The 56871-nt window shown below is 70.6% G+C and carries 52 protein-coding genes and 1 pseudogene (2 of these 53 only partly in view); 16 read left to right on the forward strand and 37 right to left on the reverse strand.

The window, feature by feature from the left end:
• The 3 genes from H1D24_RS17180 to H1D24_RS17190 form a co-directional block, all read left to right on the forward strand.
• Nucleotides 1-51: the final stretch of a DUF5709 domain-containing protein gene (locus tag H1D24_RS17180; RefSeq protein WP_181658451.1), read on the forward strand. It extends 420 nt beyond the left edge of the window; only the last 51 of its 471 coding nucleotides appear in the window; the start codon falls outside the window, past its left edge; the stop codon is at nt 49-51.
• A 379-nt stretch (nt 52-430) separates the two neighbouring features.
• On the forward strand, nt 431-1705 hold the full coding sequence (locus tag H1D24_RS17185) for a DUF4032 domain-containing protein (RefSeq protein ID WP_181658452.1): 1275 nt from the start codon (nt 431-433) through the stop codon (nt 1703-1705).
• 114 nt (nt 1706-1819) lie between these two features.
• Nucleotides 1820-2323, forward strand: a complete 504-nt coding sequence (locus H1D24_RS17190) for a GNAT family N-acetyltransferase (protein ID WP_181658453.1) — start codon at nt 1820-1822, stop codon at nt 2321-2323.
• Between the two features lie 59 nt (nt 2324-2382).
• Here the strand turns inward: H1D24_RS17190 and rocD are convergent, their stop codons facing one another.
• The 4 genes and pseudogenes from rocD to H1D24_RS17210 all read right to left on the reverse strand — a co-directional run bounded on the left by rocD (nt 2383) and on the right by H1D24_RS17210 (nt 6212).
• Entirely contained in the window at nt 2383-3630 is a 1248-nt protein-coding gene (gene rocD, locus H1D24_RS17195; RefSeq protein WP_181658454.1) for an ornithine--oxo-acid transaminase, read from the reverse strand.
• On the reverse strand, nt 3627-4472 hold the full coding sequence (gene ddaH, locus H1D24_RS17200; protein WP_309484354.1) for a dimethylargininase: 846 nt from the start codon (nt 4470-4472) through the stop codon (nt 3627-3629). The genes rocD and ddaH overlap by 4 nt, the downstream gene beginning before the upstream one ends.
• Before the next feature lie 324 nt (nt 4473-4796).
• Nucleotides 4797-5279, reverse strand: a pseudogene (locus H1D24_RS17205) (Lrp/AsnC family transcriptional regulator); the annotation flags it as partial.
• A gap of 27 nt (nt 5280-5306) precedes the next feature.
• Nucleotides 5307-6212: a LysR family transcriptional regulator gene (locus H1D24_RS17210; RefSeq protein WP_181658456.1), complete on the reverse strand. Its 906-nt coding sequence runs from the start codon at nt 6210-6212 to the stop codon at nt 5307-5309.
• 197 nt (nt 6213-6409) lie between these two features.
• Between H1D24_RS17210 and H1D24_RS17215 the strand changes: the two genes are divergently transcribed.
• Complete coding sequence (locus H1D24_RS17215; RefSeq protein WP_181658457.1) at nt 6410-6664, forward strand: hypothetical protein; 255 nt, start codon at nt 6410-6412, stop codon at nt 6662-6664.
• Nucleotides 6665-6885: 221 nt separating this feature from the next.
• On the opposite strand, the gene H1D24_RS17220 is transcribed toward H1D24_RS17215, so the two are convergent.
• Nucleotides 6886-7305, reverse strand: coding sequence for a TOBE domain-containing protein (locus H1D24_RS17220; protein WP_181658458.1), 420 nt, complete (start codon nt 7303-7305; stop codon nt 6886-6888).
• 175 nt (nt 7306-7480) lie between these two features.
• Here H1D24_RS17220 and H1D24_RS17225 point away from each other — a divergent pair, with 175 nt between their 5' ends.
• Both H1D24_RS17225 and H1D24_RS17230 read left to right on the forward strand, forming a co-directional pair.
• Nucleotides 7481-7948: a nuclear transport factor 2 family protein gene (locus H1D24_RS17225; RefSeq protein ID WP_181658459.1), complete on the forward strand. Its 468-nt coding sequence runs from the start codon at nt 7481-7483 to the stop codon at nt 7946-7948.
• 255 nt (nt 7949-8203) lie between these two features.
• Nucleotides 8204-9628, forward strand: coding sequence for a PP2C family protein-serine/threonine phosphatase (locus H1D24_RS17230; RefSeq protein ID WP_181658460.1), 1425 nt, complete (start codon nt 8204-8206; stop codon nt 9626-9628).
• Nucleotides 9629-9926: 298 nt separating this feature from the next.
• Here H1D24_RS17230 and H1D24_RS17235 read toward each other — a convergent pair whose 3' ends face one another.
• Nucleotides 9927-11426 (reverse strand): DNA-binding protein NsdB, encoded by a 1500-nt coding sequence (locus H1D24_RS17235; RefSeq protein WP_181658461.1) that lies wholly within the window; start codon nt 11424-11426, stop codon nt 9927-9929.
• A gap of 234 nt (nt 11427-11660) precedes the next feature.
• On the opposite strand from H1D24_RS17235, the gene H1D24_RS17240 reads away from it, so the two are divergent.
• Both H1D24_RS17240 and H1D24_RS17245 read left to right on the forward strand, forming a co-directional pair.
• Entirely contained in the window at nt 11661-12833 is a 1173-nt protein-coding gene (locus tag H1D24_RS17240; protein WP_181658462.1) for an aminoglycoside phosphotransferase family protein, read from the forward strand.
• A 600-nt stretch (nt 12834-13433) separates the two neighbouring features.
• Nucleotides 13434-15431 (forward strand): N-acetylmuramoyl-L-alanine amidase, encoded by a 1998-nt coding sequence (locus tag H1D24_RS17245; RefSeq protein WP_181658463.1) that lies wholly within the window; start codon nt 13434-13436, stop codon nt 15429-15431.
• 223 nt (nt 15432-15654) lie between these two features.
• Here the strand turns inward: H1D24_RS17245 and H1D24_RS17250 are convergent, their stop codons facing one another.
• Nucleotides 15655-16155 carry a hypothetical protein gene (locus H1D24_RS17250; RefSeq protein WP_181658464.1) on the reverse strand — a complete coding sequence of 167 codons (501 nt, stop codon included), beginning with the start codon at nt 16153-16155 and terminating at the stop codon, nt 15655-15657.
• A gap of 265 nt (nt 16156-16420) precedes the next feature.
• Between H1D24_RS17250 and H1D24_RS17255 the strand changes: the two genes are divergently transcribed.
• A complete protein-coding gene (locus H1D24_RS17255) occupies nt 16421-17164 on the forward strand; it encodes a leucine-rich repeat domain-containing protein (protein WP_181658549.1) in 744 nt (247 codons plus the stop codon).
• 106 nt (nt 17165-17270) lie between these two features.
• Here the strand turns inward: H1D24_RS17255 and H1D24_RS17260 are convergent, their stop codons facing one another.
• From H1D24_RS17260 to H1D24_RS17285, 6 genes are all read right to left on the reverse strand, one after another.
• Nucleotides 17271-18191 (reverse strand): universal stress protein, encoded by a 921-nt coding sequence (locus H1D24_RS17260; RefSeq protein ID WP_181658465.1) that lies wholly within the window; start codon nt 18189-18191, stop codon nt 17271-17273.
• Between the two features lie 161 nt (nt 18192-18352).
• Nucleotides 18353-18598, reverse strand: coding sequence for a DUF397 domain-containing protein (locus H1D24_RS17265; protein ID WP_181658466.1), 246 nt, complete (start codon nt 18596-18598; stop codon nt 18353-18355).
• A gap of 105 nt (nt 18599-18703) precedes the next feature.
• Nucleotides 18704-19888 (reverse strand): thiolase family protein, encoded by a 1185-nt coding sequence (locus H1D24_RS17270; protein ID WP_181658467.1) that lies wholly within the window; start codon nt 19886-19888, stop codon nt 18704-18706.
• Nucleotides 19885-20949, reverse strand: coding sequence for a thiolase family protein (locus H1D24_RS17275; protein WP_258564122.1), 1065 nt, complete (start codon nt 20947-20949; stop codon nt 19885-19887). Before H1D24_RS17275 ends, H1D24_RS17270 begins: the two co-directional genes overlap by 4 nt.
• Complete coding sequence (locus H1D24_RS17280) at nt 20950-21894, reverse strand: Zn-ribbon domain-containing OB-fold protein (RefSeq protein WP_181658468.1); 945 nt, start codon at nt 21892-21894, stop codon at nt 20950-20952.
• Between the two features lie 42 nt (nt 21895-21936).
• The gene (locus H1D24_RS17285) at nt 21937-22737 is read right to left on the reverse strand and encodes a crotonase/enoyl-CoA hydratase family protein (protein ID WP_181658469.1); all 801 of its coding nucleotides are present in this window, start codon (nt 22735-22737) and stop codon (nt 21937-21939) included.
• A gap of 201 nt (nt 22738-22938) precedes the next feature.
• On the opposite strand from H1D24_RS17285, the gene H1D24_RS17290 reads away from it, so the two are divergent.
• Nucleotides 22939-24606, forward strand: a complete 1668-nt coding sequence (locus H1D24_RS17290; RefSeq protein ID WP_181658470.1) for an acyl-CoA synthetase — start codon at nt 22939-22941, stop codon at nt 24604-24606.
• 440 nt (nt 24607-25046) lie between these two features.
• Here H1D24_RS17290 and H1D24_RS17295 read toward each other — a convergent pair whose 3' ends face one another.
• Nucleotides 25047-25310 carry a hypothetical protein gene (locus H1D24_RS17295; protein WP_181658471.1) on the reverse strand — a complete coding sequence of 88 codons (264 nt, stop codon included), beginning with the start codon at nt 25308-25310 and terminating at the stop codon, nt 25047-25049.
• 190 nt (nt 25311-25500) lie between these two features.
• Here H1D24_RS17295 and H1D24_RS17300 point away from each other — a divergent pair, with 190 nt between their 5' ends.
• Nucleotides 25501-26865, forward strand: coding sequence for an MBL fold metallo-hydrolase (locus tag H1D24_RS17300; protein WP_181658472.1), 1365 nt, complete (start codon nt 25501-25503; stop codon nt 26863-26865).
• 33 nt (nt 26866-26898) lie between these two features.
• On the opposite strand, the gene H1D24_RS17305 is transcribed toward H1D24_RS17300, so the two are convergent.
• From H1D24_RS17305 to H1D24_RS44390, 10 genes are all read right to left on the reverse strand, one after another.
• Nucleotides 26899-27597: an alpha/beta fold hydrolase gene (locus tag H1D24_RS17305; protein WP_181658473.1), complete on the reverse strand. Its 699-nt coding sequence runs from the start codon at nt 27595-27597 to the stop codon at nt 26899-26901.
• Nucleotides 27598-27897: 300 nt separating this feature from the next.
• Nucleotides 27898-28158 (reverse strand): zinc ribbon domain-containing protein, encoded by a 261-nt coding sequence (locus H1D24_RS17310; protein WP_374064251.1) that lies wholly within the window; start codon nt 28156-28158, stop codon nt 27898-27900.
• A 60-nt stretch (nt 28159-28218) separates the two neighbouring features.
• Entirely contained in the window at nt 28219-29769 is a 1551-nt protein-coding gene (locus H1D24_RS17315) for an acyl-CoA synthetase (protein ID WP_181658474.1), read from the reverse strand.
• Nucleotides 29766-30875, reverse strand: coding sequence for a nitronate monooxygenase (locus H1D24_RS17320; RefSeq protein ID WP_181658475.1), 1110 nt, complete (start codon nt 30873-30875; stop codon nt 29766-29768). The genes H1D24_RS17315 and H1D24_RS17320 overlap by 4 nt, the downstream gene beginning before the upstream one ends.
• A gap of 104 nt (nt 30876-30979) precedes the next feature.
• Complete coding sequence (locus H1D24_RS17325) at nt 30980-32530, reverse strand: phytoene desaturase family protein (protein ID WP_181658476.1); 1551 nt, start codon at nt 32528-32530, stop codon at nt 30980-30982.
• A gap of 303 nt (nt 32531-32833) precedes the next feature.
• On the reverse strand, nt 32834-35137 hold the full coding sequence (locus H1D24_RS17330) for a serine/threonine-protein kinase (RefSeq protein ID WP_181658477.1): 2304 nt from the start codon (nt 35135-35137) through the stop codon (nt 32834-32836).
• A 38-nt stretch (nt 35138-35175) separates the two neighbouring features.
• Nucleotides 35176-36084, reverse strand: coding sequence for an oxygenase MpaB family protein (locus H1D24_RS17335; RefSeq protein WP_181658478.1), 909 nt, complete (start codon nt 36082-36084; stop codon nt 35176-35178).
• A gap of 21 nt (nt 36085-36105) precedes the next feature.
• The gene (locus H1D24_RS17340; protein WP_181658479.1) at nt 36106-36513 is read right to left on the reverse strand and encodes a hypothetical protein; all 408 of its coding nucleotides are present in this window, start codon (nt 36511-36513) and stop codon (nt 36106-36108) included.
• 46 nt (nt 36514-36559) lie between these two features.
• Nucleotides 36560-37750, reverse strand: a complete 1191-nt coding sequence (locus H1D24_RS17345; RefSeq protein WP_181658480.1) for an acyl-CoA dehydrogenase family protein — start codon at nt 37748-37750, stop codon at nt 36560-36562.
• A 175-nt stretch (nt 37751-37925) separates the two neighbouring features.
• Nucleotides 37926-38933, reverse strand: coding sequence for a four-helix bundle copper-binding protein (locus tag H1D24_RS44390; protein ID WP_445194920.1), 1008 nt, complete (start codon nt 38931-38933; stop codon nt 37926-37928).
• A gap of 173 nt (nt 38934-39106) precedes the next feature.
• Here H1D24_RS44390 and H1D24_RS17355 point away from each other — a divergent pair, with 173 nt between their 5' ends.
• On the forward strand, nt 39107-39784 hold the full coding sequence (locus H1D24_RS17355; protein WP_181658481.1) for a dienelactone hydrolase family protein: 678 nt from the start codon (nt 39107-39109) through the stop codon (nt 39782-39784).
• Nucleotides 39771-40412 (forward strand): phosphoribosyltransferase, encoded by a 642-nt coding sequence (locus tag H1D24_RS17360; protein ID WP_181658482.1) that lies wholly within the window; start codon nt 39771-39773, stop codon nt 40410-40412. Before H1D24_RS17355 ends, H1D24_RS17360 begins: the two co-directional genes overlap by 14 nt.
• A 101-nt stretch (nt 40413-40513) precedes the next feature.
• Here the strand turns inward: H1D24_RS17360 and H1D24_RS17365 are convergent, their stop codons facing one another.
• The 6 genes from H1D24_RS17365 to H1D24_RS17390 all read right to left on the reverse strand — a co-directional run bounded on the left by H1D24_RS17365 (nt 40514) and on the right by H1D24_RS17390 (nt 45141).
• Nucleotides 40514-40966, reverse strand: coding sequence for a YbhB/YbcL family Raf kinase inhibitor-like protein (locus H1D24_RS17365; RefSeq protein WP_181658483.1), 453 nt, complete (start codon nt 40964-40966; stop codon nt 40514-40516).
• A gap of 181 nt (nt 40967-41147) precedes the next feature.
• Nucleotides 41148-41501 (reverse strand): DUF6479 family protein, encoded by a 354-nt coding sequence (locus H1D24_RS17370; RefSeq protein WP_309484355.1) that lies wholly within the window; start codon nt 41499-41501, stop codon nt 41148-41150.
• A gap of 229 nt (nt 41502-41730) precedes the next feature.
• Nucleotides 41731-42102: a DUF6479 family protein gene (locus tag H1D24_RS17375; protein ID WP_258564123.1), complete on the reverse strand. Its 372-nt coding sequence runs from the start codon at nt 42100-42102 to the stop codon at nt 41731-41733.
• Nucleotides 42103-42326: 224 nt separating this feature from the next.
• A complete protein-coding gene (locus tag H1D24_RS17380; RefSeq protein ID WP_181658485.1) occupies nt 42327-43094 on the reverse strand; it encodes a cupin domain-containing protein in 768 nt (255 codons plus the stop codon).
• Complete coding sequence (locus H1D24_RS17385; protein ID WP_181658486.1) at nt 43088-44035, reverse strand: DUF6807 domain-containing protein; 948 nt, start codon at nt 44033-44035, stop codon at nt 43088-43090. The genes H1D24_RS17380 and H1D24_RS17385 overlap by 7 nt, the downstream gene beginning before the upstream one ends.
• Nucleotides 44032-45141, reverse strand: a complete 1110-nt coding sequence (locus H1D24_RS17390; RefSeq protein WP_181658487.1) for a Gfo/Idh/MocA family protein — start codon at nt 45139-45141, stop codon at nt 44032-44034. The genes H1D24_RS17385 and H1D24_RS17390 overlap by 4 nt, the downstream gene beginning before the upstream one ends.
• Before the next feature lie 415 nt (nt 45142-45556).
• On the opposite strand from H1D24_RS17390, the gene H1D24_RS17395 reads away from it, so the two are divergent.
• Nucleotides 45557-46900 carry an amidase gene (locus H1D24_RS17395; protein WP_181658488.1) on the forward strand — a complete coding sequence of 448 codons (1344 nt, stop codon included), beginning with the start codon at nt 45557-45559 and terminating at the stop codon, nt 46898-46900.
• 251 nt (nt 46901-47151) lie between these two features.
• Here H1D24_RS17395 and H1D24_RS17400 read toward each other — a convergent pair whose 3' ends face one another.
• Nucleotides 47152-47694, reverse strand: a complete 543-nt coding sequence (locus tag H1D24_RS17400; RefSeq protein WP_181658489.1) for a GNAT family N-acetyltransferase — start codon at nt 47692-47694, stop codon at nt 47152-47154.
• 89 nt (nt 47695-47783) lie between these two features.
• Complete coding sequence (locus tag H1D24_RS17405) at nt 47784-47957, reverse strand: hypothetical protein (protein WP_181658490.1); 174 nt, start codon at nt 47955-47957, stop codon at nt 47784-47786.
• 985 nt (nt 47958-48942) lie between these two features.
• On the opposite strand from H1D24_RS17405, the gene H1D24_RS17410 reads away from it, so the two are divergent.
• A complete protein-coding gene (locus tag H1D24_RS17410; RefSeq protein WP_181658553.1) occupies nt 48943-49485 on the forward strand; it encodes an HD domain-containing protein in 543 nt (180 codons plus the stop codon).
• 49 nt (nt 49486-49534) lie between these two features.
• Here the strand turns inward: H1D24_RS17410 and H1D24_RS17415 are convergent, their stop codons facing one another.
• The 4 genes from H1D24_RS17415 to glgA form a co-directional block, all read right to left on the reverse strand.
• Nucleotides 49535-51004: an SDR family NAD(P)-dependent oxidoreductase gene (locus tag H1D24_RS17415; protein ID WP_181658491.1), complete on the reverse strand. Its 1470-nt coding sequence runs from the start codon at nt 51002-51004 to the stop codon at nt 49535-49537.
• An 84-nt stretch (nt 51005-51088) separates the two neighbouring features.
• Nucleotides 51089-52471 (reverse strand): wax ester/triacylglycerol synthase family O-acyltransferase, encoded by a 1383-nt coding sequence (locus H1D24_RS17420; RefSeq protein ID WP_181658492.1) that lies wholly within the window; start codon nt 52469-52471, stop codon nt 51089-51091.
• Between the two features lie 239 nt (nt 52472-52710).
• Nucleotides 52711-53967: a glucose-1-phosphate adenylyltransferase gene (gene glgC, locus H1D24_RS17425; RefSeq protein ID WP_246459494.1), complete on the reverse strand. Its 1257-nt coding sequence runs from the start codon at nt 53965-53967 to the stop codon at nt 52711-52713.
• Nucleotides 53964-55118 (reverse strand): glycogen synthase, encoded by a 1155-nt coding sequence (gene glgA / locus H1D24_RS17430; protein ID WP_181658493.1) that lies wholly within the window; start codon nt 55116-55118, stop codon nt 53964-53966. Before glgA ends, glgC begins: the two co-directional genes overlap by 4 nt.
• 335 nt (nt 55119-55453) lie before the next feature.
• On the opposite strand from glgA, the gene H1D24_RS17435 reads away from it, so the two are divergent.
• Nucleotides 55454-56515, forward strand: coding sequence for a DMT family transporter (locus H1D24_RS17435; RefSeq protein ID WP_181658494.1), 1062 nt, complete (start codon nt 55454-55456; stop codon nt 56513-56515).
• On the opposite strand, the gene H1D24_RS17440 is transcribed toward H1D24_RS17435, so the two are convergent.
• Nucleotides 56505-56871, reverse strand: partial view of a transglycosylase family protein gene (locus H1D24_RS17440; protein WP_181658495.1) — the 3' end only. 851 nt of this gene lie beyond the right edge of the window; 367 of the gene's 1218 nt are visible here — the last part of the coding sequence; its start codon lies beyond the right edge, outside the window; it ends in the stop codon at nt 56505-56507. The genes H1D24_RS17435 and H1D24_RS17440 overlap by 11 nt on opposite strands.

A 56871-nucleotide genomic window follows, 5' to 3' on the forward strand; every position in this document is an offset into this window, starting at 1 on the left:
GCTGAGGAGGCCGCCGTGCATGTCGTCGAGGAGACCGTCGAGACCGAGTGACGAGTCCTGTGCGGGGTATGCACGCGTCCGGGGCGGGCGCGCCACCCACGCTGACGAGCCCGCACGGCTGTCGTCGAGCGGGCGGGCGGGGATGACCGAAGCAGGCATTCCACTCCCCCGCTCCTTGGTGACCTGCGAGCTGCGACTCGCTAGGCGCACAGAGCTGCGACTCGCTTAGGCGCACGTCGCTTAGGCGCACGGTCGCAGATGTATACGCGGGACCGCATTCCTGTTCCCGCAGCCTGGTCCGAGCAGTCGTCCCAGCCTTCCGCTTCCCTGCCCCCCGGTGCCCGTACGGCATATCGGGACCCCCTTCGCACCCGGGCAGCCCGCCGGGCCACACTGGTGGCCCCTGCTCCCGAGTGACGCGAGGCGACGGATGGCTTTGCAGATCAGCGCCACGAATCCCGAACACCCGGCGCTCCTCCTCGAGCTGCCGTGGCATCTGCCGCTCGAGGAGTGGCCGGAGCGGTATCTGGTGCCGCTCCCCCGCGGCATCTCCCGGCATGTCGTGCGCTACGCGCGCGCGGGGGCCGAGGTTGTGGCCGTGAAGGAGCTCGCCGAGCGGCCTGCCGTGCGCGAGTACGAGCTGCTGCGCACCCTCGACCGGCTGGGCATCCCCGCCGTGGATCCCCTGGCGGTCGTCACGGGCCGGACCGACCAGGACGGCGAGCCGCTGGAGCCCGTGCTGATCACCCGCCATCTGGGCGGCTCGATGCCCTACCGCTCGATGTTCGAGACGACCATGCGGCCGACCACGGTGCACCGGCTCATGGACGCGCTCGCCGTGCTCCTCGTCCGGTTGCATCTGGCCGGCTTCGCCTGGGGCGACTGTTCGCTGTCCAACACGCTCTTCCGTCGTGACGCCGGCGCCTACGCCGCGTATCTGGTCGACGCGGAGACCGGCGATCTGCACCCGGCCCTCAGCCGGGGGCAGCGCGAGTACGACATCGACCTCGCCCGCGTGAACATCAGCGGCGAGATGCTGGACCTGGAGGCGGCCGGTAACCTCCATCCTTCCGTGGACCCGATCGCCTTCGGCCACGAGATATGCGAGCGCTACAGCGCTCTCTGGGACGAGCTGACCCGCACCTCCGTCTATCCGGCGGGCAAGCACCACTACATGGAGCGCCGTATCCGCCGTCTGAACGATCTCGGCTTCGATGTCGCCGAGATGCAGATCGAGCACTCCTCGAACGGCGACACCATCACCTTCGTCCCCAAGGTCGTCGACGCCGGCCACCACCAGCGCCAACTGCTGCGCCTGACCGGTCTCGACACCGAGGAGAACCAGGCCCGCCGGCTCCTCAACGACCTGGAGAGCTGGATGGCGACCCAGGACGACTACGCCCCGGGCGACCCCCTCGGTGCCCGCCCAGAGGTGCTCGCCCACCGCTGGGTCCGCGATGTCTTCCGGCCTACCGTGCGCGCCGTCCCACAGGACCTCCGCGCGTCCGTGGACCCGGCCGAGCTGTACCACGAACTGCTCGAGCACCGCTGGTACCTGTCGGAGCGCGCCCAGCACGACATCGGTCTCGACGCGGCCGTCGAGGACTACGTCACCAACGTCCTGCCGCGCCGGCCGGGCGCCGTCCCGGGGACCTCGGACGACGCGGAGGACGACGCTTCGGACGGCACGCCGACGCCGGTGTGACGGAGCGGTCGCCGGACTCGACAACGTGACGGTGCAACCGCCCTCACCAAGCCCCGGTCTGAGGCATCCTGGCCCGAGTCAGGCTCAGCAGGCCGAGCTGCATCAGGAGGTGCTGTGGCGATCACAGTCCGGCCGTTCCGCTCCGCCGATGCCCCGCGAGTCGCCGAAATCGTCCACCGCTGCCTGCGCGAGGTGAACAGTCGTGACTACCCGGCCGACATCATCGACAGGATGTGCGGGCACTTCACGGCCGAACGGTTCATCGAACTGTCGAGGTGCCGCCTCGTTTACGTTGCGGTGGATCACGTGGTCGGGGAGGACGAGCGAGTCGTCGGCACCGTCTCACGGGACGGCAACAGGGTCTACAGCATGTTCGTCGATCCCGATCTGGCCGGGCGGGGCATCGGCCGCCGGTTGATGCTGCACATCGAGATCCTGGCCGCGGACGACGGCTACGACCACATGGAGACCGGCGCCGGCCTCACCGCCCACGGGTTCTACCTCAAACTCGGCTATACCGATGTCCGGGAGACAGAGACCGAGTTCGGGTTCAACCACATCCTCCGGAAGCCCCTGTCCCGGCCCGATCCACCCGGTGACCGACGAGACACCGGCTGATCGCAGGGATCGACAGGAGGCGCGCCTCAGACAAGGAGGCGCGCCTCGGATGAGAACGTTCAGGCGCCGAGCACCTTCCCCAACGCCCCGAGGGCCGAGCCCAGTTCCTCCCGGGTGATGGTCAGCGGCGGTGCGATACGGATCGTCGAGCCGTGGGTGTCCTTGACCAGGACGCCCTCGGCGAGCAGGCGTTCGCTGACCTCGCGTCCGGTGCCGATCGCCGGGTCCACGTCCACGCCCGCCCACAGTCCGCGCGAACGGTAGCGCAGCACACCGCGGCCGACGAGATCGTCCAGGCCCTCCGCCAGGACCGCGCCGAGGGTCCGGGCGCGCTGCTGGAACTCGCCGGTGCGCAGCAGGTCGATGACCGCGGAGCCGACGGCCGCGGCCAGCGGGTTCCCGCCGAAGGTCGAGCCGTGCTCCCCTGGGCGCAGCACGCTCATGACGTCGCGGCGGCCCACGACCGCCGACACCGGGACGATGCCGCCGCCCAGGGCCTTACCCAGAAGCAGCAGGTCGGGCAGTACGTCCTCGTGCGCCACGGCCAGGGTGGTGCCGGTGCGTCCGAGACCGGACTGGATCTCGTCGGCGATGAAGAGCACACCCTTGCGGTGGGTCAGTTCGCGTACGCCCGCCAGATATTCGTCGGTCGGGATGAGAACGCCGGCCTCACCCTGGATCGGCTCGATGAGCACGGCTGCCGTGGTGCCGTCGATCGCCGCTTCAAGGGCCGCGAGATCGTCGTACGGCACCGTGCGGAAGCCAGGCGTGAAGGGGCCGAAGCCGGTGCGCGCGACAGGGTCGTCGGAGAAGCTGACGATGGTGGTGGTACGGCCATGGAAGTTGCCCGCCGCGACGACGATCGTGGCCTGGTCCGGGGCCACGCCCTTGACCTCGTACGCCCACTTCCGGGCGATCTTGAGAGCGCTCTCGACAGCCTCGGCGCCGGTGTTCATCGGCAGCGTCATGTCGAGCCCGGTGAGGTCGGAGAGCGCTTCCGCGAAGCCGGCGAGGCGGTCGTTGTGGAATGCGCGGGAGGTCAGGGTGACCTGGTCCAGCTGGTGGTGTGCCGCCGCGATGAGCGCTGGGTGGCGGTGGCCGAAGTTGAGGGCCGAGTAGCCGGCGAGCATGTCGAGATAGCGGCGGCCCTCGACGTCCTCGACCCAGGCGCCTTCGGCGCGCGCGACCACGACGGGCAGCGGATGGTAGTTGTGCGCGACGGTACCGGCCTCCGCGCCGATGAGGTCCGCCGAGGAGCGGGGCTCGGTGGACAGCGGTGCGCCGGTGGTGTGCGTGGTCGCGGTCATGCGGAACGTACCTCCTGGGTGCAGCACTTGGCGCCTCCGCCGGCCTTGTGCAGTTCGGACAGATCGACGGGGACGGGGATGTATCCGCGGTCGGCGAGCTGGGCGATGAGGCCGGTGGCCCGGGGCGCGATGACGACATGCCTGCCGTCGGACACGGAGTTGAGCCCGAAGGCCATGGCGTCGTCGCGGGTGGCGATGACCGCGTCCGGGAACAACCGGTGGAGCACGTCCCGGCTGCCGGGCGAGAACGCCCCGGGGTAGAAGGCGATGTTGTCGTCATCAAGCGCGAACAGTGCGGTGTCGAGGTGGTACAGGTTCGGGTCGGTCAGCCACAGCGTCACCGTCGGCATGCCGAAGTACTCCTGGGCCTGCTGGTGTGCCGCGGGAGTCGTACGGAAGCCGGTGCCCGCCAGCAGATACGTGCCGACCGGGACGAGGTCGCCCTCGCCCTCGCAGACGGCGTCCGGCTCGCGGACGTCGAATCCGGCCGCCTTGAACCACGCCTGGTACGCGGCGGCCTCCGGCTGTCGCTGTACGGCGAGGAACCGTGAGCCGAGGACCCGGCCGCCGACCACGACCGCCCCATTGGCGGCGAAAACCATGTCGGGCAGGCCAGGCACCGGTTCGATCGTCTCGACGATGTGGCCGAGGCCCCGATAGGTGTCGACCAGGCCCTGCCACTGGGCCAGGGCCTTCCCCAGATCGACTTCGGTGGCCTCCTGCATCCAGGGATTGATGGCGTACTCGACGGCGAAATACCGGGGCTGGCACAGCAGATAGCGGCGCGTGCGCGCGAGACGTTCGGGTGTGGGACGCGCGGGCGCGAGACGCGTGAGCGGCACAGGGGTTTCCTTTCCGCGAAAGCGCTTGACATGGCGTGATGCCAGGTGACAGTGGGTGATGCCCTCAACGGTAGAAAGACCGGGAAACTCCGCACAACCAGCGGCGATTGCGTGTCCACGCAGGAGTTTTGCGTTCTCGGCGGCTCAGCGGCGGTTCTTTTCGCCGGGCGGTTCGGCGGGCCCTCTGCCGGACGGCTCGGCCGCCCCCCTGCCGGACGGCTCGTTCGCGGCGGAGGTCGGCTTGGCCGAGGCGGCATCGGACGGTTTCGCCGAGGCGACGTCGGAAGGCCTGGCGGACGCGCCGCCGGACAGCGCGGCGGAGACATCGGCGGACGGTTCGGTCGAGGCGGCCTCCGGGCTGCCCGGCAGCAGATGGCTGAGCACGATGACGCTGTTGGTGCGCTGGACGAAGGACTCTGCCCGAATGCGTTCGAGCACCTCCTCGAAGTGCTCGATGTCGGCCGCGCGGATGTGCAGCAGCGCGTCGGCATCGCCGGTGACCGTCATGGCCGCCACGACTTCCGGATAGGTGCGGGCGACCTCGGCCAGCCGCCGCGGCGGTGCGGCGCTGTCGCAGTACACCTCGACGTATGCCTCCGTGCGCCAGCCCAGCACACTGGGGCGGACGAGGGTGGTGAACCCCGTGATGATCTCGGCCTCCCGCATCCGGTCGACACGCCGCTTCACGGCTGCCGGGGACAGGCCGATGTCGTGGCCGATCTCCACGAAACTTGTTCTGGCATTGGCCACGAGAGCCGAAAGGATCTTGCGGTCCAGGTCGTCCAGAGAGAGCGGCTGGTGCGCCATGAGCGTTGGAGTCCTTTTCTTGCTCAGTCAGGCCACGGCGGTGAGCGCATTCGCACGCAGCTCCTCCAAGGCGGCCGCGACGGCAGGGCGCTGCCGCGCACCGTTGCGCGTGCACGTGAGGAGTTTCCGGTGCGGCGTGCCCGCGCAGGCCACGCGGGTGACGGGCAGATGCGGCGGGATGAGGGCAAGGCGCGGGACCAGGGCCACGCCCAGGCCGTGCGCGACCAGATGGGCGGTGGCGTTCCACTCCTCCGCGCGGTGGACGACGTTCGGCGTGAACCCGGCGGCGCTGCAGGCCGCGACGACGTGCGGCCAGCACGGGCAGGTGGGCAGCGGCACGACCCAGTCCTCGGTCACGCATTCGGCGAGCTGGACGCGGTCGCGTGCGGCGAAGGGGTGCTTGTCCGCTACGACGAGGTCGAACGGGTCGTCCATCAGCGGCTGCTGGTCGAAGCGCCCGTCGCCGCGGGACGGATTCTCGGGTGTCGCCTCGACGATCGCGAGGTCGACCTCCCCCTCGAACAACAGGTTGAAGCTCTCCGGGACTTCGGCCTCCTGGATGCGCACGGTCAGCCGCGGATGACGAGCGCTCAGCGTGGCCGCCAGCGGAGCCAGCAGGTTCGAGATCGCCACGGCGAACCCGCTCAGCCGCAGCAGTCCGGCAGGTTGGTCGTCACCGCCGCGCAGTTCGTGCTCGGCCTGCTCCCAGCGCGCCTCGATCGCGTCGGCGTGCGCGAGCAGGCCTCTGGCGGCGGGCGTGAGCCGCACCCCTCGGCCCTGCGGTTCGAGGAGCACGACGCCCAGTTCACGGGCGAGCTGACGTATCTGCTGGGAGGCGGCGGACGGCGTGAAGTGCAGGGCCTGTGCGGCGGCGGTGACCGTGCCGTAGTGGTCGACCGCGCGCAACACGTGCAGACGGCGCAAGTCAATCATGTAGCCCACGCTTCAAGGTGGGGTCCAGAAAGTCAACCTGGACGGACAGGGAAGGGCATGGCCACGCTTGCTGGTAGCGGCACGGTGAGCGACGTGCCGTCGGCTTGGTGACGCCGCAAGCCGCGCCGATGAGCAGCAGTCGCTGAACCGAATCCCGATGGACCGAAACGGCAGTCGATACGACGAAGGAGCAGGCCATGACGAGCTACTGCCCCCACTGCGGGTGGCCGGACGCCCAGCCGTACGAGGTGGTGTCCCGGCACGCGACCACCCAGGGACAGACGGTGTGGACGCGTTGCGCCTGCGGCTCCCTACAGGTGCGCATCGTCGGGCAGTCGGACGGCGCACAGGACACCGACGTACGGATCGTGTCACGCGGCCGTCCGGCAACGGTCGGCCAGGTACGCCGACCGTCCCAGGAGCCCTGCGGGTCCGTGCGCCGTGAGCCGTAGGCCGACACCCTGACACATGGGACGGCGCGGATCTGGCGCCCTCCGACGCCCTCGGCGGCGTGAAGGCGGTCGGAGACTGGCTGGGCGCCGATCACAAGCCCTGGCAGCCTTCACCGGGACAGGTGAAGCCACTGGGCGACGCACCCGGCAGCCCGGTCGCGGACGGTGAGTGGTGACCCTTCGTTACCGACTCCGTGGCCTGAGGGCTCGTACCCCCTCGGTCAGGCGGCGGCCAGTGCGATCTCCGTCGCCTTGATCAGCGCGACGACGTCGGAGCCGCTGGTCAGGCCGAGCTCCTCGACGGCCTCCCTGGTGATCGCGGCGGTGAGTTCACCGCCCTCGACGCTCACGCGGACCGAGGCCATCGCGCGACCGACACGGACGGCAGCGACCGTGCCCGGGATCTGGTTGCGGATGCTGATGCCCGTGACCGGTGCCGTGGCCAGCGCGACCTCTGTCGACTTGACGAGCGCGCGGACCGTGGAGCCCTCGGCGAGACCGAGTTCCCCGACCGCCTCCAGGGTGATGGCGGCCGTGATGTGCCGGCCGCCGGCGAGGCCGACCTTCACGGTGGCCATGGCCTCCCCGGAGGTGATGGCGACGACGGTGCCCTGGATCTGGTTGCGAATGCTCAAGCTCACGGCTGCTGGCCTCCGTCTGACATTCGGAAGGCGGCTGGGCGAAAGGATCGGCTCTCGTCCGCTCTGGCGCGGGCACTGTAGGCACACTTCGCCCGGGCGCGCGAACGGAGAGCCAGCACTCAGATATCCCCAGTGGGCTTGACCTCAAGTCCGCTTGAGGTCAGAGCCTCTGGTCATGACCACACAGACGGATCACGCAGAGATCAGGGCACTCGTCCACCGGCTCTTCCGCGCCCTGGACGAGCGCAGGTTCACAGCAGGCTGGGCCCGCGACCTTCTCACCGACGACGTGCGCATGGAGACGCCCTTGGGGACGTCCCAGGGAACCGATGCCGTCCGCGCCACCGAGGAGGCGCTCGGGCGCTACGACCGCACCCAGCACATAGCCTCCGGCGTCATCCTCGACACGGACGCCGGGACGGAATGGGTGACGGCCTCATGGAACGCCCTGATGACCCACGTACACCATGACGCCACGCTCCAGCAGCGAGGCGCCGACGCCGACCCACTGTTCACCGTGGGTGGCCGCTTCGAGGCTGAACTGCGCCGCACCCCCAACGGCTGGCGCTTCAGCCGAGTCGCTGTCCGGCCCATCTGGACGAAGGGGCAGCCACCCCTGGGCGTCGGCGCCAAAAGTGCCTAGCCCGTCTCGCCGTGTCCCCGAATCGATGCGGCCCCCCGATGCGCCCCGCGCGGCACGACCCAGTCGCGCTGGACCAACTCCTTTCTCCCAAAAGCGTGTTCACGAGAGCGCCGTCAACCAGGGACTTTGACATATGCCAGAAGCATCACCGAATCGTGTGTTGCCAAATCCCTTACATGAGGTACCAGCCTGTGCAACAGTCATAGCCGGTCCTTCTTCCAGCCTTGGTCGTGCCGTCCTGCATCGGAGTACGTCATGCCGTCCCATGTCTCTGCGGACCGCTCAGCTGCCCAGCCGCCTCCCCGTGGCTCGGTCGACGCGCTGATCTCGCAGACCCGTAGGCTCCTCGGCGATGTCGACGCCGTGCGACGCGACGGCCTGGCAGACGACAGCGACCCCGAAGGCCGCTGGCAGCGGGCACTGTGCGATCTGGCGGTGCATCAGCTCAACGATCTGGACGAGCACCTCGCACTACTGCGGGACGGGCCTCAGCCGGCAGTCCCGGAAACCGCACCGCCCCACCCCCGCACCGCACCCGGCGAGCCCCGTCCCGACTCGCTGCTGAGCCGGGTGGGCAGTGCGGCGTGGAATCTGCTGACGGACGAGGCGACCTGGTCCGGGGAGCTGTACCAGATCCTCGGCCGCGACCCAGCAGCTCCCCCCCTCACGCTCGACGAACTGCCCGCGCTGGTGCACGAGGACGATCAGGCGGGACTGACCGCCATGGTGACGGACTGCCTGATCGACGGGAAGCCGATCGACGGGGAGTTCCGCATCGTGCGCCCCGACGGCGGCACCCGAACCGTGCACATGATGGGCGAGCCGGTGCTCGACACCGACGGCACCACCGCCTCGATGTGGGCGGTCCTGCGTGACGTCAGCGAACTGCGCCGCAGCCAACGGACGGTGAGCGAGACCCGTGACTCGCTGCAACGCCGGCGGCACATCGCGCAGACCGAGCACCGGCTTGCGGTCGAACTGCAGGAAGCCGTGCTCCCCCCGTGGCGCGGCGCCCTGCGGTTCCCGCACGGCGGCCCCGAGACCCTCGACATCGCCGCCCACTATCTGCCGCCCTCGGCAAGTGCGCTGATGGGCGGAAACTGGTACGACGCACTTGAACTGTCCGACGGCCAGACCCTGTTGAGCGTCGGCGATCTCACCGGGCAGGGCGTCACCGTCACCTCCGGCATGGCCATGCTGCTGGGCGCCATGCGCGGCATGACCGTCGCCGGAGCACAGCCCGGCCAACTGATGGGCTGGCTGAACCAGTTACTGGATGCCTCCGTCCAGCCGACTCTCGCCGGCGCCGTCTGCTGCCGCTACAACCCCGGGACCCGCACCCTCGTATGGGCGCAAGCAGGACACCCCGCCCCGCTGCTGTTCCGCAGCGGAACGGGGTGTGCGTTGACGCCCCCGCACGGCGTACTGCTCGGGGCCACCTCCGGCGCGACGTACGAGCAGGCCGAAGAGACCCTCGAGCCCGGCGATCTGCTCCTGCTGCACACCGAGGGACTGGTTCCGCGGCACACCGGCGCCGCCGCCCAGCACAGACTGCTCGCACTGGCGCCACGCTTCGCCGAGGCCCGCACCGCCCAGGACTGTGTGCGGACGGTGGTCGAGGAGTTCGGCGAGATCGAGCGCGAGGACGATGCCTGCGTACTGGTCGCGAGGATCTACTGAGGGAGCCTGGAGCCGTCCCCGGGCCTGAGTCCGGGAGTCCGACGCTGAGTCCGACCACCTGGCTCCGGGGCATGCTGAACCCGAGTAGGCACTGGAGCCGACCACTTGGGCAGTTCCGGTGCTTGCTCAGTCTTGGGAATTGCTCGGTCGTGGGAATTGCTCCGTCCGAGCTTCTGGGCCCCCGGCGGGGCACGTTGAAACCCAAAACCGACTGGATCCACTGGCCACGGGATCAGCAGCTTCCCGCCAGAGCTACCCCTGCAGGGCTCTGGGCAGGAGGACAGATCCTCTCCCCCGGTCAGGCCTGCGCCCGCCGTCCGCCCTTCGGCTTCAGAGAGTCCTTGGGCAACGCGAACTGGATCTCCTCGCGCAGGTCCTCGATCTTCGGATACCCGGCGTAGTGAGCCGTCAGACGGTACATCTCACGCAGCCGATCCCAGGTGCGTTGGGAGGAGTTCGACCCCATCGACACCAGCGCCAGCCGTGCGTACCGGTCCGCCTGCTCCGGGTCGTCCGCGATGAAGCAGGCCGACGCCAGCGAGATGTAGTCGAAGATCTGCGACCGCTGTCGCCCGTTCGCCCGGAGCTCCAGGGCCTCCTTGGCATGGCGCTGCGCCGTGTTGGCCGCGGACGGTTCGTGTTCGGCGAGGGTGCGGTACGCGAGGGCCTGCATACCGTGCAGGTCCGCCTCGTCGAACATCTGCATCCAACTGGGTGGCGGTACGTCGCCCTTGTCGGAGACGAAGAGATCCTCCGCCTGACCGAGGGTGCGCCGCATGGCCTGGCCGCGTCCCATCGACGCCTGAGCCCAGGCTTCGATGGTGTACAGCATGGCCTTGGTGCGCGGCAGGGTCTCCTGGCCCGAGCCGGACTTGGCGAGCTTCATCAGGTCGAGGGCGTCGTCGGGCCGGCCGAGGTGCACCATCTGACGGGCGGCGCGGGAGAGCGCCTCCCCGGCGCGCGGCCGGTCACCGCCCTCGCGGGCCGCGTGGGCCGCGATGACGAAGTACTTCTGGGCGGTGGGTTCGAGGCCGACGTCGTGGGACATCCAGCCCGCGAGGACGGCGAGGTTGGCGGCGACGCCCCACAGGCGGCGCTGCAGATGGTCGGGGTGGTGGTAGGCGAGCATGCCGCCCACTTCGTTGAGCTGGCCCACCACGGCCTTGCGCTGCAGCCCGCCGCCGCGGGCCGCGTCCCAGGCCCGAAACACCTCGACCGAGCGCTCCAGCTCCTCGATCTCCTGGGAGCCGATGGGGGCGGCCTCATAGCGGTCGAAACCAGCGGGTTCGGCGTGCAGGGGATCGTAGAGGTCGGGAGAGTCGGCCGCGAGGGCCGGATCGGTGTGCAGCCAGTCGTGCATGGCGCTGCTGAGTGCGGATCCTGCGGCGAGCGCGGCGCCCGCGCCCACCAAGCCGCGTCGGTTGAGCATGAGGTCCATTCCCGTGAATTCGGTGAGGACCTGAGCGGTCCGCTCGGGCGCCCACGGCACTCCGTCGGGATGTTCCACAGTCCCGTCATCACGCCGTTTCCCCGTGCGCCCGTGCCGGACCAGACCGAGGTCCTCGATGGTCACGACACGGCCGAGTCGCTCGGTGAACAGCGCCGCCAGCACCCTCGGCACCGGATCGCGCGGGATTTCTCCCATGTCGATCCAACGCCGCACGCGCGAGGTGTCGGTTGCCAGCTGGGGGTGGCCCATGGCCGCCGCCTGCCGGTTCACAAGTCTCGCGAGCTCGCCCTTCGACCAGCCGGCCAGGCCGAACAGGTCCGAAAGACGGGTGTTGGGTTGTCCGCTCACGTCAAGCCCCCAGGTTCTCGGCTGAGTTGACAGTAGCCCGCTGTCAGTTGCTGGGCGACTATTCGCCACGGTTCGCCAGGGTGCGCCACATGGTCTGCCAGTGGGCATCGGGTGTCAGGTAGATATGCGCCACCCCGACCCGGCGGCCCCAGGGACATTCCCCAGGGTGCACCGAGGCGGCCGGGGAAGGGCGGCGTCGGCTACTCGCAGGCACACGAAGGGATCTGTTCGCCCATGTACACAGCATCGTCCTCCGTGTCCGCACCCCCACGGCCGCTGCGCACCTACCCTCCTGCCCCGAGGGCGCGGGAGGTGCCTGCCCAGCCGGGCAGCGGACCGTATCTCGACCCCGCGCGCACGGCGGCCGGGACGCTCGGTGCCGGCCGCGCGCGGCGCGCACCGGGGTTCGGTACGCAACCGCTCAGCGGGAGACTCGACTTGTCCGGCCCTCAGGGCGCGCAGCTGCGCACGGCCATCGCATCGGTGCACCGTATCTGCCCGGAGTTCAGCCCGGTGCAGGTGCTGCGTCGCAGCGGACGCTCCGTGCTGCTTGTCGGTACGACGGGGCGCAGCACCGCAGTCGCCAAGTGCTTATTGGATCACGCACCGGCCTGGGTGGAGCGGATCCGCCATGAGATAGCGACATACCGCTCGTTCGTCCGGCACCGGCCGCCGGTGCGGGTGCCGCGGCTCATCGCCGCGGACCCGGACAACTGCACGCTGGTGCTCGAGCGGATGCCCGGTCGGGTTGCGGCACTGCAGCGGCACCCCATGGAGGCACCGCCGCGCGCGGACGTACGGGCGGCGCTCGGTGCGATCTGCCGGCTGAACCAGTGGCAGCCGCCCGAGGCGACGTTCGGCAGGCCCCTCGACTACGGACGTCAGATCTCCCGCTATCACGACCTGGGGCTGCTCACCGACCGGGACATGGGCGATCTGCAGAAGCTGCTTCACGCGGTCGCGCAGTCGGCCGGCAGGCAGGGGCTGTGGCAGTTCTGTCACGGCGATGCACTCCTGTCGAACATCCTGCTGTCACCATCGGGTCCGGTGTTGGTCGACTGGGAGCACGCGGGCTGGTATCTGCCGGGGTACGACCTGGCGACCCTGTGGACGGTGCTCGGTGACGCACCGGTGGCGCGGCGGCAGATCAGTCAGCTGGCGCAGTCCGCTGGTCCCGCTTCACGCGACGCGTTCCTGATCAATCTGATGCTCGTCCTGACGCGTGAGATCCGGACATATGAGACGGCCGTGCAGCGTTCGATGCACGATGCGACCCCGGCGGCACCGGGTCCTGCCCACCCTGGTGGCGCGCCGTCCGGCGAGGAACAGCGGCTGCTGCTGAGGCGGCTGCACGACGACTGCCAGATGGCCCGCCGGGCCGTGCGTGCGGCGGTCGGCACTCGCTGACGGGGACGGAGGTCCGCGGTGCGCCTTGAGGCGCACCGCGGACCTCTGTGTGTGTGCGGCACGGCGAGGGCGCGGTGTTCCCGGCACGCCACCGGCGTGCGCGACCCCTCCCGGAGGACGGCTAGCGCGGGCAGCAGCTCCGCGGATCCGGCCAGCACGGTGGCGCCCGGCGGGTCATCGCCCTCGATGAGCCCGAGCCGCACGGGGATCGTGACCGTCGCGCTCGTGCGCCCTCGCCTGTCGCGTGGCGCCACGGAAGTAGCCAACCGGGTGGCGCGCGGCGCGATACCCCCTGCGCCCTCGTGCGACATGGACTCCCCCGAACAGGTGGACGTGTTCGCGCCGTTCACCATTGCGTGAGGCGCCCTGTGGCCGCGCGGTAAGGGCGAGCCGCGAAACGCCGTCTGGGCTGCTCATTGGTCCATTCCACTGACGCGCCGCTGGCCGTGGCGCCCTCCCCGCGAAAACCCCGCCGACCGGCGCTGACATGGGAAAACCCATGCGGCAGGGCGTGATTGACGGATCGTCGGAGAGCCGATACCACTGACGCACGACCGGCCCCGCACGCACCATCACGCTCCACCGCCCCGGGAGGCTGCATTGCGAGGATCCGCCACTGTCCGCACCCTGGCCGCACACGGAGGTGCGCGTCGCACGGCGGGAGCCGTCGCGTCCGTCGCCCTGTTACTGCCCCTGCTGGGCGCCGCGCCGTCCGGCACGGCCGAGCCGGCCTCCAGCGAGCGCCTGCAGAACGCCTTCGCCGCGGCAGCCGCCGAGTACCACGTGCCGCAGAGCGTGCTGCTCGGGGTATCCTATCTGCAGTCCCGCTGGGACACACACGGCGGGGCTCCCAGTGTGACCGGCGGCTACGGTCCGATGCATCTCACCGATGCCCGTGCCGCGCTCGCCGAGGCCACCCAGCACCACAGCGAGGGCGGCGAGGACGCCCGCGGCGACTCCTCACGCACCGCCCGTGTCCCGCAGGCCTCTGCGGCGTCCACTGCGACTGTGCCTGAGGATTCCCAACTCCCCGCTCGCCTGAGGACGTTGTCCAAGGCAGCCGAGCTCACCGGGTTCTCCGCCGAGCAGCTGCGCACGGACGAGGCCGCGAACGTACGGGGCGGCGCGGCGCTGCTCGCGGCCGCACAGAAGCAGCTGGGTGAGCCGCTCAGCGGCGACGCGGCCGACTGGTACGGGGCGGTGGCGCGCTTCTCGGGCGCGGACGACAGCGCGACCGCGGCGACGTATGCCAACGACGTGTTCGCCGTGATCCGCGACGGCGAGCAGCGCACCAACGACGCCGGCCAGCGGGTCGAACTGGCGCCCTCCCCCGCGGTTCGGACGGACGCGGCCCAGATCGAGCGGATGGGACTGCGCCAAGCAGACGAGGGGGACACGGAGTGCCCCGAGACCGTGGCGTGCGAGTGGATCCCGGCGCCGTACGAGGAGTTCGGCGACGGCGACTACGGCAACCACGACCTGGGCGACCGGCCCGCCTCCCAGAAGATCGACTACATCATCGTCCACGACACCGAGGGCAGCTGGGATACCACCCTGAAGCTCGTGCAGGACCCGACCTATGTGTCCTGGAACTACACGCTGCGGTCCACGGATGGGCACATCGCCCAGCACGTGAAGGCCAAGGACGTCGCCTGGCATGCGGGCAACTGGTTCGTCAACGCCAAGTCGATCGGCCTGGAGCACGAAGGCTTCCTCGCCGATCCCGACGCCTGGTACACGGAGGCCATGTACCGGACATCGGCGCGGCTCGTGCAGTACCTGGCCAAGAAGTACGACATCCCCCTGGACCGGCAGCACATCCTCGGGCACGACAACGTCCCAGGGCCGACCACCTCCAACATCCGTGTAATGCACACCGACCCGGGCCCGTACTGGGACTGGCAGCACTACTTCACGCTGATGGGGAAGCCGTTCCACGCCACGGCGAGTGCGAGCGGTGGGCTGGTGACCGTACTGCCCGAATTCGCCGTACATCGGCCGGAGTTCACAGGCTGCACCGCGAAGGGCCAGCCCTGTGCGGCGCACGGGTCCAGTGCCGTGCGGCTGTACACCCAGCCCAGCGAGGACGCCCCACTCATCAAGGACATCGGCCTGCGGCCGGGCGGTGAGGACTCCACCATCGACGTGAACGACACGGCCTCGCGGGTCTCCACCGGCCAGCAGTACGCGGTGGCCGAGCACGAGGGCGACTGGACCGCGATCTGGTACCTGGGGCAGAAGGCCTGGTTCAAGAACCCGAAGAAGCAGCCGACCGCCGTCAACGCGGCCGGGCTCGTGGTGACGCCGAAGACCGGTGCCGCGGACGTATCCGTGTACGGACGCGCATACCCGGAGAAGGAGGCGTACCCGACCGGCGTGCCCGCCCAGGCGGTCTCACCTCTGCCGTACAAGCTGCTCGCCGGGCAGCGGTACGTGGTGGGTGACAAGGTGCCCGGCGAGTACTACTACTCGACGACCTTCGACACGGCGGCGCACAAGGTGGTGCGGGGCGCGGACGAGTACTACGAGATCCAGTTCGGGCACCGGGTGGCGTTCGTGCGGGCGGCCGATGTGCAAGTCGTGCAATCGGGGTCGTAGAGCTACTGACGGCGAGGAAGGTCGAACGACGTTCCGCCTCGTAGGACCCCGTTTGGCGCTCCTGGCGTCGCAGTAGCCCCGTCGCAATGGTGGGGGCCGGGTCTGCATGGCGCGGACCCGGCCCTCGCGTACATCTGCTGCTCTGGGAAGAACAGGCAGCGGTCGGCCTCGACCGAAGGCGTCTCTGTTTCAGGCTCTTATCAGTGCTGGTCAGGCCCTGAGGTCAGCCCTGCCGGAACAGCTCCGCCGGCAGGGGCTTCAGCAGGGCGTACAGATCGTCCGTGATCGGCCGGTCCCAGGCGGCGATCGTCACGAGCACACCGTCGCTGCGGTCGAACTGCACGCAGGAGATCCGGCTCTCGGACAGCTTCAGGCGACGGACGATCAAGAGGTTGTCGCCCTGCATCACCGGCATGTCCTCGGTGTCGAGGACGGTGACCTCTTCGTCGTTCTCCAGCGCCAGCAGCAGCTGCGCGACCTCGAACGGGATCTGCCCCTCGGCGGTCTCACGGGCCGGCGAGTCCTCGGGCAGATTGCCGATGATCATCGCGGGGCCGCGGCCGCCGAACAGGTCGTACCGCAGGAACACGCCCTGGCAGCTGCCGTCCGGTGCGGGCAGCAGGCCCGCGCCGAGATTGCCAGGCCAGTCGCCCGGGTCCATGGCCAGGACGTCGAAGTCCGGACCCGCGGGTGTGGCGGCGCTGCGGCGGCGGAGGAAGGACATGCGGCCATGGTACGTGTCCGCGGCGGCTTTGCGGCGGCGGGGGCTGAGCCGGGTGAACGCGGCTCGGCCGTGGTGGGCAAGGGCGGGTGACCGTGGCTCGGCCCTGGTAGGCGAGGCCGGGTGAGGTGGCTCTGCGGCTTGTGGGCATGATCGGGTGAGGTGGCTCTGCCGCTCGTTGGCAGGATCGGGTGACGTGGCTCTGTCGTGGTGCGTTAGTACGTGTGCATGACCCATGGATGCCCGGAACGGAGCAGTTGCCGTGACCATGAATGATCACGAGGGCGTGGCAGACGAGAGCGCCCTCACGTACTGGCGGGCCGGGCTGGACACGGTTCCCGACGAGGTTTGGCTCCATCCGGATCTCACGGTTCTGCTGCTGCCGGACAACGCTCTCACTCACATCCCCGCTCGCATCGGCACGCTCAAGGCACTGCACACCCTGGACCTGGGCCACAACAGGCTCACCCGTGTCCCGGACGAGCTGGGTGAGCTCGTGGGTCTTGACCGGTTCCTGTATCTGCACGACAACGAACTCGGCTCGCTCCCGGACTCTTTGTGTCGTCTGACCCGGCTGGCGTATCTGAACGTCGGCGAGAACGCTCTCACGGAGCTGCCCGAGTCGCTGGGCTCGATGAGGGATCTGGTGGAGCTCCGGGCTCAGCACAACCGGCTGACCGCGCTGCCTCCTTCGATCGGTGGGCTGGCGTCTCTGCGGGAGCTCTGGCTGCGCGGCAACCGCCTCAGAGCGCTCCCCGATTCCGTACGACACCTGCAGGCGCTGCGTGAACTGGAGCTGCGCGAGAACGCCTTCACGGCTGTGCCGGAGGCGCTGCGCGGCCTGCCGCTGCTGCGGCGGCTCGATCTGCGCAGCAACCGATTGCGCGAGCTGCCCGGCTGGCTCGCCGAGCTGCCCGCGCTGGAGAAGCTGGACCTGCGGTGGAACGACGTCGAGGTCCCGCGCGATGTGCTGCGGGACCTCGAGCGAAGGGGCTGCGTGGTATTGCGCTGAGCGCCCGGACCGGACGGCACACGGCCGGAGCATTCGCGACCTACCGCCCGGCTGGCCGCATCGGGCCACTGCTGCCACCGCGCCGCCCGCTCTGTCGGAACAGCGCTCAGTCGCCGTCCTCCGCCGCGGGCGGCACCACCGCCACCGGGCTCGCCGCGTGCAGCAGCACCGCGTGCGTGACCGAGCCGAGCATCCGGGCGGGCTGGAGCAGCCGCCGGCGGTGGCGGCCCACCGCCACCAGGTCGGCGTCCTTGGATGCGGCGACGACATGGCCGGCCGCGTCACCGCCCAACACGGACACGTCCACCCTCACGTCCGGGTGTTCCTTGCGGTGGGCGGCGAGGACGTCGTTCAGCAGACGGTGCGTGTCGGCTTCCACCGCGTCCTTGTCGACGAGGGACATCGCCGCGAAGTCGGTGGGCACCGACCAGGCGTAGACGGGCCAGGGATAGGCGGAGACCACCTGGAGGCGGGCGCTGCGGCGGGCGGCCGCCTCGAATGCGAAGGCCAGGGCCTGGGTGTCGGGCGAGTCCGCGGAGACGCCGATCACGATGCGCGGGCCGGGCTCGGCCGGGCCGGCGGCCTCCCCGTGCACCTCGCGTCCAGGGCGCGGCACCACCACGACCGGGCAGGCGGCGTCACGTGCGGTGGCGATCCCGTTCGAGCCGAGCAGCAGGCTGGCGAAGCCGCCACGGCCGCGTGAGCCGAGCACGATCAGTTGGGCGTTGGAGCTGAGCTCCGGTAGTACGACCGAGGGCGCGCCGTCCAGCGTGAGGTACTCGACGGGAGGTAGACCCTCTCGTCCCGCGAGTGAGGCGCGGACCTGGTCCACGACCTGATCGCCCTGCGGGGCCGGGGGCAGGGGCATCACCACCATGGCGCCGGGCCGTGTCCACTCGGTGTACTGCCGCACGTGCACGACCCGCAGCGGCGCGTCGCGCAGCCGTGCCTCCGAAAGGGCCCACTCCAGGGCGCGCAGGCTGTCTTCCGATCCGTCGACTGCCGCGATGACGGGCAGGGTGCTCATGGTTCCTCGTCTCCGGCACTGTGCCACGTTCGACCAGTTCCTCGGTGCCAGACTCGCTCAGGCGAATACCCGAGAAAAGGGCCAAAGGTCACATGTCCGGAGAAATCGATGATCCATGAGCGCCCTGCCGTGGTGTGCGCCGACATTTCGCGTGTCGGCCCTCAGGTGAGGTCGAACTCCCCTTCCCGCGCGCCCAGCACAAAAGCCCCCCACTCGGCCGGAGTGAAGATCAGAGTCGGACTCTCCGGGCGGCCGCTGTTGCGCATCGCGATGAATCCCTCCACGAAAGCGATCTCGACGTCCCCCATCCCCCGGCTGCTGGAGCGCCACTCGGCGCCGCTCAGGTCCAGCTGCTCCGGCTTCTCCCAGCCCGCACGCGGATGCTGCGTGATGGTGCTCTCGGCCACGTCCCTGCTCCTCCCGGTTCGTCGTCCGCGGCCAGACTAGCGAGCGGTTCGGGCGCCGGACAGGCCACCGGCGGGGACGTGGCCGCATCCGGCCCGCCGGTCCGCTCAGACGGTCGGTGGCTGTGCTCCGACCAGCCACATGGAGAAGAACTGCGAGCCGCCTCCGTAGGCGTGTCCGAGCACCCTGCGGGCGCCGTCGACCTGGTGCTCCCCCGCCTGTCCGCGCACCTGGAGGGCCGCCTCGGCGAAACGGATCATGCCCGAGGCGCCGATGGGGTTGGTGGACAGGACTCCGCCGGACATGTTCACCGGCAGATCACCGTCGAGTTCCGTGGCCCCTGACTCGGTCAGCTTCCAGCCCTCACCCTCGTCGGCGAAGCCCAGGTTCTCCAGCCACATCGGCTCGTACCAGGAAAACGGCACATACATCTCGACAGCGTCGATCTCCCGCCGCGGATCGGTGATGCCCGCCTGCCGGTACACGTCCGCCGCGCAGTCCTTGCCTGCCTGGGGCGATACGCAGTCCTTGCCGGCGAAGAGCGTCGGCTCGCTGCGCATCGCCCCGCCCAGCATCCAGGCCGGCGGCCGTGGTGAGCGGGCGGCGCCGGCGCGGTCGGTGAGGACCATGGCGCACGCGCCGTCGGACGACGGGCAGGTCTCCGAGTAGCGGATCGGGTCCCACAGCATCGGGGACGCCTGGACCTTCTCCAGGGTGATGTCGTGCTCGTGGAGGTGCGCGTACGGGTTCTTGAGAGCGTTCCGCCGGTCCTTGTACGCGACGAGGGAGCCGACCGTCTCAGGCGCGCCGCTGCGTCGCATGTACGCGCGCACGTGCGGGGCGAAGAAGCCGCCCGCACCGGCGAGCAGCGGCTGCTGGAAGGGGATCGGCAGGGACAGCCCCCACATGGCGTTGGACTCGGACTGTTTTTCGAAGGCGAGGGTCAGGACCGTGCCGTGGACGCGGGCCGCGATCAGATTGGCGGCCACGAGCGCGGTGGAGCCGCCCACGGAGCCCGCCGTGTGCACCCGGAGCATGGGTTTTCCGACGGCGCCGAGCGCGTCGGCGAGATACAGCTCGGGCATCATGACGCCCTCGAAGAAGTCGGGTGCCTTGCCGATCACCACGGCATCGATGTCCGCCCACGTCAACTCGGCGTCCTGGAGGGCCCGCCCGGCTGCTTCGCGGACGAGCCCCGCGATGGACACGTCGCGGCGCGCGGCAACGTGCTTGGTCTGCCCGATACCGACGACGGCCACGGGCTCCTTCCCCGCCTTGTCCACTGTGCTCATCGCGGGTCTCCCTCCAGTACGGCGACGAGGTTCTGCTGCAGGCACGGGCCGGACGTGGCGTGGGCGAGCGCGCGGTCGGAGTCGCCGCGGTGGATGCGTGCGGCGGCCTCGCCGATCCGGATGAGGCCGGCGGCCATCACGGGGTTGGCTGAGAGGGCTCCGCCCGACGGGTTGACGTTCACCGTGTCGTCGAGCCTGAGCGCCTTGCGCAGCACCACCTCCTGAGAAGAGAAGGGCGCGTGCAACTCCGCTGTGTCCACCGGCCGCTCGAAGGCCCCGGCACGCTCCGCGGCCAGCCGTGTCGACGGCGAGTCCGTGAGGTCCCGTACGCCCAGGCTGTGCGCCTCGATGCGGTGGTCGATCCCGCGGATCCAGGCGGGCCGCTCGCACAGGTCGCGGGCCCGGTCGCCCGCGGCGAGAATCACGGCCGCCGCCCCGTCACCCACGGGGGGACAGTCCCCGGTACGCAGGGGACGTACGACGTACTCGCCCGGGGGACGCGCACCGGACAGCTGGGCGTGCGGGTTGTCAGCGGCGGCTGTGCGGCTGCGCGCGGCGACGCCCGCGAGAGCCCTCTCATCCGTGTCCCCGGCATCGATCAGCGCCTGAGCCTGCAGAGCCGCGAGGGCCACCGAGTCCGGCCACAGCGGTGCCACGTAGTACGGGTCGAGCTGGCGGGTCAGCACGTCCCGCACGGACCCGGGCGACGACTTGCCGTATGAGTACACGAGTGCGGTGTCGGCCTCGCCGGTCAGCAGCTTGATCCATGCCTCGTACAGCGCCCAGGCACCGTCCATCTCGACGTGCGACTCGGAGATGGGCGGCCAGGCGCCGACGCCGTCGAGCGCCATGGTGAACGAGAAGGCACGGCCGGCGAGGTAGTCGCTGGAGCCGGAGCAGGTGAAGCCGATGTCGCTGGTCCTGAGGCCGGTGCGGTCCAGAACCTCGTGCAGCACCGGCATGAGCATCTCGACCTCGGAGAGCTCGTCGGTCGTGCGCAGGTGGTCGGTCTGCCCGAAGGCGACGACGGCGATCTCGCGCGTCGGTGGCATGCCTGGCATCTAGAGCAGCTCCTTGTACGTCTCGTAGTCCGCGTCGGGTTCGCCGGTGGGCCGGTAGTGGTCCGGGTAGCGGCCGCCCTCGGTCCAGACCGGCTCCACGCGCAGGCCCATCCGCACCTGGTCGTAGGGAATGCCGGCGATGCGCCCGTGCAGGGCGAGGTCGGCGCCGTCGAGGGCGATGTGCGCGTAGACGTACGGCACCTCGATGTCGAGGTTCTTAGCCTTGATGTTGACGATGCAGTAGGTGGTGACGGTGCCGCGGGGGCCGACCTCGACCTGTTCCGCTGTGGCGACACCGCAGGTGGGGCATGCGCCCCTCGGAGGTACGTACACCTTGCGGCAGGACGGACAGCGCTCTCCGACCGTCCGCTGCTCGGCCAAGGAGTTGATGTAGGCGGACTGGGCGCGGCCCGGCCCGTAGGTGTAGTCGAGGCGGGCGGGCGCGACGATGCCGGTCACCATCTCCTCGAACGGGCCGTCGTGCCCCGTGAGTTGCGGCGCTTGGGAACCGTCGTACGGCTCGAAGCAGGCGATGTCCGTGATGGCGCCGGAGCGTTCCGCGGCCCAGCGGATGCGGACGCGCATGCCTGTGTGGACGGCATCGGGTCCCGGTGCGTCGAGGACGTGCAGGAGAGCGGTATCAGCGCCGTCGAGTTTCACGAGGACCCATGCGAACTGCTCCTGGAGGGGCTGGCCGCGGCGGGGCGCGGGGTTCCAGGCCCAGGTGGTGACCGTGCCGGTGGGGGCGACCTCGACGAGGTCGCGTATCTCCTCGGCGGTCACGGGGTCGTACTCGACGGGAGGCACCAGGGTTCTGCCGTCGGCGGTCTTGACGCCGAGGACGACGCGTTCGCGCAACCCGGTGAGGAAAGCGCTCTGGACGGGACCGAGGGAGCGGGTGAAGGGGAACTCAAGGACGAGAGGGGCTTTGAGGACTTCGGGCACTGGGTCTCCTCGCGGGACGGTCGTGGTCTGCGTCGGTCTCGCTCAGGCGCGCCGGTAGACGGGCGGGCGCTTCTCGGCGAAGGCGCGGGCGCCCTCCTTGGCGTCGGCGGTGTCGAAGATCGGCCAGCCGCGTTCGAGTTCGGACTTCAGCCCGTCCGCCTCGGTCATCTCGGCGGTCTCGTAGACGGAGGCCTTGACCGCCTCGACGGCGAGCGGGCCGCAGGCGTTGATCTGTTCGGCGATGGCGAGAGCCCTCTCGAGCGCGGTGCCGTCGGGGACGACGTGCCCGATCAGCCCGATGCGTGCGGCCTCGTCGGCGGTGTACGGGCGGCCGGTGAGCAGCATCTCGAGAGCGTGCGTACGGGGGATCTGCCGCTGCAGGCGGACCGTGGAGCCGCCGATGGGGAAGAGGCCGCGCTTGACCTCGAAGAGCCCGAAGGTGGCGGACTCGCCGGCGACCCGGATGTCGGTGCCCTGGAGGATCTCGGTGCCGCCCGCGACGCAGTACCCCTCGACGGCGGCGATGACCGGTTTGCGGGGGCGGTGGTGGCGCAGCATCGCCTTCCAGTGCAGATCCGGGTCGGCCTTGAGCCGGTCCCTGTACTGCTGGCCCTCCATCCCCTTGCCCCCGAGCGCTTTCAGATCCATGCCGGCGCAGAACGCGCCGCCCGCGCCGGCGAGCACGACGGACCGGACCGTGTCGTCCTCGTCGGCCTCGACCCACCCGTCGTACAGGCCTACCAGCATCGGCAGTGAGAGCGCGTTCTTGGCCTCCGGCCTGTTGAGCGTGAGCACCAGTGTGGCGCCTTCCCGCTGCACGGTGAGGTGTTCCGTCCCACCCATTGCCGTCCTCCCGTCTTCAGACTGAAACAGGTTGCAGGAGGCGCGGGTCCAGTTCAATAGTTTTCTGACTGACAGTCAGATTTCTTGTGCGAGCCCTTCCCAGTTGTGGGTGCCTCTGCTCTGATGACGGCCAGGTTCAGTGGGGTAAGCCCGATGACGGTCCCTGTTTACGGTCCTTTGATCGCCGGGTCAGGAGGAGCGGTGGAGTACAACCTTGCCGATCTGTTCGAGTCGGTCGTCGATGTGGTGCCCGACCGCGAGGCACTCGTGTACATCGACCACCCGGGCACCGGGGCGGAGCGCCGGCTCACCTACGCCCAGCTCGACGCGGCGGCCAACCGCATCGCCCACCATCTGATCGACAGCGGCATCCGCCCCGGCGAACACCTGGGCCTCCACCTCTACAACGGCATCGAGTACCTCCAGACTGTGCTCGGGTGCCTGAAGGCACGGGTCGTGCCGGTGAACGTCAACTACCGGTACGTGGAGGACGAGCTGGTCTACCTCTACCGGGACGCGGACCTGGTGGCTCTCGTCTTCGACGCGGAGTTCACCGGACGTGTGGCGGTCGCGCTGCCGCGTACGGAGAAGCTGCGGCATCTCGTGCGCGTCGGCGCCCCGCCGGAGGGGGCGCCCGACGTGCCGGCGATTCCCTTCGCGGAGGCGGAGGCGTCCGGCTCCCCCGAACGTGGCTTCCCGGCCCGCTCCGCCGACGACCTGTTCATCATCTACACCGGCGGCACGACCGGGATGCCCAAAGGCGTGATGTGGCGCCAAGAGGATCTGTTCTTCTCCGGCCTTGGCGGCGGCTCACCGACCGGAGAGCCCGTGAAGAAGCCGGAGGAGATCGCCGAGCGCGTCGCGGCCGGCGGCGACGGCATCACCTTCTTCCCCACTCCCCCGCTGATGCACGGCACCTCGACGCTGACCGCGTTCATCGGCTTCAACTTCGGGCAACGCGTCGTAGTGCACCGCAAGTTCGTTCCGGAAGAAGTGCTGCGCACCATCGAGAAGGAGCGGGTCACCAGCATGTCGCTGGTGGGAGACGCGATGGTGCGACCACTGATCGACGCGCTGGTCGGCCCGATGAAGGGCACCGACTGCTCCTCCATGTTCAGCGTGTCGTCGTCGGGCGCGGTCCTGTCCGAGACCGTGCGGGAGCAGTTCCTGGCGCTCGTCCCGAACGTGATGCTGCTGAACAACTTCGGCTCCTCCGAATCCGGCTTCAACGGCACCGCGACGGCCGACTCGGGACCGGACACGGGCTTCCGGGTACGCGTCAACGCCCGTACGCAAGTGGTGGACCCCGTGACGCACGAGCCCGTGGCGCCCGGGGACGTGGGGCGTGTCGCGCAGCGCGGCCATGTGCCTCTCGGCTACTACAACGATCCCCAGAAGACCGCCGAGACGTTCTTCCGGAAGGGTGACGAGCGGTGGGTGCTGCTCGGCGACATGGCGACGGTCGACGAGGAAGGCGTCGTCACCGTCCTCGGCCGGGGCTCGCAGTGCATCAACACGGGCGGTGAGAAGGTCTATCCGGAGGAGGTCGAGCAGGCGCTCAAGGCCCATCCGGATGTGTACGACGCGCTGGTGGCCGGCGTGCCGGATACGAAGTGGGGCAACCATGTGGCGGCCGTGGTGCAGCTGCGCGAGGGTGCGGCACGGCCCTCCTTGAACGACATCCAGGCCCACTGCCGTGCCCGTCTCGCGGGTTACAAGATCCCCCGCCAGCTGGTGCTCACGGACCGGATCCAGCGTTCACCGAGCGGCAAGGCGGACTATCGGTGGGCGCGGGCGGTGGCGGCGGAGGGGGCCGCGGCGGGAGGCGCGGCGGGGGCCGCGGCAGGAGGCGCGGCGGGGGGCGAGTAGGCGGCGGAGCCCGGCTCTTGGGCACCGCCCACCGCCGCGGCCGGCTGAGGTCGGTCTTCGCCGGACGGGCTGATTTCAGCCCGTCCGGCGCTTGAGGACGAGCCCGCCGGCCCCTCGCCTGGTGACGCCGCCGAAGCCGTGGTCTGGACGGACGGATGGGCGGCCGGAACGGGGACGACTCGGCGGCAGGAAACAGGGACGATTCGGACACCGGACCGGGCGCGGCTCGGCGGCCGGAACGGGGACGACTCGGCGCCAGGAAACGGGAACGGCCGGACGCCGGACCGGGGAACAGCCCAGACGCCGGAACGCGGACAGCTCAGCCACCGGAATGGGGACGGCCTCGACACCGCAACAGGAACAGCCCGCCAGACGCCGGACCGGGGACGGCCTCGACACCGCAACGGGAACAGCTCGCCGGACCCCGGAACGCGGACAGCTCAGCCACCGGAACGGGGACGGCCCGGCCGGCCGCCAGACGCGAACAGCCCGGCCGGACGCCGGACCGGAACCGGCTCGGCGGCTGGAACGACCGTGATGCCTTCCCGGGTGACCATGACAAGCTCACCGTAGACGGTGGTCGTCGAGGCACGGCCGCCGAGCTGCCCGGCCAGGCGCTCGAGCAGGGCTGCGGAGACCGCGGCGAAAGGCGCTCGTCCCAAGCGGTCGACGAGCAGCCGACGAGCACTCTGCGCGCGGCTCACGCTGCACTCCCGCACCCCCGCAGCACTCCCGCAGGCCTCCCGCAGCACTCCCGCAGGCCTCCCGCAGCCCTCCCGCGGGCCTCGCGCAGCCCTCTCGCGGTGCCTACGGCGTGGTAGGCACCGCCGCGGAGGGTACCGATCCATCAGAGGGTGCTGGAGCGCCGGGACAGCCGAGGCACCTGGAGGACTGATGGGTTTCACCGACGATCATCTGATGTCGCTGGCCGACGCCGGGCTGGGCAACAGCGCCTATCTCGTCGACCTCGGCGACGGGCGGGCCCTGGCCGTGGACGCGAGCCGGGACCTGCGTGGCCTGCGGAAGGCGGCGGAGCGGCACGGGCTGCGGATCGCGTTCGCCGCCGACACCCACCTGCACGCCGACTTCCTGACCGGATCCGTGCAGCTGGCGCACGACGAGGGGGCCACGGTCCTCGCGTCCGCCGCCGGGCACCGTGCGTATCCTCACCGGCCTCTGCGCGACGGCGACGAGGTGGACGTGAGCGGACTGACCCTGCGGGCGCTGGCCACGCCCGGCCACACCGACGAGCACCTGTCCTACCTGCTGCTGGACGGCGCCCGCGCCCTCGGCGTGTTCACCGGCGGATCGCTGATCGTCGGCTCCGCCGCCCGGACCGATCTGCTGGGCGCCGACCGAACGGAGGAGTTCGCCCGAGCCCAGTACCGCTCGTTGAGGCGGCTCGCCAGACTGCCGGACGAGGTGGCCGTCTGGCCCACGCACGGCGCGGGCTCCTTCTGCACGGCCCCGGCCGGCGCGAAACGCACCACGACCCTCGGCGACCAGCGCTCCTCCAACCCCCTGCTCACGGCCCCTGACGAGGACGCCTTCGTACGGCAGCTGCTGGGGAGCCTCGGTTCCTACCCGGCGTACTTCGACAGGCTCACCGAGATCAACCGGCGCGGACCCGCGGTCTTGGGCTCGCAGCCCCGGCTGGCCCCGCTGACGCCGGCAGACGTACGGGCCGCGGTCGCCCGTGGTGCACAGATCGTGGACGTACGCCCGGTGGCTCACTTCGCGACCGGACACATCCCGGGCGCGATCTCCATTCGGCTGCGCGAGCAGTTCGCCACCTGGCTGGGCTGGCTGCTGCCCCCGGACGCCCCTCTCGTCTTCATCGCCGCACCCGGGCAGGACCTCGCCGAAGTCATCTGGCAGGCCCTGAAGATCGGGTACGAGCGACTGGCCGGACATCTCGCAGGGGGCATGGACGCCTGGGACTCTGACGGCGGAGAGCAGCAGAACGTCGAGCTCGTTACGGCCGACCAGATCGGCGACCGCCCGGTCCTCGACATCCGGCAGCGGTCCGAGCACGTTGCGGGGCACATCCCGGGCGCGGTCAGTGTCGAGCTCGGCGAGCTGGCGGCCCGTGCGGACGAGGCACCGGCCGATGTGGTGGTCGCCTGTGGGCGCGGCCTGCGCGCCATGACCGCCGCGAGCATCCTGCAACGCGCCGGCCGGCACGACGTCGCCGCCCTCGTCGGAGGGCCTGACGACTGGGCCCGCGCCACGGGGCTCCAGTTGGAGGCAGGCGAGTGACCGCTTACGGAAGGGCCGGTGACGCCCGCCTGCTCAATCGCCGAGGAACGCCTCCACAGCCGCCAGGAACTCCTTCGGACGAGTCTCGTGCACGAGGTGGCCGGCGTCGATCGTGACCAGCCGGGTGTCGGGGAGGCGGTCCGCGAGAACGGCGATGTGGTCCTGCGGGATGAGGCTAGTTGGGCCGCCGCCGACAAGCAGCGTGGGCATGGTGATCCTCCCCATGTGCTCCCACCACACTGGATCGGGCGTGTTGCGCTGTTCATCGGTCTGGAGGACCATCGCCCAGTCGAAGGGCAGGTCGGCGTCCCGGCGTTCCGCCGGCGGGCGTGGCGGGTTCAGCGGGAAGGGGGCGGGCACGTCCTCGAGTACGAGGCGGCGTACACGCTCCGGGTGCTGCTGCGCGAGCAGGTACGCGGCGGCTCCGCCGAGGGAGTGCCCGACGAGATCGACGCGCTCGATACCGAGGACGGTGAGGAAGGCGAGCACGTCGTCGCGCATCGACTCGTACGTGTACGTGCCGGGCCAGTCGCTGCGGCCGTGCCCGCGCAGATCCAGGGCGTAGACGCGGCGCGCGGCGGACAATGGGCTGGCGATCCAGTCCCAGTCCGTGCTGTCGGCGCCACGGCAGTGGAGCAGCACGGCGGGCGCCGCACCGGGTGGGGCGTCGTCAGATCCCCAAGCACGGTAGGCGAGCCTGATTCCGTTCGCCCGAACAGTTTGGGTGTCCATGCCAGTGACCGTAACCCGCGGGTCGTGCGGTACCCGTCCAGTAGGCGTGAGCGCAGCGTTCAGCCTCCGGCGAATGAGGTCACGGTGCGCCCGGCGCACCTCACGCAACTCTCCTTCACGTACTGAAGCGGTCCCGTAGCTCCCTCTTTCCCTCCACAGTGCGGCTTACGGGATGGTCGACGCTTCACAGCCGGCCCAACGGCGAAGGCTCCACGTCCTGGCCCCCACAATGTCCTGGGGCGCTGTGTTTCTGGTTGCGATCTCGATGTTGCACGAGGCGTTGGTGTCGGCGTTGCCGGACTAGCCGCACGTGGGGTTCTTGCAGTCGAAGCGGGCCTGTGTCTCGCGGCTGCCGGGCATGCTGTAGCCGCACGCGTGGCAGCACAGAGAGGTGTTCGGGGCGGGAGCTTTGGTCAGGTGTCCGCCCCGGTCGGCGAGCTTGTACTCGAGCATGGTGACCGTGCGGCCCCACGCCTCGCCTGCGATCGAGCGGTTCAGTCCGGCCTTCTGCCGGACGTTCTTGCCTGGGGCTTCCACAGTTCCCCTGGCGGACTTGACCATGTTCGACCCAAGGTTCCTGGTGGTAGAAGGCGAGCTTGGTCGGGGGCAGCCTCGTGGAGATCACACAGCCCGCGTGCGCCCCTCCCAGTACGGCTCGCGCAGCCGCCGCTTGTACAGCTTGCCGTTGGGGTCGCGCGGCATCGACGCGATGAAGTCCACGCTCTTGGGCCGCTTGTACCCGGCGAGTTGGCGCTCGCAGTGGGCGAGGATGTCGGCGGCCAGGGCCTCACCGGGCTCGTGGCCTTCGGCGGGTTCGACGACGGCCTTGACCTCCTCGCCCCAGTCGTCGTGCGGGATGCCGAAGGCGGCGGCGTCGGCGACCGCGGGATGAGTAAGGAGGGCGGCCTCGATCTCGGCGGGGTAGATGTTGACGCCGCCCGAGATGATCATGTCGATCTTGCGGTCGCGGAGGTAGAGGTACCCGTCCTCGTCGAGGAACCCGAGGTCGCCGACGGTGAAGAAGTCGCCGATGCGGTTCTGCTTCGTCTTGGAATCGTCCTTGTGGTAGCTGAAGCCGGCGGTCGTCATCTTCATATAGACCGTGCCGAGTTCGCCGGCCGGCAGCCGCTTGCCGTCGTCGTCGAAGATCGCGAGTTCGCTGATGGGCCAGGCCTTGCCGACCGTGCCGGGCTTCTTCAGCCAGTCCTCGGCGGTGGCGAAGGCGCCGCCGCCCTCGCTGGCCGCGTAGTACTCCTCCACGCAGCTCCCCCACCAGTCGATCATCGCCCGCTTCACATGGTCGGGGCACGGTGCGGCGCCGTGGATGGCGTGTCGCATGGACGACACGTCGTAGGCGGCCCGCACCTCGTCGGGCAGCGCGAGCAGGCGGTGGAACTGGGTGGGGACCATGTGCGTGTGGGTGCACCGGTACTGGTCGATGAGGCGCAGCATCTCCTCGGGTGTCCACTTGTCCATCAGCACCAGTTGGTGGCCGATGTGCAGCGAAGAGCCCGCGAACTGGAGCACCGCCGTGTGGTACAGCGGCGAACACACGAGATGCACGTTGTCGTCGAACGGCTTGATGCCGAAGATGCCGAGGAAGCCGCCGAGATAGGCCTCCTCGGGCAGTTTGTCCTGCAGCGGCCTGCGGATGCCGCGGGGGCGGCCGGTGGTGCCAGACGTGTAGTTCATGACCCAGCCGAGGGTGCGGTCGGCTGGCGCGGAATCGGGCTGTCCGTCGAGGAGTTCGGCGTACGGACGGAAGCCTTCAACGGCGCCGACGGCGTACCGGTTCCCGGCCGGGAGCTTCGCCTCGTCGGCGGCCTGCCGCGCGGTGCTGGCGAACCGCTCGTGTGCGATGAGCACTTTGGCGCCGGAGTCGGCGACGATCCAGGCGATCTCGGGTCCGACGAGGTGGTGGTTGACGGGCACGAGGTAGAAACCGGCCTGCTGAGCGGCCAGATACGCTGTGAAGAACTCGACCCCGTTGGGCAACACGACCGCGAACGCGTCGCCCCGCTCGAGCCCGGCGGCGCGCAGCCCGTGCACCACACGGTTGGCAGCGGCGAGCAGGCGGCCTGCCGTCCACTGGTCTCCGTCGGGCGCGATGAGGATCGGGCGGTCCGGGTCCGCGGCCGCCTGCGCCCAGAAACCGTTCGGGCTCCCGCTCATCGCAGCCCCCTTCCCGCGATGCGGTTGAGGCGGTCGACGGCGCGCTCGAAACCGCGGGTCAGGTCGTCGAAGGCGGCCTGGACGCTGCGTTCGCTGTTCATGCGGCCGACGATCTGCCCGACGGGCGTGCCGAGCAGCGGCTCGACCTCGTACTTCTGGATACGCGAGACGGCCTCGGCGACGAGCAGGCCCTGGAGGGGCATGGGAAGCGGGCCTGGCCCTGCCGGATCGTCCCAGGCGTCGGTCCACTCGGTGCGCAGCTGACGGGCGGGCTTGCCGGTAAGGGCGCGGGAACGGACCGTGTCGCCCGATCCGGCGGCCAGAAGCTTGCGCGTCAGCGCCCGCGAATGGAGCTCGGCCTCGGTGGTGGTCAGCCATAGAGAGCCGAGCCATACACCTTGAGCGCCGAGGGTGAGCGCGGCCGCTACTTGTTCGCCGCTGCCGATGCCGCCCGCGGCCAGCACGGGCAACGGCGCGACCGCCTCGACGGCTTCGGGGGTGAGCACCATGGATGCGATCTCTCCGGTGTGGCCGCCCGCTTCGTACCCCTGGGCGACCACGATGTCGATGCCCGCGTCGGCGTGCTTGCGTGCGTGCCGTGCGCTGCCCGCGAGGGCCGCCACGAGCACGCCCTGGTCGTGGGCCCGCTTGATGACGTCCGCGGGCGGCGAGCCCAGGGCGTTGGCGAGGAGTCTGATCGGATAGTCGAAGGCGACGTCGAGTTGGGTGCGGGCCACCTGTTCCATCCAGCCGGTGATGCGCCAGCCGGACGCCTCGCCCTCGGCGAGTTGGGGTACGCCGTGCTTGGCGAGCGTTTCCTTGACGAACTGCCGGTGCCCTTCCGGGATCATCGCCTCGACATCGGCCTCGGTGACGCCCTCCACCTTCTTGGCGGGCATGACGACGTCGAGGCCGTACGGCTTGCCTTCGACGTGGGCCTCGATCCAGTCGAGATCGCGTTTCAGCTCGTCGGGGGCTGTGTAGCGGACAGCGCCGAGCACCCCGAATCCGCCGGCCCTGCTGATGGCGGCGGCCACCGCCGGGAACGGCGTGAAGCCGAAGATGGCGTGCTCGATCCCCAGTTTCTTGCTCAGCTCCGTCTCCATGGGCGCAGGATGCCGCAGCGGCTCGGACGACGGAAGAGATTTTCTGATGCAGTGTCAGATTTTTGCCGTGCCGGACACTTCGCGGTGCGGGCCGTCGACGTGTGCTACTGCCCGAGTACGGCCATGGCCGCGTTGTGCCCGGGGATCCCGCTGACACCACCGCCGCGGACCGCGCCCGCGCCGCACAGCAGGACGTTCGCGTGCCGGGTCTCCACACCCCAGCGTCCCGTGCCCTCCTGGACGTACGGGAAGGCGAGGTCGCGGTGGAAGATGTTGCCGCCGGGCAGCCGCAGGTCTCGTTCGAGGTCGAGTGGGGTCTTGGCCTCGATGCAGGGTCTGCCGTCCGCGTCGGTGGCGAGGCAGTCCGCGAGGGGTTCGGCGAGGTGGGCGTCGAGCTGGGCCAGGGTCGACTTGAGCAGTTCTTCGCGGGCGCCGTCGTTGTCGCGCTCGAAGAGCCGGGCGGGGGTGTGCAGGCCGAAGAGGGTGAGCGTCTGGTAGCCGCGCTCCACGAGGTCCGGGCCGAGGATGGTGGGGTCCGTGAGCGAGTGGCAGTAGATCTCGGAGGGCGGGGCACTGGGCAGCCGTCCGGCGGCGGCCTCGGCGTGGGCGGCGGCCAGCTGGTCGTAGCCCTCGGCGATGTGGAAGGTCCCGGCGAACGCCTCACGCGGGTCCACGGCGGTGTCGCGCAGCCGCGGCAGTCGCTTCAACAGCATGTTGACCTTCAGCTGGGCCCCTTCGGCGGGTACGGGCGGTTCGTCGCCGAGGAGGGATGCCAGCACCTGGGGTGAGGCGCCCACGAGGACATGGCGCGCGGCGACGGTGCCTTCGCCCTCCCGCGTCCGGTACGTGACGTCCGCCTTCCGTCCGTCCGTCTCGACGCGGGTCGCCTCATGCCCGGTGACGATCTCCGCGCCGGCCGTGCGTGCGGCTGAGGCGAGAGCGTCGGTCAGGGCGCCCATGCCGCCGACCGGCACGTCCCAGTCACCCGTTCCCCCGCCGATGACGTGGTAGAGGAAGCAGCGGTTCTGCTTCAGGGACGGGTCGTGGGCGTCCGCGAAGGTGCCGATGAGAGCGTCGGTGAGGGCGACGCCGCGGACCAGGTCGTCGGAGAAGCGCGCCTCGATCGCCGCACCGATGGGCTCTTCGAACAGCATGCGCCAGGCCCCGTCGTCGTCGATGCGGCGGCGCAGCTCGTCGCGGTCGGGCAGTGGCTCCGTCAGCGTCGGGAAGACGCGTTCGGCGACGCGGCGGGTCGTGTCGTAGAAGGCGAGCCATGACGTGTACTCGGCATCGCCGCCGGTGAGCCGCTCGAACGACTCCCGAGTGCGGTCGGGGCCGCCGCCGACGAGCAGTCCCGTCGCGCGGCCGGCCCGCTCGACGGGTGTGTACGAGGACACGGTGCGCTTCCGGGTGGTGAAGGTCAGGTCCAGGTCGCGGACGATCTTCTGCGGGAGCAGGCTCACCAGGTACGAGTAGCGGGAGAGGCGGGCGTCGACCCCGGCGAAGGGGCGGGTCGACACCGCGGCGCCGCCCGTGCTGCCGAGCCGCTCCAGCAGCAGCACGGAGCGGCCGGCGCGGGCGAGGTAGGCGGCGGCGACGAGGCCGTTGTGGCCTCCGCCGACGATGACGACGTCGTAGTGCTCGCGTGCAGGCATGGTTCTTCGTAACACGGGAGTGGCTGCTGTGGGCAGCCCTGCTCTCAGCGGAGAGGGCGTGCCCCCACCGTTGTGGGCGGTCGTTCCGCGACGCAGAGGCGCAGGCACGCCCACCGTTGTGGGCAGGCGTTCCTCCCCAGCTACCGATGGAGGTGCCCCCAGGCGATGGGGGTCCGGTCCCCCTACTCTGGGAGCACCTCCCAGGCCCTTAAGGCACTGGGGGGAGGAACGACCGCCCACAGCGGGTCAGCGGTGGCGGCCCCGCGGTCAGCACCGGGGCGGGCCCCGATCAGAGGCGGCACCCTACCCGTGCCCGCCCACCCCCCGCCGCTGCCGCAGCGCCGCCACCCTGCGGTACAGCTCCACCGCCTCCGTGGAACGCCCGAGCTGCTCCAGGCAGTGCGCCTCGTCGTTGCGGCTGGCCAGCGCGTCGGGATGGTCGGCGCCGAGGACGCGTTCGCGGGCCGCCGCGACCCGGCGGTACTCGGTGAGCGCGTCGGCCCAGCGGCCGAGCCAGCCGAGCCCGACAGCGACCTCGCGGTGGCTGACCAGCGTGTCGGGGTGATCGGGCCCGAGAATGCGCTCCCGGATCGTGCACACGTCACGGGCCTCGGCGAGCGCCTCCTCCCAGCGCCCGAGCCGCCCGAGATTGACGCCCAGGCCGTGCCGGGCGCGCAGCGTCTCGGGATGGGCGGGCCCGTGCACGCGCGTGCGGTTGTCGACGAGGTCGCGGTAGAGCGTCAGAGCCTCCGCGCTACGGCCCAGACGTCCGAGGCTGATGCCCACCTCGTAGCGTGCCGCGAGGGTGTCCGGGTGGTCGGGGCCCAGCGCCTGCGCGCGGGCGTCGGCGACCTCCCGGTAGGTCTGGAGAGCCTCCGGCCAGCGGCCCAACTGCCCGAGTGCGTAGGCGACCTCGTAGCGGGTGACGAGCGTGTCGGGGTGGGTGGCGCCGAGCACGCGCGCACGTCCCGTCGCGACCTGCTGCGCCATGCGGTACGAGTCCTCAAGCCTGCCGAGCCGGCCGAGGTTGAAGGCGAGGTTGTGGCGGCAGCGCAGCGTGTCGGGGTGGTCGGACCCCATGGCGCGCTCCCGCTGGGCGAGCACCGCGGTGTACACCTGGTGTGCCTCGAAGTGCCGGCCGAGCTGGCCGAGGACGTACGCCGTCTCCTGGCGGGCGGCGAGGGTGTCCGGATGCCCGTCGCCCATGGTGCGCGCACGGCCCTGGGCGACGCGCTCGTACTGCCGCAGGGCATCCGCGGCGCGGCCGGTGCGGCTGAGGGTGAACCCGACCTCGTAGAAGCTGGCGAGGGTGTCGGGGTGGTCGGGGCCGAGCAGGTGTTCGCGTTCCGCGGCCACCGCGCGGTGCACCTCGCCTGCCTCCTCCCATCGGCCGAGCCGTCCCAGGCTCAGGCCCGCGTTGTGCCGGGAGACGAGCGCGGCGAGCACCTCGGGGGGCGGGGTTGGCCGGTCCGGCTGCACCGGTTCGGCGGGCCGGCGGGCGTCGGATCGCGGGATCCACTCACCGGTGAGGCCCGCCGCCGCGTCCGGCGGCGTCGTACGGAGCGAGGCGGCGGCGCTCGCCTTGTGGCCCGTGGTCATGCCGCGAGTCCACGACGGCAGCCGCGGCTCGCGCGACGCCGGCTGCTCCGGGCGCTCGGCGGGCGGCCGCAGTGGCGCATCGTCGGCACCGGCCTGCGGGGGCGCGTCCCCAGCCCCGGTCACGGGGGGCGTCACCACGGTCGGGACGTACGTGGCGCCGCTGCGGCCCGCCGCGATGCTGCGCGCCAGTTCGCGGGCGTCGCGGGGGCGTTCGTCGGGTTCCTTGGCGAGCAGGCCGAGGATGAGCTCCTCGACGTACTCGGGCAGTTCCGCGCGGTGGCTGCGGGGCGGCTCGGGCTGCGTGTCCCGGTGCCCGACGAGCACCGCCCAGGCGTCGTCCAGGTCGAACGGCGGGGCCCCGGTGGCGAGTTCGTACAGCACGCAGCCGAAGGAGTACAGGTCGCTGCGCTGGTCGACGCCCTCGCCGCTGATCTGCTCGGGCGACATGTAGTGCGGGGTGCCCATCGCGATTCCGGTGCCGGTCAGCCGCGATGTGAAGCCGATGTCGTGGCCCAGCCGTGCGATGCCGAAGTCGCAGATCTTCACCGAGCCGTCGGTGAGCCGCATGATGTTGGCGGGCTTCAAATCCCGGTGCACGATGCCCTGTTCATGCGTGTACGCGAGGGCGGCGGCGACCTGTTCGGCGATGTCCAGGATGTCGGTCACCGGCAGCGGATGGTGCTTGTTGTCCTCCAGGACCTGGCTGAGGTTGCGGCCTTCCAGCAGCTCCATCACGAGATAGAGCACGCCGTCGTGTTCGCCGAAGTCGTGCACGACGGTGACGCCGCGGTGCTGCAGCGCGGCCGCGACGCGCGCCTCGCGGCGGAACCGCTCCCGCAGGACGCGCGTGAAGGACTGGTCATGCCCGGGGCTGAGCGGCTTGAGGCACTTGACAGCGACTCTCCGCCCCAGGGACTCGTCGCGCGCACGCCACACCTCGCCCATGCCGCCGCGACCGATCAGGTCGAGCAGCCGGTACCGGCCCTGGATCAGCCTGGTGTCCGCCATTTCGTGCAGTCGCCCCCGTCAGCTCGCTGCGCCCTCCCCTAGGCCCTGTCGTCGGACTCCCGCCTGACGACAGGGCCTGGCCCGTCCAGTATGACGAGCCCTCTGCGGAGTTTGTATGGGGCCGGGCGGCTGCCGGGGCCGAGCCGTGCCACGGCCCGGAGGATGTGTTTGGGCGGCAGTTGCCAGCGCACACCTGCGGGAATGCAGCGCAGAAGGGTGCCGGTGAGACGCAGGCGCCGGGTGATCACCGCGGGAGGCGGCGCCGCCCGTCCGTACAGCTCGTGGGCGTACGGCGGCAGGGAGGCGTACGCGAGGTTCGCCACGCGCCGCCAGATGATCGCGCGCGCCGGGATCATCAGTGCGGGGACCGGGGGCCGCCTCAGGAAGTCGTCGACGTCGCGCGCCTCGGGCCCGGCGGCCAGTTCGGACCGCATCTTCTCGAAGTACGCAGCCAGCTCTGCGGTGTTCGCGGGTACGCGGCCCGGGTCGAGGCCGACGAGCCGGGCGCTGACGCGGTGCTCGTCGACGTACCGGTCGGCCTGCGCGTCCGTCAGACGGATCCCGGAGCGGCGCACGACGTGCAGATACGAGTCGATCTCGGCGCAGTGGACCCACAGCAGCAGCTCGGGCTCGTCCACTCCGTAGCGCTCCTCCGTGTCCGGGTCCGTGGCACTGAGCATGCTGTGGATCTTCCGTACGCGCGCACCGGCCCGCTCGGCCGCCTCGGTCGTACCGTACGTGCTAGTGCCGACGAAGTTCGCGGTACGCATCAGCCGGCCCCACGCGTCCTTGCGGAACTCGGAGTTCTGCATGACGCCACGTACCGCGCGCGGGAGGAGGGCCTGCAGATACAGGGCGCGGACGCCCGCGATCCACATCATCGGGTCGCTGTGCAGCTGCCAGGTCACCGAGGAAGGCCCGAAGAGACCGGGATCCGCATCTTGCATGTCCCACCTCCTGCTTGCAGCCTAAGCACACAAGGGCGGCTCGTCCTTCGCGGGCAGGAACTCCGTTGGGGGCAGGCCCGCTGCCTGGAAGGAGGCCGCGTCGGGGCCCTGGAGTGCCATGTAGCCGGGGACATAGTTCCCTGCCGGTTCCTGCTCTCCAGCCACCCGGCTCCGGGAGTTGGTGTGGATCTGGTCGAGCTGCCACAGGCGTCCGCCGAACGTCGCGAACTTGATCCCGCAGTGGGCGAGCATGTCGTACGGGTACCACTTTCCCTGCTTCGGATGGCGCGGTCCAGTTTCCAGGCTGTCCATGCCGAACTCACGTGCGGGCAGCGCGGACGAACGGTCGTCGTCCGCGGCGGCGAGCGTGCAGCCCGTAAGGAGCAGGGCGGCGATGAAAAGTGCGGCGGTGGATCGTGGTGTCTTCATGGTCCTACGACGGACGGGCCACCGCCTACGTTCATTGATCGCGGAGTCAGCGGCGTACCCGCGGCATCCCCAGGCCGATCCAGGAGATGATCTCGCGCTGGATCTCGTTGCTTCCGCCGCCGAAGGTGAAGATCACGGCGGAGCGGTAGCCGCGCTCCAGTTCGCCGTGGAGGACGGCGCCCGCCGATCCCTCCTTGAGCGCGCCGGCTGCCCCCACGACCTCCATCAGCCATGCGTACGCGTCGCGGCGCGCTTCGGAGCCGTAGACCTTGACGGCGGAGGCGTCCTGCGGGGTCAGCTTGCCTTCCTGGAGGGCGTTCACCATCTGCCAGTTCATGAGCTTCATCGCGTCGAGCTTCGTGTGGGTCTGGGCGAGGCGGCGGCGCACCCAGCCGAGGTCGATGACGCGGCGGCCGTCGGCGAGCTTGGTGTCCATGGCCCAGCGCTGTACGTCGTGGAGTGCGCGGATCGCCATGGTGCCGTGTGCGGCGAGGGTGACGCGCTCGTGGTTGAGCTGGTTGGTGATGAGCCGCCAGCCCTTGTTCTCGTCGCCGACGCGGCGGGAGACGGGGACGCGAATGTTCTCGTAGTAGCTGGCCGTGGTGTCGTGCGAGGCGAGGGTGTTGATGACGGTGCACGAGTAGCCGGGGTCGGACGTCGGCACGAGCAGCATGGTGATGCCCTTGTGCGGGGGCGCGTCGGGGTCGGTGCGGACGGCGAGCCAGACCCAGTCGGCGGTGTCGCCGTTCGTGGTCCAGATCTTCTGGCCGTTGACGATGTAGTGGCCGGTGACCTCGTCGCCCTCGCGGACCGCGCGGGTCTTGAGCGCGGCCAGATCTGTCCCGGCTTCCGGCTCGCTGTAGCCGATCGCGAAGTCGATCTCACCGGAGAGGATCTTCGACAGGAAGTACGCCTTCTGCTCGTCCGTGCCGAACTGCATGATCGTCGGCCCGACGGTGTTGAGGGCCATGAGCGGCAGCGGTACGCCTGCCTGGGCCGCCTCGTCGAAGAAGATGAACTGCTCCATGGGCGTGAGGCCGCGGCCGCCGTACTCCTTCGGCCAGCCGACGCCGAGCCAGCCGTCCGCACCGAGTCGGCGGATCGTTTCGCGGTAGAACCGCTTCTGGGCGGCCGGTTCGGCGTACCGGGCGTGGGCGGTGTCGGGCACCAGCCCGGCGAAGTACGCACGCAGTTCGGCCCGCAACCGCTGCTGCCCAGGCGTGTATTCAAGGTGCACGGCGCCTCCTGGATCCCTGGCTCACTGACCCCGATCTGACGGCGCACACAGTAGAACTTGTTTCAGGAATAAGGAATGGGGCGGCGGCCGCCACAGAATGAGCGGAGCGTCTCGCTCGACAGGGTGTCAGCCGAGGGTTGGCTTGGCAGTCAGTCAGCCGAGGGTCGACAGGACGTCAGCCTAGGGTTGACAGGAAGTCCGCGCAGGCGCGCGCACAGCTGCGGCAGACTTCGGCGCAGGTCTCCGCCCCCGGGTGGTGGTCGAGCAACTGCGCGCAGTCCAGGCTGACCGACCGGCACATCTCGAGCTGGAAGCGCAGCTCGTACTCGTCCTGGCTCGCGTCCTCGGACAGCCTCCGGCAGGTCTCGTCGCACACCGCCGCGCAGGACATGGCCCTGCGGCGCAGCTCGTCCACGCCCGGGTCCTCGATCGCATCAGGTCCGGCGTCGGCACCCGGACCCACGCTCGTCATGCTCGCCTGCAGAGCGCACAGCCGCGCGCATTCGGTGCAGGCCTGCGCACAGGCAAAGCGATCCTCGAGAAAGCGGACGAGGTCCTGCCGGCTGACGTCGTGGTCCTGGCTCACACCCGCCCTCGCCCCGACGGCGTCCCGGTCCGGGCCCGTACTCACCCCGACGGCGTCCTCGTCCCGGCTCGCACCCACCCTGACGGCGTCCCGGTCCCGGCTAACGCCCGCCCCGACGGCGTCCTGGTCCGGGCCCGTACTCGCCGCGACGGCGTCCTCGTCCCAGCTCGCACCCACCCTGACGCCGTCCCGGTCCCGGCTCACGCCCGCCCCGACGGCGTCCTGGTCCGGGCCCGTACTCACCGCGACGGCGTCCTCGTCCCGGCTCGCACCCACCCTGACGGCGGCCCGGTCCCGGCTCACGCCGACCCCGTCATGCCGGGGCACGGTCCGGTCCTGCGGCGCGGTGACCTGGTCCTGCTGGGCGGCGGCCTCCTCCCTGCCCGCGGTGGCTTCCCCATGCCCGACAGTGGACCGATCACCACGGCCCGTGCCCGTGGCCTCGTGGCGCCCGGCGCCGGCCCGGTCATGCCGGCCCGTGCCCGTGGCCTCGTCGTGCAGGACAGTGGCCCGGTCATGCCGGTCCATGGGCTCATTGTGCCCGGCGGTGGCCCGGTCCGCTTGAGCCGTCGCCTGGTCCGCCGCTGTGTACGACACAGCGCCCCTCCTTTCGTACAGACATGCCCACACGCTCCGCGAGCCCGCGACGGTGCGGGCCCACGGATCCCCGGCGAGTAGCCGTGCGCTGCGCGGCCAAACCCGCATAGCCCCCGCACTCGGGGTACTCGATGCGTGCCCGGTAGCGGACCCGAGAGGACCGGGGAGGTCTCATGCTGTCCACACCCGTGGCTGTGACGAGCGGCGACGTGTCGCTCGCGGGGGACCTGACCGTGCCGGACGAAGCCACCGGCGTCGTGCTCTTCGCCCACGGCAGCGGCAGCTCCCGCCACAGCCCACGCAATCAGGCCGTCGCGGCCACGCTCCGCGAGGCCGGGCTCGGCACGCTGCTGTTCGACCTGCTGACGCCGGACGAGGAGGCCGATGACGTGATCACGGGCATCCACCGGTTCGACATCGCCCTGCTCGGCCGACGGCTCACCGGGGCGGTGGACTGGCTGGTGGCCCGGTCCAGTGATCTCCCGCTGGGCCTATTCGGCGCGAGCACAGGGGCGGCGGCCGCGCTGGCCACCGCGGCCGAACGGCCCGAACACGTCCGTGCCGTTGTCTCCCGGGGCGGCCGTCCCGACCTCGCCGGAGACCACGTGCTCGAACAGGTTCGGGCACCCGTTCTGCTTCTCGTCGGCGGGCGCGACGAAGTCGTGCTTCGGCTGAATCAGGAAGCACAGGCCAAGCTGCGCGCAGCCCCCAGCCAGTTGGAGGTGATCGAGGGAGCGACTCATCTCTTCGAGGAGCCCGGGGCGCTGGACGAGGTCGCGGTTGCGGCTGCGCGCTGGTTCAGCGACCACATCGGAAGGAGTGGAGGGAGTGGAGGCCATGCAATTCCGTGACCGGAGGGAGGCCGGCCAGATACTGGCCGAACGGCTCCGCGTACTGCAGGAGAAGGGTGCTCTGCCGGAGCCGGTCGTCCTTGCCCTGCCACGCGGCGGCGTCATCGTGGCCGACGAGGTCGCGCGGGCGCTCCAGGCCCCACTCGATGTGCTCGTCGCCCGCAAGATCGGGGCACCCTTCCAGCCGGAGCTGGGAGTGGGCGCCATCGCGGGGGACGATGCGCCGCTCTTCGACAAGCGGACGCTGGACCAGCTCGGTCTGAGCGAGGCGGAGCTGGCCCCCGTGGTCGCACGCGAGCGCGAGGAACTGCACCGGCGCGAGCAGTTGTACCGCCAGGGCAGGCCCGCACCCGAACTGGAGGGCCACACGGCCGTCGTCGTGGACGACGGGGTCGCCACCGGAGTCACGGCCCGGGCCGCGCTGCGCTCGCTGCACCAACAGCATCCCGAGCGCATCGCCCTTGCAGTCCCGGTCTGTTCACCGGAGGCGTTCAGCCTTCTGCGGCATGAGGCCGACGACGTCGTGTGCCTCGACCGGCCCAGCCCCTTCACGGCGGTCGGCCTCTGGTACGAGGACTTCGAGCAGGTGACGGACGACGACGTCCTGGCGGTGCTGCGACGGCAGTGATCACAACGCGGGATCGCAACGCGCAGGCACGCCGACGGCAGTGACGGGACACAGATGTTCCCGTCACTGCCGTCACCTCAGCTACTCGTTTCGGTCGGATGTCAGCGCTGATAGAGGCCGACGAGCGTGCCACTGGCCAGCTGCTGCCGGTCCAGCACGCCGTGGATGTCGTCGGCGGTCGCGTCGTCGGGGAGCGACACGGGGGCCGGGAGGGCGTACAGCCGGAAGAAGTAGCGGTGCGCCTTGTCTCCCGCCGGGGGGTTCGGGCCGCCCCAGCCGCGGCCTCCGTAGCCGTTGCGATGGGCGCGGCTGCCGGGCTTCGTCTCGCCGGTGTCCAGGCCGTCGCTATGGGGGTCGATCCCGGTCACCAGCCAGTGGACGAAGGTCCCCGACGGCGCGTCGGGATCTTCGCACAGCACGGCCAGCTCCGCCGCGTCGCCCGGTACTCCGGACCAGGTCAGAGGCGGCGACAGATCGTCGCCCTCTTTGGCGTACCGCCGCGGGATCACCGCGTGATCGGTGAACGCGGCGCTCTTGAGTTCGATACCAGCCATGCGCCCGCAAGTACCCAGGAAACAGGGACGCATGCAGCGGCACCAGCGAAGGGACCGCCTGCATGCGTCCCGTACCGCACCGTCATCGTCACGCCGTATGCGCGCATCCCGTACAGCCGATGTGCACCGAACGGCGCGTCATCCCGTACGGCCGATGCGCACCGTCACGCCGTACGGCGCGTCATCCCGTACGGCCGATGCCGCCGCTGCCGAATCCGCCGCTGGAGCCGATGCTCCAGCGTCTGCGGTACTGGGTCGTGCTGCGCTTGTTCGGCGTGCGGCCGAGTTCGTAGGGCATGAGGCGCCCGCGGTCCGTGGGCACCTCGTCCGGCTCGCGCACCTCCCAGAGGTCGAGCGGGCCCTCGTCGGCAGTCACGCGCGGGCTCTCGGCGCCTGCGTACCCGCCGCTGACTGCCCGTCGCCGGTTTCTGACGCTCATCCGCACCACCCAGACCAGCGCCGCGGCGGCGAAGAGTCCGGTCACGAGGGGCGCGACCCTGACGGCCATCGACGGACGGAGGGGCAAGTTGTCCACGTTTGTTACTTTCATGCCCACCATGTACCCGGCCCTTCCGTCGCCACTCAGACAACGTCTCGCATCCGTTCCAGCACTGGCTGTATCCGCACATCCGCTGTATGCACCGGCGCGGCGATCCAGGTGGGCAGAGGGCGCCCCGGTCAGTCGCCCTCGAGGCGCCGCCAGGCACGCACCTCCGCGCGGTCAAGGCTTGCTGCCCACGGTCACCACCTCTTGCTGCCGGCGGTCACTTCTTGCTGCCGTGCCCGCCGCTGCCGAAGGCACCGCTGGAACCACTGCTCCATCGCCTACGCCGCTGGTCCCCGCCGCGCTTGCCGCCCACATTGCCGAAGCTGGGGAACTCGTGCGGCGTGAGGCGCGTGTCTCCCCTGGGTACCTCGTCGCGCTCCCGGCTCTCGGAAACCTCGCGAACGGGCCCCGACGCGGGAGGACGCGGCTGCTCCTCGGGGCGCGGCGGGGCGGATTCCCGGTTCCGCACCCTGATGCCGAGCCAGACGGCCGCGATCAGGACGCCGACGATGACCAGCCCCATCAGGAACGGCGCGATGCCGCTCAGCAGGGAATTCGTGTCCGCAGCTGCCATGGTCTGTGCTGTCATGGGCCCCCGGGTACCCAGCGCGACAGCGGACTCACTCCCCGCTCGACGCGAGCCCGGACTCTGCGGGCACGGAGTGAAGGGCACGTCCCTGCTCTCGCGACCCCCGCATTCGGGAGAGAGGGCAGCAGCATCCCCGCGCGCAGCGAGGCCGCCGCGGGGCGGTGGCATCAGGTTGCTGCCTCCCCGCCCGGCACCGCGTCAAGGTGCCGGTGCCGCTCCGCGGACTACTCCCCGCGGTACGGCAGCGTCGTCCCCGGCAGTTCGTACTCCTCACGGCGGCCGCACATCCCGTAGCCGCCGTGCCGGGTGGGGCTGGCGTCGTACGCGTCGGCGTCGGTCAGGTAGGCGGGGTCGCCCGACTCCAGGGCGTCGAGCTGGGCGCCGGTGCGCTCGGCGGCGGCCAGGGCGCCGGCCCGCCACAGCTCGCGCCAGGCGGGCACCTTGGCACGTACGAGCCGGGCCGCGGCCTGCTGGAACTCCAGGTACGGGCCGTTGTCGCCCTTCTCGAGGGCCTCGCGCAGCACGAGATAGCCCTCGACGGCCAGGTCCCGGCGCCGCCGGGCGGCCTCCTCCGCCTCGGGACCGGTCTTCGCGGGCAGCGCCGCTGCGGCCGCGTACCGCTCGGGGTCGGCGAGCACCTCGGGCGGGAACGTGAAGACGGCGTCACCGGCCTCCGGCAGGCCGCTGTTCTGCATCAGCACGGTGATCCGCAGCCCGCCGCCCTGCACCATGCGGTGCACGGTGCCGGGCGTAAACCACGCGACGGAGCCGGGCTCCAGCGGGGTCTCCCGGTATCCGGCCGGGCTGAGCGTCTGGACCGCTCCCCTGCCGCCCGTGACGACGTACGCCTCGCTGCACACGAGGTGCAGATGCGGGCTGCCGCCGCAGACGCCGTCCGCGGCCTCCCAGTCGTACGCGCTCAGGTGCGACAGCCCCACGGCTCCCGGCAACGGGTGCGGAAGCACGGGGCTCACCGGGTGCTGGTTCACCATGGCAGGGCCTCCAGATGTGCGGCGACCCGGTCCCGGTCCCAGGCGCCGTCCGCTACGACCACGCGGTAGCGGTAGGCGAAGGACTCGCCGGGCGGGAGCGCGAACTCCTCGAAGAACGCCCAGGAGAACGCGACCGTCGGGATGGGTTCCGAGCGTACGAACCAGTGTGACGCGTGGATCGCGGTGGAAGCGTCGAGGTTCTCCGGCGCATGGGCGAAGACGAGGGTCGAATGGGCGTCCACGTCGTCGCGCTCGGCGGTGAAGGCGAGCCAGGGGGCCTGGGTGCCCATCAGCTTGCCCGCGTCCGCGCCCTCGGCGCCCTCGGCGCGGTCCGGGCCTTCGGGGCCGAAGACTGCGCCGCCGGTGAAGTCGCGGGGTCCGCGCCACTGCAGTCCCGTGTAGCCGGCCATCTCGCGGCCCGCGGTGGTCGGGGAGCCGAAGTGCAGCGGTTCGTCGCGGAGGTTGGTGAGCTTGATCGTCCAGTCGAGAACCCAGGCGCCCGCCTCCTCGTCGACCGAGTGGACGAGGATGCCGCGCTGCTCCCGGGCCCACTCCTGACCGCCGTACGCGACCCAGGTGAGGTCCTCGGCGAGGGAGAAGCGGTCGTCCTCCACCGCGAGGACGGGGAAGCCGTCGTGGCGCATCGAGCCGACCCGCTCGGGCAGTTCCTCGTAGCCCTCGCCGGGGATGTAGCTGTTGCCGCCCCAGAAGTTCTGCCCCGACAGATGGCTGGCGGTCATCTGGAGGCCCTTGTGCCAGCGGTGGTCGCTCGGCCGGTAGCCGGTGACCTGGTGGCCGGCGAGGGTGCGCAGCGGGTGGACGTACGGCTTGCGGGACTCGAAGGCGACCGGGTCCGGCCGGTACACGTACCGCAGCAGCTCGACCCCGCCCGCCTGGACAGAGAGGTGCTCGCCGTGGGTGTGGATGAGCTTGATCGTCATCGCGCGGGGCTCCAGTCGGGGTGGTCGCCGTGCATGGCCGTGTAGTACGGGTCGCCGGGGACGATCTCGCCCGCGTGGACCGGTGACCCCGTGAAGGCCGCCTTGTAGAGGGCGGCCGCGAATTCGAGCGTGCCGCGGGCGTCTGCTCCGCTGCCCGGAGGCCGTACACCCGCTTCGTAGGCGTCGAGGACGGCGCCGAGCTGCGCGGTGTGGGAGCTCGGTACGTCGGTCGCGGGCGTGTGCCAGGAGGCGGTGCGCTGAGCGGGGATATGCGGGGCGGCCGTGTAGACCCAGTCGGCGTTGCTGTGGCCGTACAGATGCGTGAGCTCGACCGTGGCGTTGGCGCAGTCGATGCGGATGCGGCTCACTTCCTGCGGGGACACGACGCTGTTGACGACGGTGGCGAGGGCCCCGCTCGCGAAGCGCACCAGGGCCGTCGAGACATCTTCGCTCTCGGTGTCGTGGACCAGCCGGGACGCCATGGCGCGTACCTCGGTCCACTCGCCGAGCAGATGCAGCAGCAGGTCGTACTGGTGGATGCCGTGGCCCATGGTGGGCCCGCCGCCCTCGGTGGCCCAGCGGCCGCGCCACGGCACCGCGTAGTAGACGCTGTCGCGGTGCCAGGTGGTCTGGCAGTGCGCGACCAGCGGGTCGCCGAGCTCGCCGCTGGTGATCAGGTCGCGGGCGTGCACGGCGCCGGAGCCGTAGCGGTGCTGGAAGACCACCGAGGCGTACGCCCCCGAGGCCTGCTCGGCCTGGGCGATGTCGTCGTACTCGGCGAGGGAGAGGCACAACGGCTTCTCGCACAGCACCCAGGCCCCCGACTTCAGCGCCGCCACCGTCTGCTCGCGATGCAGGGACGGCGGGGTTCCGATCAGTACGAGGTCGGGGCGCTCGGCGTCCAGCATCCCGCCGAGATCCGTGTATCCGGCCACCTCACCCCCCGCGAGACCGCGGAAGGCCTCAAGCCGGTCCGGGTCGATGTCGACGGCGGCGACCAGCTCGGTCCGGTCGGCGTGTGCCCGCAACGCTGTCAGATGACTGCCGCTGACGATGCCTCCGGTACCGACGACGGCGACACGGAGGCGACGGGGCTGGGCGGACATGGAGGGGGCTCCTCGAACGACTCGAATCGAATTATGAAAGCGCTTGCTACGGAGGACCTTAGGCATCGCGTGAATCCACGGACAAGACCCGCGCAGCGATCAAGGAAGAAACAGCTCTTCACTACGGCTCTGCAATACGGCTCTTCGCTACGGCTCTTCATCGACGCTGCCGGTCACGGATGCCCGTCTCGGGTCGTACTGGTGACGACTCGAGAGGTCGCACAGGCGGCGGGGGTTTCCCCGCACACAGTGTCGCCCGCCGGATACCCGACGGGGCGGTGACTTCTGACACACCCGGCGGGCAGGATTCTTCAGCCCACACATCTCTCGACGCGGCACACGCGACCACGGCACAGTGATCTACGCACCGCCCCGGGAGAGCACGCCGCCCGTCCCCGACAGCCGAGGAGCCACCGTGACCAGCTGGGTCGGCCGTACCGCCGCCGAGATCGCCGCTGCCGTACGCGAGAAGCGGGTCACTCCGCGAGATGTGGTCGCGGAACATCTCGCGCGGATCGAGCAGGTCGACGGACGGATCGGTGCGTTCCGCCACGTGCGCGCCAAGGAGGCGCTCGAGGAGGCCGACGAGGTGGGGGCGCGCCCCGATCTGACAGAGCTCCCCCTCGCGGGCGTGCCCGTGGCCGTGAAGGACAACCTTCCGGTACGCGGCGAGGCGACCCGCAACGGCACGGCCGCCACCGACGACACCCCGGCCGCGAACGACCATCCCACCGTGGCACGGCTCCGCGCGGCCGGCGCCGTGGTCGTGGGTCTGACGAACGTGCCGGAGCTGTGTGTCTTCGGCACCACCGAGGGTGTGCACGGCACGGCACGCAATCCGTGGGACCCCACGCGCACGGCGGGCGGATCGTCGGGCGGCTCCGCGGCCGCCGTCGCCGCGGGCATGGTGCCGCTCGGCCTCGGCAACGACGGCATGGGTTCGCTGCGCATCCCGGCCGCCAACTGCGGCCTGGTCGGGCTGAAGCCGGGTCCTATGACGGTCCCGGCGGGCATCGGCAACGGTGACTGGTTCGGAATGTCCGAAAACGGCCCCTTGGCGACCACGGTGGAGGACGCACGACTCCTGCTTTCCGTACTCGCGGGTGCCGATCTGACACCCGGTTCCGGACAGTTCCCTCGGAAGATCGCCGTGTCCGTGCGCAGCCCGCTGGCCGGCGTGCCCGTCACCCGCGCGTACGCGGCCGCCGCGCGGGAGGCGGCCGCGGTGCTGTCTGACGCGGGCCACCGGATTCGGCGCGCCGACCCGCCGTACCCCTGGTGGCTGGCCACGACCTCGCTCGCGCACTGGACCGCGGGCACCGCCGTGGACGCCCAGGACCTCGACCCGCGGAAGCTGACCCGGCGGACGCGTGTCCATGCGGCGGTCGGACGCCGCTGCCTGGGCGCGGTGCTGCAGGGCGACCGCCGGGAGCAGCTGCGCCGGCTCATGGAGCCATTCTTCGAGGAGCACGACGTGCTGCTCACTCCCGCGCTCGCCCGGCGCGGCCCGGCAGCCGCGCCCTGGCACGAGCGCGGCTGGCTGAGGAACGTGATCGCCAACACCCGGTACTCACCGCTGACTCCGCCATGGAACCTGACCGGTTGGCCCGCGATGTCCATCCCGTTCGGGACGCTTCCGTCGGGTGCCGCCTGCGCCGTGCAGCTGGTGGGACCGCCCGGATACGAGCAGGACCTGCTGGATCTGGCCGGGCAGCTGGAGGAGCTGCGTCCGTGGCGGCGCACGGCACCGACGGCATGATCGTTACGCGGGCGGCGCCGTGGGCGTGATCGTTACGCGGGCGACGCCGTGGGCGTGATCGTTACGCGGGCGGCGCCGTCGGCGTGATCGTTGCACGCCCGGCACCGCCGGTGCGATCGTTACGTGCACGGCGCCGCCGGCGTGATCTCTGCGCACGTGGCGACGTCGGCGTGTTCATTACGTGCGCACGGCACGACGGCTGCATGGCCACTGCACGCCGTACGCGTGCGCCGTACGCGCTCGTCCAGGCCTTACAGCGCCCGATACATGATGTGCAGGCCCACCAGGCCATGCCGCGCGTGCTCGTACGCCTCGGGAACCGTGCCCAGGATCGTGAAGCCGAGCGAGGTCCACAGCCGGACCGCCGGGTTGGTCTCCACGACGGCGTTGAACACCATGCCGCGGTACCCGTCGGCCTTCGCTTGCTCCAGGACGTGCTCGGCGAGTAGCCGTCCGATGCCCCGGCCGGCGTGTTCGGGATCGACCATGAAGCCCGCGTTGGCGATATGGGCGGCCGGGCCACCGGCACCGTAGTTGGGGCCGACAGACGCGGTGGCGACGATGACGCCGTCCTCGTCCTCCACGACGTGAACGCGCTTGCCCGCACCCATCCACAGGGCGCGGGCCTTCTCCTCGGGGGTGTCGGGGGCCCAGGCGTACGTCTCCCGGGCCTCGACGATCTTCCGCCAGAACGGCCAGATCTGCGACCAGTCGGCGTCCTCGCCGTCCTGGTGGCGCCGACCGTTCCCGTCGTGCGAGCCGTTTCCTCCGGTCCCTGCGTCTCTGATCAGCATGGTTTCGAGTCTGGCACGTCCATGCTGGTCAGCGGGTGCGGGGACCGGTCCGGCGGCGATGCGGCGCGATCGTTGAGCGCGGATGACGCTCAGTCGACGCTGGGCAGGATGTGGGGCTCTGCGAGGTCGTCCTCGTAGCCCGCAAGCCGGATCGGGGCCGACCTGGCCCACACGTCGAGGCTGCCGAGTTGTTCGGTTCGGCGGGCGGTGCGCTCCGTACGTTCCTTCGGGCGCTTGTCGCTCTTCGACTTCTCTGGTGTCACCGCGCACTCCTTCTGTGTCGGGTAACCCCCGGACATACCGCCAAGGCCCGCCGCTGCCGGGCGCCGGCTCTGTCCGATGGGACTGCAATTTCTGGGCAGTTCGGACGCGGTGGCGCCAGTTCGTGGGTGGGAATGGGCCGTGGTGACCGGCTTGTCCCGGGACGGACCATGGGTGTTGGTGGGACCCAGTGGGAGGTCCGTCCCGTCCAGGGTAACCAAATGAGCGGGTCCCCGCTCGATGGGGCTGAAAACAGGCGCGACTGTTTCCGGTTGCCTGGACTTCATTCAGCCATGTTCTGATTCTCACCCAACTGCTTCGGCCGCGCGGTGCCGAATCGTCAACGCCGGGTCGCCGCGCGGCATTCAAGAGGCACCAAATCAGCCCTCCGCGCCGGCGTCGTACGTGGCGCCGAACAGCACGGTAGGACAGCGGGCTGCGGCTTCAAGGCGACGCCCGACAAGGCGAGTTGGGCACCGGCACACGCATCTGGCAGCGGCGCATGCGCACCCTTCTCGGCGAGGACGACGAGTCCTCGACGGCGGCCTCCTGACGTCGCACGAGCACCGGTCGAAGACGTCAACCGGATCACCCAATGGGGTGAACGAGGCGATCGCCCCACACACGAGTGAAGCCGCACACGGCGTGATCAACCGCACACCTGCGAAGGCCCGATCCGCTTGCTGGTCGAGATGCCGGGAAAAGCCGCACCGGATCACTCGCGAGCCATGCCCCAGTCCCATGCCCATGCCCATGCCCATGCCCAGGCCCATGCCCATGCCCATGCCGATATCAGCATGCCCATGCAGAAGATTGCCAGCCATGCCCATGCAGACAGATAGCAGCCATACCCATGCAGACAGTGGGGAAGCACCGTTAAGGCGCCGTTGGCTGCCTCGACAGACGACCGTGCTGTGCTGGCCCGTACCGGCGGTCGGGAACCCGTGGGAGGAGTCGCGCATGGAGCGGATGAAGAGCACGGAGGACATCGAACTGCGCAGTGTCGAGGAGCTGATGGAGCTCCTGTACGCCTGCCGTGGCGCATGGGACACGCCGGACCGCACCGGCGATCCGGTGGATCTCCACGACCATGCGCTGCAGACCGCCGCGCTGCTGCGCCGCTCCCACCCCAGCGACAAGGAGCTCCAGGTGGCGGGCCTGGTGCACGACATCGGGTATCTGCTGCCTCCGGGCGACGAGGCCCGACATGCGGATCATGCGGCGCATGCGATACGGCCGCTGCTCGGGCACCGCGTGGCGCGCCTCGTCCGGCTCCATGTGCCGGCCAAGCGCTATCTGGCGGCGACGGACCCGTGGTACGGACTGTCGCCGCAGAGCACTTTCACGCTGCAGTTGCAGGGCGGGGCGATGACTCCCGCCGAGGCGAGGGCGTTCGAGTGCGACCCGATGGCGGAGGACGCGGTCACGCTGCGGCAGGCGGACGACGCCGCGAAGGTTCCCGGCGTCAACGCCGGGATCATGGAGGACTGGCGTCCCGTCCTGGAACTGGTGACGGCGGCCCAGCGGTGACGAGGCGGCGGAGCCGCCGATCAGCGCGCGCGGACGCCAGCCGCCGGCGCTACCACTTCCCGGGCGCGTAGTCCTTCAGGAACACCCCGTACAGGTCCTCGCCCGCCTCGCCGCGCACGATCGGGTCGTACACGCGTGCAGCGCCGTCGACGAGGTCGAGCGGGGCGTGGAAGCCCTCCTCGGCGAGGCGGATCTTGTCGGGGTGCGGGCGCTCGTCGGTGATCCAGCCGGTGTCGACCGCGGTCATCAGGATGCGGTCGGTGTCGAACATCTCCTTGGCGCTGGTGCGCGTCAGCATGTTCAGCGCGGCCTTGGCCATGTTCGTGTGCGGGTGGCCCGCGCCCTTGTAGCCGCGGCTGAAGACGCCCTCCATGGCGGAGACGTTCACGACGTACGAGCGTCCCCCGCCGACCCGGGCCGCCGCCGCCATCGCCGGGCGCAGCCGGCTGATCAGGATGAACGGCGCCGTGGAGTTGCACAGCTGGACCTCGAGCAGCTCGACGGGGTCGACCTCCTCGACGGTCTGGATCCAGCTGTTGGTGTCGTGCAGGTCGGGCACCAGACCGCCCGCGTCGATCGCCGTACCGGCCGCGATCCGCTCGAGCGATGCGGATCCGGAGACGAGCGCGAGCTCGGTGACGTCCTGCGCGGTGAGCGCCCCTCCCCCGGCCGCCGGAAGCGCGGCCACGGCGCCGGAACCGAAGGTGCCGATCACCTCGGCTGAGGGCAGCTCACCGGCCGGCAGCGGCGCCGACTCGGCGGACACGAGTTCGCTGTAGGCCTGGGGAGAGCGGCGTACGGTCTGCGCGGCGTTGTTGATCAGGATGTCGAGCGGGCCCGCGGCGGCGACGGAGTCGGCCAGCGCGACGACCTGCGCCGGGTCGCGCAGATCGATGCCGACGATCTTCAGCCGGTGGATCCACTCGTCGCTGTCCGGCATCGCCTTGAAGCGGCGGATCGCGTCGTTCGGGAAGCGCGTGGTGATCGTGGTCTGCGCGCCGTCGCGCAGCAGCCGCAGCGCGATGTACATGCCGATCTTGGCGCGGCCGCCGGTGAGCAGCGCCCGCTTGCCGGTGAGGTCGGTGCGGGCGTCGCGGCGGTCGCGGTTCTCGGCGGCGCACGTCTGGCAGAGCTGGTGGTAGAAGACGTCGACCTCGACGTACCGCTGCTTGCAGATGTAGCAGGACCGCGGGCGCTGGAGTATGCCCGCGATCTCGCCCTTCGCGCTGGAGGAGGGCAGGATGCCCTGCGTCTCGTCGTCGATGCGCTCCGCCGAGCCGGTCGCTGTGGCTTCCGTCACGGCCTTGTCGTGTGCGGTCTTGGCGGCCCGGCGCTCCTGGCGGCGGCGCTGCTTCACGGTGCGGTAGATGCCGGAGGTGGCACGCCGCACCGCGATCGCGTCAGGGTGGTCGACATCCAGCTTGTCGAGCTCCTCGAGCACCGCGAGGCAGACCGCGAGACGTTCGGGGTCGATGCCGGGACCGTACTCCTGGTCCTGGCTGTCCTGTATCACCGTCATCGCTGTCTGTCCTCGTATTGCTCGCGCACCCTGACGTTCCAAGAGCCGAACTTTACGTAGGCACGCGTGTTCCCACCAAACCGCTCACTCCACGGCGGCCCTCTTCCGCGCCGCCGCCTCGGCGAGCTCGGCCAGTTCCGCCAGCTCGTCGCGCAGGGCCTGGGCGAGCCGGTCCAGGTCCGGCACGGCGGCCGCGTCGGCCACCATGCCGTAGTGCACCTGGCCGCGGTACGTCGACACGGCGACCGCGAGGGACTGGCCGCGGGCCAGCGGCGCGAGCGGATAGACCTCGGCGAGTGCGCAGCCGCCGAGTTTCAGGCCGAGACTGGGCAGCGGCACGCTGGTGACGAGGATGTCGAACCACAACCGGGCCGCCTGGCCGACGACGGGTCCGCCCAGCTTGTGGCCGAGCGCGGGCACATGGTCGGCGAGCAGCGCGACGGCGCCCGCGCCCCGGTTGGGGCCGGCGTCCTTGTTGCGGTCCATGGCGGTACGCACGGTCCGCAGCCGCGCGAGCGGGTCCGGATCGGCGACGGGGAGCCGTATCAAGTACCCGGAGAGCCGGTTGCCCTGTGGGTGCGCGGTGCGCGGCCGGCGCCGGGAGACGGGGATGAGCGCGCGGGGTTCGACGCCCTTGCTGCCGTTGCCGCGCTGGTCCAGCCAGCGGCGCAGGGCTCCGGCGACGACGGCGATCAGCACGTCGTTGACGGTGCCGCCGGCTGCCTTGCGTACGCGATGGATGTCGTCGATGTCGAGGGCGACCCCGGCAGTGCGCCGCGTGCCTGTGGCCCGCGAGGTGAACGCCGGTGAGGAACGTACGTCCAGGGAGGCGCGGGCCACGGAGGCGCCGATGTCGAGCGCCTGGGTGACATCGGCGACGGTCTCCCTCAGCAGGCCCGGCAGTCTGCGCAGGTTCAGGTCGCCGAGCGTAATGGGGCGCACACCCGGCAGTGGCAGCCGGAGGCCGCGCGGGGCCTCCTCCGCCGGACGGGGGCGGGCGGGGGGCAGATCTACGGGGTCCATCACGGCCGCCGCGAGCGTCAGGGCCCGCAGCCCGTCGGCGAGCGCGTGGTGGAACTTGAACAGCACGGCGAAGGACGCGCCGTCGGCGGCGGGCAGGACATGCGCCTCCCACGGCGGCCTCGCCCGGTCCAGCGGCCGCTCCATCAGTGCGCCGGCGGCAGCGTGGAAATCCAGGACGGGCCCGGTCAGACGGACGTGGTCGAGCGGGTCGAAAGCAGGATCGGGTACGCGCGCCGCCCCGCCGACCGGCAGCAGGACATCGCGGATTCTCATCCGCAGGCCGGGAACGGCGGCGGCACGGGTGGCCAGGAGTTCGGCCGCGTGCTGGGCGGCGGAGGGCGAGTCGGCCGTGAACACGCCGAGCGCACCGAGGTGCATCGGGTGTTCCGCGGACTCGATGTTCCAGAACGCCAGGTCGAGTGGTGCGAGCAGGTCAGCAGTCAATGGCTTGCCTCGCGTGGACGACGGGGAGCCTGCAGTCAATCGTCGGCAAGCGATTACGGTCAAGTACGATCAGGCTACGTACAGTTAACAGCTGATTAAGTCCCGACCCAGCGGGGGCGGTGTGAAGTGTGGGACCCATGAGACGGGTATCGGCCGTGAACCGCGGCTACTCCACGGTTCACGGCCGACCGGCGGTACGAGAGCCACTCCCCGGCTTGACTGCCCGCTCCCGGGGTTGACTACAGCACCTGCTGCCCCTTCCCCAGCGCGATGACGCCTCCCTTGGAGACGGTGTAGAGCTCCTGGTCCCGCTGTGCGTTGATCCCGATGGCCGCTCCCGCCGGAACGTCGACGTTCTTGTCGAGCACGGCGCCGCGTACGACCGCACCGCGCCCCACGTGGACGTTGTCGTGCAGCACCGAGCCCTGGACGACGGCGCCCTCCTCGACGACCACGCCGGGCGAGAGGACGGACCGGGTGACCTGGCCGCGGATGACACAGCCCGGGCTGACGATCGACTCGCTCGCGATGCCGCCCGCGACGAACTTGGCGGGCGCCAGCTGGCCGGAGTGCGTGTAGATGGGCCACTTCCGGTTGTCGAGGTTGAAGACCGGCTGGTCCGCGATCAGGTCCATGTGGGCTTCGTAGTACGTGTCGAGGGTCCCCACGTCGCGCCAGTAGCCGTGGTCGCGCGGGGTCTCGCCGGGCACGTGGTTGCCGTCGAAGTCGTAGACGTGGGCGACGCCCTGCTCGGTGAGCATCGGCAGGATGGAGCCGCCCATGTCGTGCACCGAGTCCTCGATCTCCGAGTCCTGCTGGAGCGCGTCGATGAGGGTCTTCGTCGTAAAGATGTAGTTGCCCATGGACGCGAACACCTTGTCCGGTGCGTCCGGCAGTCCCGGCGGGTCGGCGGGCTTCTCCAGGAAGTTCCCCACGCGGATGCCGTCAGGGGCCGGCTGGATGACACCGAAGGCGGAGGCCTCGGCGCGCGGCACCCGGATCCCGGCGACGGTGACCCCGGCACCGCTCTCGATGTGCTGGGTCAGCATCTGCCGCGGGTCCATGCGGTAGACGTGGTCGGCGCCGAACACCACGATGTAGTCCGGCTGCTCGTCGTACACGAGGTTCAGGGACTGCAGGATGGCGTCCGCGCTGCCGAGGTACCAGCGGGGGCCGAGCCGCTGCTGGGCCGGGACCGGGGTGACGTAGTTGCCCAGCAGGCTGGACATCCGCCAGGTCGTGGTGATGTGCCGGTCCAGTGAGTGCGACTTGTACTGCGTCAGGACGCAGATGCGCATCATGCCGCCGTTGACCAGGTTGGAGAGCACGAAGTCGACGAGCCTGTACGTACCGCCGAACGTGACCGCCGGTTTGGCCCGGTCGGTGGTCAGCGGCATAAGCCGTTTGCCCTCTCCGCCTGCCAGGACGATTCCCAGCACATTGGGTCCACCGCGCATCGCGCCCCCTCTGCCGCCCACGCCGTCGCCGGCGTTCATACCGTTTTCTCGTACACCTCGACCGTGCGTCGGGCCACCGTGTCCCAGCCGAACTCGCGCACGGCTCGCTCTCGTCCGGCCTCACCCATGCGTGCCGCTTCCCCGGCATCCCCGACGAGCCGGTTCAGGGCCTCGGCGAGCCCTTGTTCGAAACGTTCCTGCTCGGTCGCCGCGTAGGGCACGAGGAGACCGCTCGTACCGTCCGCGACGACCTCGGGTATGCCGCCGACCGCCGACGCCACGACGGCAGTACCGCACGCCATCGCCTCCAGGTTCACGATGCCCAGCGGCTCGTACACCGAGGGGCAGACGAACGCCCGTGCATGCGTGAGGAGTTGGACGACCTCGCCGCGCGGCAGCATCTCGGGGATCCAGAACACCCCGTCCCGCACCGGCCTCAGCTCGTCCACCAGGGCACGGAACTCCTGGCCGATCGCCGGGGTGTCGGGGGCGCCCGCGCACAGGACGAGCTGGGCGGCGGGGTCCAGCCGGCGCGCGGCGCGCAGCAGATGGGGCACGCCCTTCTGGCGCGTGATGCGGCCGACGAAGAGGACGTACGGCCGGCCTGGGTCGATACCGATGCGCTCCAGGACGTCCGTGTCGTGGTCGGGGCGGTACAGCTCGGAGTCGATGCCGTTGTGGACCACGTGCACCCTCGCCGGATCCAGGGCGGGGTAGCAGGTGAGGATGTCCTCGCGCATGGCGCCGGAGACGGCGATCACGGCGTCCGCGGCTTCGATCGCGGTGCGTTCGGCCCATCCTGACAGGGCGTACCCGCCGCCGAGTTGCTCGGCCTTCCAGGGGCGCAGGGGCTCCAGCGAGTGCGAGGTCACCACATGGGGGACGCCGTACAGCAGCTTGGCGAGATGGCCGGCCAGGTTCGCGTACCACGTGTGGGAGTGGACGAGGTCGCGGCCCTCCAGAGCGGCCGCCATCGACAGGTCCACGGAGAAGGTGCGCAGGGCGTCGTTCGCCGCGTCCAGAGCGGGCCACGGGCGGTGGCGGTGGATTCCGTCGGTGGCGCCCTCGCCCCAGCAGTGCACCTGCAGGTCGGTGAGGGCCCTCAGCTCACGGGCGAGGAACTCGACGTGCACCCCGGCGCCGCCGTAGACGTCCGGCGGGTACTCCCGGGTGATCAGCCCCACTTTCACGCAGAACCCCCAGTTTCCTCGGCCGCTCCTCCTTCATGGTCACCTACTTACGGCTCTTGCGGAAGAGCGCAGCGGAGTCTGTTCGCTGCCACGGCCGCGTGGCGGCGGGTGGTGATGCACCACAGCAGTAGAGCAAGCGGCAGCAGACACGTCACCTCTCACCAGGGAGCCCGCGGTCCGTGTCACCCGACCAGGGGAGGACCCGGGAGGAGCCGTACTCCATCGGCAGTACGACTCAATGCCTGCTCAGGTACGACGACGTGAACGCTTTCGGACGGCATCGTGGAGGGCATGACAGACGACCCTGCGCCGCACGCCGTGATGAGGAGCGCCTCATGAGTGCCCTCGCGCTGTCCGTGCTGCTCTCCCTCGTCTCCGCCGTGGCCTATGCCGGCGGAGCGATCGTGCAGGAACGGGTCGCGGCGGGTACGCCGGACCAGCCGTACGCGCCGATGCGCAGCCCCGCATGGTGGGCGGCGGTCGCTCTCAGCGGCGTCGGCGGCCTGCTGCACGTGGTCGCGCTCGCCTACGGCCCGTTGAGCCTCGTACAGCCCCTGGGCGCGCTGACGATCGTCTTCGCGCTGCCCATGGCGGCCCTGTTCGTGCGCCGCCGCGCCGGGGCCACTGCCTGGCGCGGCGCCATCATGGCGACCGTCGGCCTCGGGGGCCTGCTGTCGCTGACCGGTACGGCCGGGTCACACTCGCTGGACGGCACGCAGCGGCTCGTCGTGGCGCTGGCCACCGCGGGCGGGCTCGTGGCGCTGATGGCCTCGGCACGCGCGGCGCACCGGCACCCCGCCGTGCGCAGTGCGCTGCTCGCGGGAGCGGCGGGTGTCGCGTTCGGCGTCTCCTCGGTGTTCACGAAGACGGTCGCCGTGGACTGGACGGCCGCCTCGCCGACCGCTCAGCTGCCGAGCATGCTGGTGATCGGCGTGCTGGCGACAGCGGGAATGCTGCTGTCACAGGCCTCGTACCGGGATGCGGGGCTCGCCGCGCCGCTGGCCACTCTCACCGTCGTCAACCCGGTCGTCGCGGCCGCGGTCGGCATCACGATGTTCGGCGAATCCTTCCGCTACGGCATGACGGGCACCGTGGTCGCGCTGGGCTGCGGCGTCGTCGCGGCCGGCGGACTGATCCTGCTGACGACGGAGCGGATCAGCAGCGACGCCAAGCGGCGGGGCGGGGCGAAGGCGCCGGTGGCGGCCGGAGGGCCGGTGGCACCCGAGGCGGTGATCTCCGAGCCGGTGATCTCCGCCCAGGCGGTGGTCCGCGCCAAGACCCCGGGCGAGCCGCTGCCTGCGGTTCCGGTGCTTCCGGGACTTCCGGCGGTGCCGGTTGTGCCGGCGCCGGTCACCGTCCCTTCTGCGGCGGCGCTTCCGGTGCCGCTCAGATACTGACGCCGCCGGCCCGCAGATAGGAGAGCGGGTCGATGTCGGAACCGAAGCCGGGCCCGGTCCGCACCTCGAAGTGCAGATGCGGGCCCGTGCTGTTGCCCGTGGAGCCGGAGCGCGCGATGCGCTGGCCACTCACCACGGTCTGCCCCGCCTTCACGGTGAGCGCCGACAGGTGCGCGTACTGGCTGTACTTGCCGTCCGCGTGCCGGATCACGACCTGGTAGCCGTAGGCGCCGCCCCATCCCGCGGACACGACACGGCCGGGGGCGACGGCCTTCACCGGGGTACCGGTCGGCACGGGGAAGTCGACACCCGTGTGGTAGCCCTTCGACCAGGAGCCACCGGCGGCGCGGTACGGG

The organism is Streptomyces himalayensis subsp. himalayensis (assembly GCF_013778455.1).
In the GTDB taxonomy this organism is placed as follows: domain Bacteria; phylum Actinomycetota; class Actinomycetes; order Streptomycetales; family Streptomycetaceae; genus Streptomyces; species Streptomyces himalayensis.

Bases quoted from the DNA above. Each gene is read 5' to 3' on its own strand.
- H1D24_RS17255 (WP_181658549.1), top strand. From the start codon at position 16,421: ATGAATGATCACGAGGGCGTGGCAGACGAGAGCGCCCTCACGTACTGG.
- H1D24_RS17320 (WP_181658475.1), bottom strand. From the start codon at position 30,875: ATGGAGACGGAGCTGAGCAAGAAACTGGGGATCGAGCACGCCATCTTC.
- H1D24_RS17330 (WP_181658477.1), bottom strand. From the start codon at position 35,137: ATGGCGGACACCAGGCTGATCCAGGGCCGGTACCGGCTGCTCGACCTG.
- H1D24_RS17340 (WP_181658479.1), bottom strand. From the start codon at position 36,513: ATGAAGACACCACGATCCACCGCCGCACTTTTCATCGCCGCCCTGCTC.
- H1D24_RS17325 (WP_181658476.1), bottom strand. From the start codon at position 32,530: ATGCCTGCACGCGAGCACTACGACGTCGTCATCGTCGGCGGAGGCCAC.
- H1D24_RS17285 (WP_181658469.1), bottom strand. From the start codon at position 22,737: ATGGGTGGGACGGAACACCTCACCGTGCAGCGGGAAGGCGCCACACTG.
- H1D24_RS17375 (WP_258564123.1), bottom strand. From the start codon at position 42,102: ATGACAGCACAGACCATGGCAGCTGCGGACACGAATTCCCTGCTGAGC.
- H1D24_RS17355 (WP_181658481.1), top strand. From the start codon at position 39,107: ATGCTGTCCACACCCGTGGCTGTGACGAGCGGCGACGTGTCGCTCGCG.
- H1D24_RS17225 (WP_181658459.1), top strand. From the start codon at position 7,481: ATGACCACACAGACGGATCACGCAGAGATCAGGGCACTCGTCCACCGG.
- H1D24_RS17250 (WP_181658464.1), bottom strand. From the start codon at position 16,155: ATGTCCTTCCTCCGCCGCCGCAGCGCCGCCACACCCGCGGGTCCGGAC.
- H1D24_RS17380 (WP_181658485.1), bottom strand. From the start codon at position 43,094: ATGGTGAACCAGCACCCGGTGAGCCCCGTGCTTCCGCACCCGTTGCCG.
- H1D24_RS17415 (WP_181658491.1), bottom strand. From the start codon at position 51,004: ATGACGGTGATACAGGACAGCCAGGACCAGGAGTACGGTCCCGGCATC.
- H1D24_RS17275 (WP_258564122.1), bottom strand. From the start codon at position 20,949: ATGCCAGGCATGCCACCGACGCGCGAGATCGCCGTCGTCGCCTTCGGG.
- H1D24_RS17315 (WP_181658474.1), bottom strand. From the start codon at position 29,769: ATGAGCGGGAGCCCGAACGGTTTCTGGGCGCAGGCGGCCGCGGACCCG.
- H1D24_RS17435 (WP_181658494.1), top strand. From the start codon at position 55,454: ATGAGTGCCCTCGCGCTGTCCGTGCTGCTCTCCCTCGTCTCCGCCGTG.
- H1D24_RS17260 (WP_181658465.1), bottom strand. From the start codon at position 18,191: ATGAGCACCCTGCCCGTCATCGCGGCAGTCGACGGATCGGAAGACAGC.
- H1D24_RS17185 (WP_181658452.1), top strand. From the start codon at position 431: ATGGCTTTGCAGATCAGCGCCACGAATCCCGAACACCCGGCGCTCCTC.
- H1D24_RS17230 (WP_181658460.1), top strand. From the start codon at position 8,204: ATGCCGTCCCATGTCTCTGCGGACCGCTCAGCTGCCCAGCCGCCTCCC.
- H1D24_RS17300 (WP_181658472.1), top strand. From the start codon at position 25,501: ATGGGTTTCACCGACGATCATCTGATGTCGCTGGCCGACGCCGGGCTG.
- H1D24_RS17270 (WP_181658467.1), bottom strand. From the start codon at position 19,888: ATGAGCACAGTGGACAAGGCGGGGAAGGAGCCCGTGGCCGTCGTCGGT.
- H1D24_RS17390 (WP_181658487.1), bottom strand. From the start codon at position 45,141: ATGTCCGCCCAGCCCCGTCGCCTCCGTGTCGCCGTCGTCGGTACCGGA.
- H1D24_RS17400 (WP_181658489.1), bottom strand. From the start codon at position 47,694: ATGCTGATCAGAGACGCAGGGACCGGAGGAAACGGCTCGCACGACGGG.
- H1D24_RS17240 (WP_181658462.1), top strand. From the start codon at position 11,661: ATGTACACAGCATCGTCCTCCGTGTCCGCACCCCCACGGCCGCTGCGC.
- H1D24_RS17215 (WP_181658457.1), top strand. From the start codon at position 6,410: ATGACGAGCTACTGCCCCCACTGCGGGTGGCCGGACGCCCAGCCGTAC.
- H1D24_RS17310 (WP_374064251.1), bottom strand. From the start codon at position 28,158: ATGGTCAAGTCCGCCAGGGGAACTGTGGAAGCCCCAGGCAAGAACGTC.
- H1D24_RS17385 (WP_181658486.1), bottom strand. From the start codon at position 44,035: ATGACGATCAAGCTCATCCACACCCACGGCGAGCACCTCTCTGTCCAG.
- H1D24_RS17365 (WP_181658483.1), bottom strand. From the start codon at position 40,966: ATGGCTGGTATCGAACTCAAGAGCGCCGCGTTCACCGATCACGCGGTG.
- glgC (WP_246459494.1), bottom strand. From the start codon at position 53,967: ATGAACGCCGGCGACGGCGTGGGCGGCAGAGGGGGCGCGATGCGCGGT.
- H1D24_RS17360 (WP_181658482.1), top strand. From the start codon at position 39,771: ATGCAATTCCGTGACCGGAGGGAGGCCGGCCAGATACTGGCCGAACGG.
- rocD (WP_181658454.1), bottom strand. From the start codon at position 3,630: ATGACCGCGACCACGCACACCACCGGCGCACCGCTGTCCACCGAGCCC.
- H1D24_RS17210 (WP_181658456.1), bottom strand. From the start codon at position 6,212: ATGATTGACTTGCGCCGTCTGCACGTGTTGCGCGCGGTCGACCACTAC.
- H1D24_RS17305 (WP_181658473.1), bottom strand. From the start codon at position 27,597: ATGGACACCCAAACTGTTCGGGCGAACGGAATCAGGCTCGCCTACCGT.
- H1D24_RS17335 (WP_181658478.1), bottom strand. From the start codon at position 36,084: ATGCAAGATGCGGATCCCGGTCTCTTCGGGCCTTCCTCGGTGACCTGG.